The following is a 57,671-nucleotide window of genomic DNA, read 5'->3' on the forward strand; positions in this document are numbered from 1 at the left end:
AAGTCCTCCCCGAAATATGCTGTTTGTAGTCATTCTACAGTTAGATTATCTTATAACTAGCCTATTTTAGGGAAGAGTTTTTTAAAATTATCACGAAGAATTTTTACTCCTCAGAGCTGGCAATTTAAAAAAATATTTTCATCCACATGATGATAAAACACTTTTTTGGATACCCAAGAAATCCTTTGTGCATATGGATATCCTAAGCAAATGGCACCGGAAATGTATAAAAAACCTCATCAAAGGGGTTTACAAATAAGGGAGAAGAGTGTATATTACAATTAAAGTTTGCGTAAGGGAAACTTATTGTCCTATAACTAAAAAATAAGGTTCGAGCCATAAAAAATAAATGAAACGGGTATGAAATGTTAAAGAGGTGAGTTGAAATGGAAGCAGCAGTTGAGGTTAAAAATTTACATGTTTCTTACTATGGTAAAGAGGTGATTCGCGATATATCGTTTTCTTTTAGCACGGGTAAGTTGATTGGCATTATTGGTCCTAATGGTGCTGGAAAATCGACCTTGATGAAAGCCATTCTAGGATTAATTCCAAAGGATAACGGGGAAGTAACGATATTGGGGAAACCGGTCAACAAAGAGAGAAAAAATATCGCTTATGTCCCGCAAAGGAGTCATTTAGACTGGGATTTTCCGATTAATGTACGAGACACTGTTTTACTCGGTACCTACCCACGATTAGGTGTGATTCAACGGCCTGGGAAAAAAGAAAAGCTGTGGGCAAAGCAATGCTTAGAAAGGGTGGGAATGGCGGACTTTGAAAAACAACAAATTGGCCAATTATCAGGTGGGCAACAACAACGGGTGTTTCTTGCACGTGCCCTTGCCCAGCAAGCCGAAATCTTTTTCTTGGATGAACCTTTCGTTGGTATTGATGTTGCTAGTGAAAGAACCATTGTACAGATTTTGAAGAAACTACGGGATGAAGGGAAGACTGTATTGGTTGTTCATCATGATTTATCGAAGGTAGAAGAATATTTTGATGACCTGATTTTAATGAATAAAGAGCTTATACAATCTGGTCCTGTTCAAAAAGTCTTCAGTCCAGAGTTAATGACCAAGGCCTATCAAGCTAACTTCCCGATTCTCGATAAAATGGGGGTCGGAGTGTAATGGAATTTATCAATGACCTCATGAATTATGCCTTTTTACAAAAAGCGCTATTTACATCAATTATGGTCGGAGTACTTTGTGGAGTTATTGGCAGCTTTATCATATTACGGGGAATGGCCTTAATGGGAGATGCAATTTCACATGCGATTGTGCCTGGAGTGGCGATCTCTTATATGCTAGGGATCAATTATTTTTATGGAGCTGTATTAATGGGAATTATTACATCTCTTGGCATTGGCTATGTAAGCCAAAATAGTCGGATTAAAAATGATTCATCCATAGGCATCGTCTTTAGCTCTTTTTTTGCTTTAGGAATCATTTTGATCAATAAAGCCCAAACAGCAATTGATTTAACGCAAATATTATTTGGAAATGTTCTTTCTGTTCGAAATAGTGATATGTGGTTAACGTTGATTGTTGGAGCAATCGTCTTACTGATTGTTGTTTTGTTTTACAAGGAATTTTTGGTTAGTACTTTTGATCCGACAATGGCCCAAGCTTATGGGCTGCCTACCCAGGTGATCCATTACATCATGATGTTACTGCTCACTTTAGTGACAGTGGCTTCACTGCAAACAGTCGGGGTGATTTTAGTGGTGGCAATGCTGATTACACCAGCGTCAACGGCTTATTTACTTACAAATCGACTTTCAACAATGATTGGATTAGCATCCTTTTTTGGGGCCTTTTCAGCAGTAGCGGGATTGTATTTAAGCTTCCGTTATGACTTAACGTCTGGCGCGGTTATTGTTTTAGTGACAACCATTTTATTTATCCTTGCTTTTATCTTTTCACCTAAGCAAGGAGTACTTTGGAGAATGATTCGTACACAAAGAACCAAGGCCGTTATTCAAAAATGAAGTTGGGTGTGCAGGCTCAGTTCATAATATAAGCAATATAAGGAGAGATAGAGATGTTAAAGCATTGGAAGTTATTCTTCATTACATTTGCTGCGATTCTGTTGATGGCTGCATGTAGTGGAGGGGAATCAACGAAAGGGGATTCGAAGAATGGCAAATTAAAAGTCGTCACCTCTTTTACTATTTTGGAGGATATCGTGGCGCAAATTGGAGGGGAACATGTGGACATCCACAATTTGGTTCCAATTGGAACAGATCCTCATGAATATGAACCTTTACCAGAGGATATCAAAAAGGCGACGGATGCAGACGTACTTTTTTTTAATGGATTAAATCTAGAGGGTGGAGAAGGTGGCTGGTTCCACAAAATGATTGACTCTGTTGGACAAAATATGGAACATGTATTTGAGCTTGGCGAAGGGGTGGAACCAAAGTATTTGGCTGGGGAAGACGGAAGTGAACATGAGATTAATCCTCACGCGTTTTTAGATCCCGTGGTGGGGATTCAAATGGCAGAAAATGCGAGAGATGCCTTAATCAAAATGGATCCAGATCATAAAGATGAATACGAACAAAATGCTACAAAATATTTAGATCAACTGAAAGAAATTGATCAAGAGTATCAAGAGAAACTGGGGCAAGTTCCGGAAGAAAATCGAATACTCGTTACCAGTGAGTGTGCGTATCAATATATGACAGATCGATACGGGTTGGAAGAAGCATGTATTTGGGAGATCGACACAGAAGAAAATGGATCCCCTTCGCAAATTAAAGCATTGGTTCAATCGATAAAAGAAAAGAAAGTGCCCGTTCTCTTTGTGGAGTCCAATGTAGATACACGGCCAATGGAAACTGTATCGAAAGAGACAGGGGTTCCAATTTATCCGGATAAAATTTTTTCGGATGAAATTGGGAAAAAAGGATCCGATGGAGACACGTATATCAAGTTTTTGGAGTACAATATTGAGAAGATCTATGATGGACTAAATAAATGACGAAAAAACAGCCAAATACCTAGGCTGTTTTTTCTTCGCTTGGATGATCTTCCGTACCAATAAGGTATTTTTCCAGTTCCTTTGATAAAACTTGATTGTTTTGATCAAAATATTGATTTCCATCAAAGTAAATGGCATATTTCTCCGCCAAGGGAGAAGAGGAATATAGGATTAAAGCAAAGGATTTTGATTGGGGATCTTCCTCCTGATAGACGACAGAAGAGTCGGATTTACCAGTTACTAAAATGTCTTTTACCTTTTGAAGATCCTCCGTTTTTTCAATTACTTTTTTGAAAATAAATTGGTTATGTTCAACCTCTTCATATACTTCCACTTTTAATAAGGAAAGTTGGTCTGGCTGATCAAGCATACGTTTATTCGGTATTCTGTCCTCTTGTACATAGATCTTATAGCCATTGATTTTATCTGTATCCTTTACAGCAATGAGATGGGAATGATTGATGACAGAATATAACTTCGTACCCGGTTCTAAATAAGCAGCATCTCCATTTTTAGGAGAATATTTCGGGTTTTTGACATGGTCTTTTAGCCTTTTCTTTATTTCTCCAATAGGTTCACCAATAAAATTAGGATCAGAAATTTCCGCATAATGACTTACTTGGAATTGGTTTCCACGAAATTCAAGGAAATCTACCCAATCAATGGCTGTCTGTGAGCACCCTGCTAGTAAAATAATGGATATGTATAAGAGCCATTTCTTCATAGAACAATTCTCCTCCTATTATTTAGACGTTTTTTTTCCCTAAATGTTTCGGATAAATGGAAAAAAGTCCGTATTTTTTTCTAATCCTGTCGCGTATGAGTTTTATTTGTTCGTTGAGACTATAGATAGGAGGACGAAAAAATGATGAGCAATGTGACATCTTTTACAGAGAAAAAACGGGAAAAGCAGTTAACATATGAAAGGAAATTATTGCGCAATCTTTCAATAGATGAATTAAAAAAGAGTGTAACTCAACATTTAAAGATGATTGGAACAGGAAGCTTCATTCATGAAGGGGTAGAGGAAGCCTGTATGGATGTAGGGATCGAGGCCTTTCTAAATGGTGGCGAATATAGCCGATTTGTTCTTTATGGTGAAACAATGGAGATGATCAAAAATCGGTGTGGTGACGATCGGGCCCATTTAATAGAGACATTATATAATTTTTGGCTTTATTGGGACTACGGACAAAAACTGATCCAAGAAGAACAGGTCTATTCTGCCTGCGAATATTTTGTTGACGAATGGTGGCAACGAGGCTTTCAAAAGGGGGAGCGGCGCTATAAACTTCGATTACACTAAAAGCAGAAGGCGTTTGTGGAAAAGGAAGAACGGCTAAACGCGCGACGACAATCGCCACGCCGTTCTGACCCGCATCCTGCGGGCCTGCGGCGGGCAAATGTTCCTGAAACGAGGAAGGATGGTATTCCCCCACGATTTAGGGTTATTTGACCTGAGCCCCTAACGCCTGTAGTTAGATACATGAGCAGGTTCTAAAAATGATTCTTGTCCCATAAGATGGAAAGGAGAAAGTGTGAAGGGGATTTTGGGGATGAGAAGAAAAGCTAAAATAATTTTGTTTTTTATTGGGGCGGCTGTATTATTTTTCTTGTTGCAATATCAATTTATTCCGAAAGACTCGTTTGATACCTGGAATCTACCTTTAACCGGAAAGATTATTTATTTAGATCCAGGTCATGGAGGACCAGATGGTGGGGCTGGAGATTCTGAAGCACTGGAAAAGGACATCGCTTTAGAGGTGTCCCTTAAACTTCGCGATTATCTTCAAGAGCAAGGCGCCCTTGTTCTTATGACCCGGGAAGCGGATAAGGACTTAGCTGGGTCTGAAGTAAAAGGGTATAGTCGGAGAAAAACCGAAGATCTGCATAAAAGATTAAAACTAGTGAATGAGTCTGATGCGGATTTGCTTATTAGTATCCATTTAAATGCTATTCCCTCACCACGCTGGCATGGTGCCCAAACCTTTTATGCGCCCCATCATGCCGAAAACAAACGAGCAGCAACGTTTATTCAAGATGAATTGGTGAAGACTTTAGAGAATACGGATCGTAAGGCGAAAATTATTGATCATGTCTATTTACTAAAAAAGTCAAACAAACCTAGCGCATTAGTGGAAATCGGCTTCCTGTCGAATCCAACAGAACGGAAAAGCTTATTAACAGATTCTTACCAAGATAAAGTAGCATTTTCTATTTATAAAGGAATTACGCGTTATTTTACAGACGAACCATCGATTGAATCGGAAATGTAACCCTCATAAAATGAAAGATAGTGGCACCTTCATAAAGACTTTTTTCCCTATAAGCGTATAACATTCTGATAAAAGTGAAGTATGTTATACTGAGGTAGAAAGCGAATCCACAAAAAGGAAGGTGCCAATTTTGGTTACGAAAGAACAAGCCATTGCCATATTGAATAAAATGGAAGATCCATTACTACATAAAACGCTTAAAGAAACAAATGGGATCCTTGAAGTGAAAATCAAAGAGGAAAAATCTCATATTAGTGTGAAAATTGCACTTGCCAAAACAGGAACACCAGAACAATTACAGTTACAGATGAAAATAGTGGAAGCCTTAAAGGAAGCAGGGGCCGACAGTGTCGGCATTCGCTTTGCCCCACTATCAGAGGAAGAACTGGACAAGCACCGGGCTTCTGGAGCGATTCCAGGTGAAGAGCCCGGGGGTCTACTATCTCCAAACAGTTCCACTACCTTTATCGCGGTAGCTAGTGGAAAAGGCGGCGTTGGGAAGTCAACCGTATCTGTTAACCTAGCTGTTGCCTTGGCACGCTTTGGTAAAAAAGTGGGCTTGATTGATGCAGATATTTATGGCTTCAGTGTTCCAGATATGATGGGGATTGAAGGTCGGCCGACATTAAGGGAGGATCGAATTATCCCTGTGGAACGTTTTGGGGTAAAGGTCATTTCGATGGCGTTTTTTGTAGAGGATAATGCCCCTGTTATTTGGCGCGGTCCAATGTTAGGGAAAATGCTGAATAACTTCTTTACGGAGGTAGAATGGGGGGAACTGGATTATCTCTTGCTAGACTTACCACCTGGAACAGGAGATATGGCTCTGGATGTGCACACGATTTTGCCAAGCTGTAAAGAAATTATCGTAACGACCCCACATCCAACGGCTGCCTTTGTTGCGGCAAGAGCCGGAGCTATGGCCTTGCGAACCAATCATGAAATTCTTGGCGTCATTGAAAATATGGCTTATTTTGAGAGTCAGATCACGGGAGAAAAGGAATATGTGTTTGGAAAGGGTGGAGGAGATAAGCTAGCCGAAGAATTACAAACCAAGCTGCTTGGACGTCTTCCTCTACAACAGCCTGATTGGAATAAAGAGGATTTCGCCCCATCCATTTATGCTCAAGATCATCCAATGGGAAAGATCTATCATGAGTTAGCCGAAGAAGTTACTCAAATGCTTGGTTAAGTATGGCAGGGAATACCTAAAAAAATCTGTCCCCTAAGAGCCTTCCAAAAAAGGAACTCTTTGGGGACATTTTTATTATGGTCCCTGATCTGTGCCGCTTTCTCCGCCTCCACCACCGCCTTGATCTTCCTTGTTCCCCTTATCTGATTTACTGCCCGTTTCCTTTGCTGCCTTTAATAAGAGATCTTGAATCTGAGCTTTATATAAAGGACTGTTGAGTGTTTCTGAAATGACCTTCTGCAAATGCTCTCGGAATTCCCTGCTTTTTACTGCTGTTGTATATTCTTTCTGGAGCTCAGGGTCTTTAAGAATATCAATAAATAATTGTTGGTATTGTGGGTCTTTCATTAAGTCTTTTAGCAATGCCTCGTGTTCTGTTCTCATACTTTTGGCGACAGTTTTTGCAAAGTTTGGATCTTGAAATGATCTTTTCCAGAAGTCTTCTGCTTTTTCAGAGGTTAGCGCCTGTTCAATCGAATTTTTTACAGTATCGTCGTTCATAATTAATTGTTGCTTTATATCTGCATCACTTATGATTTCTTGAATCGCCTTTTTCCCATCGTCTGTTTTCAGTATATCGACGATCATTTTCTTCGTTTGGTCATAATCCAGCGTTTCGTTTTCTCCGTCGGCCCTGCCACAGGATGAAAGCATAATAACAATGATCATTAGTAGGAGCGGAAAAACTGCCTTTTTCATGAGGAACACTCCTTTCTTATATATAAGAAGGTGGATGTTTAGTGGAAACTTTTCTATAGAAATGAACCCTACATCCCTTACCTTTAATATGGAGGTTTGTGAAGAATTTATGCACAATCACTGCAAACATAGATTTTTTAAGGAAAGACTGATAAAATCGGTGTGATAGAGATATGTTATGGAGGATTAAACGGTGACAATTCGAAATCTGATTAAGTTTTTATTTAACGCCCTTTTATTGGGTGGTTTGATAACCGGTATACTTGGTTTTGTTATACGTTGGAGTGAATTTCAGCCCTATTTTACTGAATTGCAATTAGGGGCTATTCTATCTACGTTTATTTGGCTTGTCGGTGTTGGTTTGATTTTTGCTGTTGTCAGTCAAGTTGGTTTCTTTGCCTATTTATTTATTCATCAATTTGGATTGGGGATTTTCCGGTCTATTTGGCTGTGGAATGCTGTTCAGCTTGTCCTCATTGTATTTGTGCTGTTTGATCTTATTTATTTTCGCTTTCAGGCGTTTGCTGGAGAAGGGGAAAGTATTCTGCCTTATGTTGGCTTAGCCCTATTTATTTTAGCTGCAGCTCTGATTGTCGCTTTCTTTAAGGCGAAAATGACCCATCGAACAACCTTTGTTTCAGCCCTTTTTTTTATGGTGGTTGTGACGATTTTAGAATGGCTCCCTGTGCTGCAGGTGAATGAAGTAAGCTGGGTATATTTAATGATTTTTCCACTAATTGCTTGTAATGCGTATCTGATCTTGATGTTACCTAAATATAATCAGCTTTCAGCTGAAGAGCGGAAACGAAAAAGACAATCCGCAAAGGAACCAAAGTCTGTAAAGGGAAGTAAAAAAAGCCAAACAAAAAAAGTGAACCACTAGCGGCTCGCTTTTTTTGTTACAAAAGTTTTTTATGGAACAAGTTTCGTTCTTACCTTGCCATTGGCGATAAGAATGGAAAGGTTCACGAGTTCATCTTTATCTTTTAATATAGATAGAATTTCAGGTAAGGCCTCGGCCGTTTGGGTGGCGGAATCAGAGGCATGCATTAAAATAATGTCGCCCTTTTTTGCCTTTTTTATATTTTCAATAATTTTGTCTACACCAGGATTTTTCCAATCCTGTGAATTGATGCTCCAATGGACAACGGTTAACCCAAGCTGATCGGCTATTTTTAATGTTCGTTCATCAAAGTGGCCAGTTGGTGAGCGCAAAAGTGTAATTTCCTTTACATCCTGCTTTTTCAAAATCTCTATCGATTTTAGAATATCTCGTTTGATTTCTTCATCCTCTAACTCCGTATAATCCTCATAAGCATAACCAAGACTGCCTATTTCATAGCCTAGTTCCACCATTCGCTTTACGGTATCCGGGTGTTTTTCAGCCCATGCACCTGAAAGAAAAAATGTCGCCGACCTTACCTCCTTTTCCTCCAATACGTCTAGGATGGGTTCAGCCTGCACATCTCCCCAACCAATATTAAAGGTTAGGCCAATCCCTTTATCCCCTTTATATATTGCCTTCGGACCATCTTTTGTGCCAAATACAGGTATATATAGGGAAGACTGGGAGAAAAATAATAAGGCCGTAAAAAAAGAGATCAAGACAATCAGCATTCCCTGCTTCACTTTTCGGCCATTTACTGCGATAAAGAATTTCATCTGCTCTCCTCCTCCAATGCCCGTCCACTATCTAATCTATGCCAGAGGAGTCAGCATATATGAATACAAAATCGGCAAATGGAAAAAATGAAAGGAAATCAATTTTTCTCTAGAGACTTGTCAAAAGGACTTGAAAAAAATAAAAAAAACGATATAATGAAATGTGTCTCGTATATAAGTAACTGCAATTTAAGACTTATTCTATCTATTCCGCAGTAGCTCAGTGGTAGAGCTATCGGCTGTTAACCGATCGGTCGTAGGTTCGAATCCTACCTGCGGAGCCATGCTTCCATAGCTCAGTTGGTAGAGTGCATCCATGGTAAGGATGAGGTCGCCGGTTCAAGCCCGGCTGGAAGCTCCATTAAAATGTTGATATGACGCTGTTTCTCGCCGATGAGGAGCAGCGTATTTTTTATATTTTTTATTCGTGTGACCGAAATGTGACCAATCTCAAACATCTTCAAAAATGTCACCTGCTTCTTTGTCTTGGTCCTCAGCAACGTGAGCGTAAAAGTTTAGGGTCGTTTTTATATCTTTATGTCCTAATCTTTTTTGTACTGTTTTCATTGTTATCCCTTTTTTGGCCCCTTCCGTTAAAATTATAGTAGCGGAGGAATGTCTTAGATCATGAAATCTTACCCTTCTGATTTTACCTTCGAATCTATTCATAAATCTATTCCAAAACGTAGTAATGGAATCGGGACGATGGGGGATGCCATATTCATTTGCAAAAAGAAGGAATACTTCTTGTCCTTTCACATCTTTAAATCCTTTCCACAAATCTCCTATTTCCTCTTGTAGCGCTTTTCTTTCTTTATAATAATCATTCAACTCTCGCATGAATGTTTTTGGTAACGCCACTATTCTAGTGTCTTCCGCTTTTGTATCTTTTAAACGGAGTCCTTCTGTTTTCGAAAGTTGGAGAGACCGTTTAACCGATATCAGGTTATTCTCAAAATCAACAACATCATCTGCAAGACCTGCTATTTCACCTCTTCGTAATCCACCAAACAAAGCGAGTTTTACTATATGTTGTTGTCTTACCTCTAATGTTTTAAGTAGCCTCATTAGATCAGGTAATTCATGCTTTCTGTAGAAATCTTTTTTCTGCTTTTTAGTATCAGATGGCATTTTCACTTCTGACATTGGGTTATCATCTTTATCAATAATTTTCCACTGAACCGCATGTTTAAATATTGACTGTAGGATTTTATATTTAGTTTCTAGCGAACCCCTATTCAATTCCCTTTCGTGATTAAAAAACTCAATGATATCAAAAGTTGATACCTCTTTTAGTTTAAAGTGTTCAAAAAATGGAAGGATGGTCCCCTCTAATTTAATGGTGTAATTCTCTGCTGTAGGTGGTTCTAGTTCTGGTATAGCATAGTTCTTCTTCCATCGATTTGAAAAATCTGGGAAAGATATTTTAGTTTGGTCAAGATGACGAGTTTTTTTAACTTCCTGTTCAAAATCCTTTAATAAACTTTGTGCTTGACGTGGACCACTAGCCTTCACTACTTTAGTTCTTCTATCCCTTTTACCATTAGGCTTATAACCTAGCTCAACATATAACCTATATTTTTTCTTTGGTATTAATTCATCAAACGATGCCAATTTTAAAATGCTCCTTTCAAATTTTCTTGAGTTTATGATCTAATATCGCTTACATAAGAAATCACCTCCTTTAAGGGAATGTACGTTTGGTTAAAAGGTTAAAAATTTTTCATATCTAATACACCCAAAGGGTCAAAGTAGAGTATTTTTTCTTTTACCAAAGTAAATAAACCATATTCCTCTTTATAGCGTTTAAGCGATTCTTCTAAAAAAGGTTCATTAACTCCTAGGTATTCCGCAAGTTCGTATTTATTTTTCACTCCTTCATTACTTGCGGAAATTAATTTTTCAAGAGGTATCAATTTCTTATACGCCCAATTGCGGGCCCTTTTTTCTTGTTTACGATTAGGGAGGCTAGATTGATCTAGGATGTCTCCAACTGATGTGTGATAATGTCCTAATTCTTCAGCAAGCACGCAGGCCTTGTCTGTAGAGGATTCTATGTTTCTATTAATCCAAATGATCTTATTCGAATATAAACCCTTAATTTTGCTACTTAATGGTTTTTCATAAACATCTATATTTTGATCATGCGCCTGACTTAGAAGTTTTTCATACATATTTTTATCCTCACTGCTGTTTTCTTTTTAGTTTCACAAATTCTTTAAAACGTTCAATTTCCTCTAACTCTTCCTCCGTCCATTCTTCACCATCGTGGTGAGCTGCAATTGTATGTATTTTGTCTTCATCGGGAAGTCTTTTTATATCAGTTCGTCCAAGAAGGTAGTCGGTAGATACATCAAAGTATTCAGCTACTTTTCTTACGTTGTCAATCTTAGGCGATGAGTTATCCCATCTGCGGATTTGCCCGTTAGATATTCCTGTTTTTCTTTCAACTTCGGCAAAAGTTACTTTTTTTTCGTCACATAAAAATTTTATTCTTTCCACTAAACCCACTCATATCAACCCTTCGAGAGCTTACCGAAAAATATTCTAGCATTTACGCTATAAATGTGTTGACTATTAGCATTTGCGCTAGTATACTTCTAAGTAAGCTATTTGATTAGCGAAAAAGACAATAAAAAATATGACCTATGTAAATACATTTTTTAACGCTGGGGAGCTAAAAAAAATGTGATAATACAGGCTTTTTTAAGTCTTATTTAGCTATGCTTTGATAATAGCATATGCGCTAATATTGGTCAATAACTTTCGCTAATTTATTAGCATTTTATTTAATGCGCTGTGATACCGAGCCGATGACGGTGTAACTTGTTCGGATTTATAGCTTATGTAGCGGTAGCGACGCTAGAAACTTGAAAGGAGGTTAGATTATGTCAGAGGATTTAAGTATTAAAGTTCGAAACGAGCTGTACAGAAAAAAAATGAAGCATGTTGAACTAGCTAATCTTTTAGGAATTTCTGGTTCATATCTTAGTGATATCTTAAGCGGTAAAAGAGATGGCGCCAAGGCTCAGGAACACATCGAGCGCATAAGGAAAATCTTAAATATTTAAGGAATGGAGGTTACATCATGAGACGTGTGAGAGGTGTTAAGTCTTTATCGGAATACCTCAAGTCAATCAATTGCGATATGTCCGCTTCTACGATCTATAGACTGCTAAAAACCAACAGGATTCCATGCAGACGTCCAAGTCCTAGCATATTGATCTTCGATCTAGACGTAATAGACCATTGGCTTTCAACGGATATAGAGAGGGAGGCGATTAAATGAATCTTGTTGCGGAACGTTTCATCGAACTAAGTGTCCTGCAAAAACATCGAAGGTTGACCCGCTCTGAAAAACAGGATTTAAACATAGCATTAAAACACCTTGAAAAACTCGAATGGCGAAAGGCAAAGCTAAAAAATTTATCTCTCGTCGCCAGTATTTCAAATGATGTTGACTGGCAACATGAAATTTGCGCCAAACTCGAAAAACTTAATTAGGAGGAGAAAATTAAATGATCTCAGCGGGTTCTTGGGTCAATTTAAAAGCAAGTGAGAAAGTTATGCTTTTGAAAGTTTTAAATGCAAAAACAGCCTTAACTTGGCAACTTCGAAAGGTGGTGAAATAAATGCCCCAAGTAAAACATGTGGAAGATCATCCCATTGAAGATGTTTTTGGTTCGGAGATTTTACCAGGTGACCTATACTGGGTCTTCGGAGATGTCGTTGTAAGTGATTTATATTTAAAAACTTATCTGGTAGAAAAGCAAAACGTCCAATGTTACCGAGTAATATAAAAAGGCCACTCTGCAAAGTGACCTTCAAAAAACTATTTTCGAAATCATTATAACACAGGAGGTAGTACCTATGAAAATTGAAGTGAATGTACAGGCACCGGAATTAGTGATTGCTATTAACAATCTAGCAAATGCTATGGGGTCAGCTCCCGCAGTTGAAGCTCCAAAAAGTAAAGTAGAAAAAGTAGAGAAGAAGGAGGCTAATGAGCCTGAAACATTTAAGAAGGCCAGTTATTTTTATCATGAAGCCAGTGACGCTTATCTTGCATTCAAGAAAGGTGACGAAGTTCCCACAGATGCAGATTTCCAAATGTGTGATCCAATCTCTAAAAAAGAGTATGACAAAGGTATCGCTGAACAGAAGAAAGCAGAAAAGCCGGAAGAGGATAAGGAAGATGAACAAGAAGTTCCATCTGTTGAGGAAGTGCGTGCCAAGACTGCTGAAGCTGCAAAAGCTGGAAAGAAAGAAGAAATTAAAGATTTGCTTGCTGAATTAGGGGTGAGCGCTGTATCTAAGATTCCTGAAAATCAGCGTGCAGAATACCTTGAAAAGTTGGATGAGCTATGAGCCAAAATCATTCAGAGAGATCGCATGCCAAACTAAGTGCGTCAGGATCCAGCAGATGGTTAGCTTGCCCCGGTAGCGTTGCGCTAGAAAGTGAATATCCGGATGTCACTACGTCATTTGCAGAAGAAGGTACTGCTGCTCATGAACTGTCTGAACTTATTCTACAGCACAAGCTAGGTGATCTCACCAAGCGCCAGTTTTCTGGAAGGCTGAAAAAGCATAAAGCTGGTGAGTATTACAGCCAGGAGATGTACGACCATTGCGATAATTACACGGACTTGGTGATCGAACGAGTGAACGAAGCGAAGGCAAAAACTCAAGATGCCCAGGTTTTACTGGAACAGCGATTAGATTTTTCACAATGGGTTCCTGATGGTTTCGGTACTGGTGATGTTCTTGTCATTGCTGATGGAGTTATTGAAGTCATTGACCTTAAATACGGCAAAGGCGTTCCCATATCAGCTGAAAACAACAGTCAGATGCGCTTATATGGTCTAGGCGCTTATAACGAATACGACATGCTTTATGATATTGAAACGGTTCGTATGACCATTATTCAACCCAGGCTGGACAGCGTTTCAACAGAAGAGATATCTGCAGACGAACTGTTAAAGTGGGCTGGTGATGTAGTAAAGCCTACCGCTGAAGATGCTGCACAAGGAAGTGATGTGTTTGAAGCTGGGGAGCACTGCCGTTTCTGTAAAGCCCGGGCTGAATGCCGAGTAAGGGCAGAGGCAAACTTGGAGTTAGCTAGGCACGAATTTAAAGAACCGGCTCTATTAAGTCCAGAAGAAGTTGCAGACATTTTGGCCAAAGCTGCAGAACTAAAATCGTGGGTGGATGATGTGGAAAGCCATGCTTTAGATCAAGCACATAATTATGGTGTTACCTATCCAGGTTGGAAAGTTGTCGAAGGCAGAAGCAACCGCATTTATTCAGATAAAGACGTTGTGGCCGATCTATTAATCTTAGAAGGCTACAGTGAGGAAGAGATTCATAAGCCTGCAGAGCTAAAAGGGATTACTGATATGCAGAAGGTGCTTGGTAAAAAGCAATTCGATTCAATACTTAAGGATCACATCATTAAGCCACCTGGCAAGCCAAAATTAGCACCTGAATCAGACAAGCGTCCAGCGTTATCATCTGCAGCCAGTGCGGCTGAGGACTTTAAAGATGGTGAGTAAGGACTATGGATACGGGATTTTCAGTACCGTATCAAAGCTATATGTTTTTGGTATCTATGAACCTTCCAAAAGAAAAGCCTGGCAAAAACTGTGGGATAAAATTGGGAGCGATGCTAGGAAATGGCGCTTTGAGGCAAGACGGATCAAGACGCATCCAAATGAAATAAATAAAAAACAGCCTAAACAAAAGGTGAGATTAATGGGCGATATCGCAGATTATCATGTAGACCAATTCACTTCAGGAAAATGGGGATCATCAAATAACAAAAAGAGGAGAGATTCAACGATGGCAATTACAAATACAGATACAAAAGTGATTACAGGAAAGGTACGTTTAAGCTTTGCAAATGTATGGGAGCCGAAGTCTATCAACGGCGGGGATGCTAAATACAGTACTTCTATTCTTATCCCGAAAACAGACAAAAATACCATGAAGAAAATCAAGGCAGCTGTGGAAGCAGCAAAAGAGCTAGGTAAGAATGAAAAATGGGGCGGTAAAATTCCTAAGAATATTCATACGCCAGTCCGAGACGGTGACGAGGAAGCAGATGAAAAAGGCGAGGCGTATGAAGGACATTACTTCCTAAATGCTTCTTCTAAGAATAAGCCCGGTATTGTGGATCGTAACCGAGAGGAGATTATCGATACAACAGAGGTTTACAGCGGTTGCTACGTGCGTGTCTCCATTAACTTCTACCCGTTTGATACTAACGGTAACAAGGGTGTGGCAGTAGGACTTAACAATATTCAGAAATGGGAAGACGGGGACTTCCTTGGAGGGCGCAGTCGTGCAGAGGATGACTTTGACGATTTAGACGGTGACGATGGGGAAGACGACTTTTTGAACTAATCTACGAGGGGGTATTTGCTCCCTCTTTCTATTAATCTTTTTTGGAGGTAGATAGTATGGTCACTCTCTCCATTGATATCGAAACTTATTCCGGTATCAATCTATTACAAACTGGTGTCTATAAATATGTAGAAGATCCGGATTTTGAAATATTACTGTTTGCATATGCTTTTAACGATGATCCGGTCACTGTCATTGATTTAACCGATTTTGAGAATGTTCCGGAGAATGTCATGGAGTCTTTGACTGATCCAAAAATCTTAAAAACAGCATTCAATGCCAACTTTGAAAGAACTTGTATAGCCAAGCATTTTGGCTTAGAAATGGATCCAGCACAGTGGCAGTGCAGTTCTGTCCACGCTTTGACCTTAGGTTTACCTAACTACCTGGATGGTGTGGCCAAAGCAATGAAATTGGATGTCGAGAAAGATCAAAAAGGTAAAAATCTCATTAAGTATTTTTCCGTTCCTTGTAAGCCAACAAAAGTGAATGGTGGTCGCACTAGGAATTACCCTCATCACGATCCGGATAAATGGATTCAATATATAGAGTATTGCCGGCAAGACGTGATAGTGGAAAGAGAGATACGTAAGAAACTAAAGAAATTCCCGATTCCTAAACAGGAAAACAGGCTATGGCAAGTGGACCAAATTATAAATGATCGCGGCGTTTATTTAGATCAAGAGTTAGTTAATCAGGCTATTGCTTGCGATAAGCAATACAAAGAAAGGCTTCTGCAACGTGCTACGGACGTAACCGGTTTGGATAATCCTAACAGCCTTCCACAGCTAAAAAAATGGCTAAAAGAGAAAACAGGGGAGGACGTAAAGAGCGTTACGAAAGACACTATGCCCAATTTAATTGAAAAAGCTAATGATCCAGCAGTGAAGGAAGCATTAGAGTTACGCCAAGAGTTGGGAAGGACTTCTGTTACGAAGTTCGACAAGATGCGTATAGTTGTTAATCAAGATAGCCGAGTAAGAGGGATTCTTCAATTTTACGGAGCCAATCGTACTGGTAGATGGGCAGGACGTTTAGTGCAGATTCATAACTTACGAAAAAACGAGCTCCCGGATTTAAGTTTAGCAAGAGAGTTGTTAAAACAAGGCGAATTTGAATTATTAGAGCTTTTATTTGGTGATATTCCAGATACACTTTCACAGTTGTTAAGGCCTTCCTTTGTTCCTAGTCCTGGCAATATCTTCTATGTATCTGACTTCTCAGCAATTGAGGCAAGAGTGATTGCATGGTTGGCGGATGAAAAGTGGCGACTAGATGTGTTCAATAGTCATGGAAAAATATATGAAGCTTCTGCTGCAGCTATGTTCAATGTTCCAATTGAAGATATTGACAAGAGCAGCCCTTTACGCCAAAAAGGGAAGGTGTCAGAGTTGGCCCTTGGATACCAAGGCGGACCTGGTGCATTAATTCAAATGGGCGCACTAGACATGGGGATTGATGAGGAAGAGCTCCCTGAACTGGTCAGAACTTGGCGTGACGCTAATCCAAAAATCAGACAATTATGGTACGACACAGAAGCGAATGCACTTGCTGCCGTTCGTGGTAAAACGACTGTAAAAGGTCCAAAGGGCGTTAACTTCATTTATGAATCTGGAACGCTATTTATTCAACTGCCATCTGGAAGAAAGTTAGCTTATGTTCGCCCAAGAATTCAACCTCATCAAAAATTTGAGGGTAAGGATGAATTTACCTATGAAGGTCCTGGCAGCACCGGAATGGAACGGATAGGCACTTATGGCGGGAAATTGGTGGAGAATATCGTCCAGGCAATTGCAAGAGACTGTCTTGGGGAATCACTCATTAACTTAGAAAACTCCGGCTATAAGACAGTTATGCATGTTCACGATGAAGCCGTATTGGATGTTCCTATTGGTAAAGGTAGCTTAGAAGAGGTTACAGAAATTATGGGGCGACCAGTTAAGTGGGCAAAAGGTTTACCCTTATCTGCAGATGCGTATGAAACAGACTATTATATGAAGGATTAGCAATCAAAGCTTATTATCAGAAGGGATTGAGACGCAATGAATTCATTGAAAGATTTACTGGCTATAAAACGGGAAGAGCGTAGGAAACTGAAGATAAAATATCGATCCGCTGCTGTGGACGAAAAACTTATCATTCAAAAACAGATTGATGATATAGATCTATTTCTCTATCGATTTAGGGTAAGTCGGATGGATCCTAGATGGTTGAAAGGATTACTTATCAACTATAAATTGTATGCGGAAATTATGAAAAAGACAAAGGGTATGGAGGTTATCCAAAATGTGGATGGTCCGGCCTTAATCATTCGCTATAAGAATGGTCAGGTGAATGGAACATATACCTTATTAGATTTAAGAGGCTTTTTTCCTTCTAACATTAAATTTCCAGAATCTGAATTAATAGAGAGGTGAATGGCATGAAAAAACTTCAGGACGAAATGAAAAAAGCGAACAATCCATATGTGACTTTAATCGGAGATTATTTATTGGATCATTTGAGATTCAACCCGGGTGACGCTGATAAAATCAACGCTAAGGATAAGAGTATCCAAGGCAGCCTTGACGCTATGAAGAAAGCTGCTGAAAAGAAAAAGGTGGGCAACATGGCTGTCCTAACAGATGAAGAAGGGTTTTCTATTGTTTGCGACTATTTTGGCATCAAAGGAAAAACGTCGGGTCCTTCTGTCAATGCACCTGCTCAAGAGTCAACTGAGGCTGACTTAACTATCAACATAACGTTGGGAGGGGCTTAGATTGCAAGGATCAGATCCTAGATTTCTGGCGCACTTTCCAGATCAAATTAGTCAAAAATTAATTGATTTTATAAAGGATACCGTATTTTTCGATCACCGTTACGTAATTATACAATCGACAGCCGGTGGCCAAAGAGGTTATTGTACACATTGCAAAAAGGATTTTCATATCCAACGTTCTGATAAATTAAAACACAATGATAAGTGGATCTGTCAAAATTGCGGTTCTCCGGTCACCGCCAAACATGCAGGCAGGGGGAGAAAGAATTTATTCACTGATGCTTATGTCGTGTGGTATGAAAAATCCAAAGTGAATCCAGAAGCCATTGTTGCAATGGGGCTTCATGTCATTTTAGATTTTGCAGATTATCGAAACGTACAACCAGCCTTTAGAGTAATTTCCTATTATATCTTTGAGCCGGGCTATAGTGAGCAAATAGTTTACAATGCCTGGCGGGACAAATGGTTTAAAACAAAACGAATCCGAACAGAAAGCACTAATTCTATGCAGCATAAACAGACTTTCATCTCTTATGACAATGTTCGAGAGGTCGTAAAAAATACTCCTTATCAATACACGACATGGGAGAGCTATAGAGGGACATATGATCGTAAGGATCTGGTTCATTTCTTTGAACTTGCTTCTAAGTATGAATGCATTGAATACTTAACGAAATTAGGATTTCACAAGTGTGTAGAAGCCAAACTCACTGGTAGTAGAACATATGGAGTTATCAATTGGAAAGGGAAAAGTCTTGAAAAAGTAACTCGTCTGTCTAAATCAGAATTAAAGCAATTACGAAAAGAAAATGTTGAAGCAGATCCGGCTACTTTAGATGCCTATCACAAAATGAAAAAAGCTGGATTCCTTTTAACTTTCGCCCAGGCTGAGAAATTTGGAACATACAATTTCATAGAAAGCGCAGTAAGACTAGGAGAACCTTTGAATGTACTCGCTAAATACACATTAAAGCAGATGGATAAAAATGTTATACGTAGTCCTTACTCTATTCTATCAGATTTACGAGACTACTGGAGTGAAGCAAGAGAACTGGGGCTTGATTTATCTAAGGGAAGTGTGAAATGGCCCAATGATTTACAAGAAGCTCATATTGAGACAACAAGACGAATGAAAGTCAAAGTGGACGAAAGGCTAAATAAACAGATTGCCAAGCGACTTCCGGAATTAAATCGCTTTTCCTTTTCTAAAGGTGGGTTACTTATTCGGCCTGCAGCCTCCAGTATAGAGTTATTTGAAGAAGGTAAGATATTACACCACTGCGTTGGCCAATATACAGAACGCTATGCCGAGGGTGATACAGATATTTACGTTGTTCGTAAAACTACTGAAGCGGATATTCCCTTTTTTACGGTGGAGATTCAGGATACTCAAATTATACAGTGTAGGGGTTATCGTAATCGCGAAATGACAAAAGAAGTTGCCGCCTTCATGGAAGCATTTAAAGAAGAAAGGTTAACTAAACGCAAGAAGAAATTGTCAGCTTAGAAAGGAGAGTGAATGATTGTGCTAGAAATATCCTTTGGTCGTAATCGGTCAGATAAAAACTGGACGACAGATTTTCTGGAGTGGCATGAATTTATAGCTACTTTAGAACTCCGACGTACAGATGAAACGATGGCTGAATACGACAAACTCTCCAAAGAAAAGCAAGGTGCTATTAAGGATGGTCCTGCCTTTGTGGGCGGGCTCATCCGAAGTGGCCGCCGAAAGAAAGTCAATATAGAAAGTCGGTGGCTTATTACCTTGGATGCCGACTATGCTAATGATGATTTTATGATGGACGTTGATTTGATTCTTGGTGGTACCGACTATCTCATTTATAGTACACACAGTCATCGTGAAAACCGTCAGAAATATCGTTTAGTTATTCCAGCAGACAGAGAAATGCAGCTAGATGAATATGCTGCAGTTAGTAGAAAGTTAGCTGAAAATATTGGCATGTCTTATTTTGACCATACGACGTTTCAAGTGCACCGCTTAATGTACTTTCCCAGTTGCTCAAAAGACGCCGATCCAGTTTTTGAAGTATTTGAAGGTGAGCCTTTAAGAGTTGATGACATATTGGCTGAATATGCTGACTGGACGGATATTAGTGAGTGGCCAAGACACGAAGAGGAAAGTAAAACGCTTGTATTAAATGGGAAGAAACAGCAGGATCCTACTGAAAAGCGTGGCGTTGTTGGCCTGTTTTGCCAAACTTATGCTATAGATGAAGGTATTGAAGAATTTCTATCTGATCAGTATGAACAGGGTTCTATGGAAAACCGGTACACATACTTGCATGGCTCATCTGCAAATGGACTCGAAGTGTTTCCAGAACAAGCACTTGCTTACAGCCACCAGGACAGTGACCCTGTTGCTGATGGGCATAGTAAGAATCTATTTGATTTAGTCAGGCTGCATAAATTTGGGGATATGGATGATAACGTTAAAAAGAATACACCAAGTATCAAGTATCCTTCTTACGTTGCAATGCAAGAGTTTGTTTATGAACTTCCTGAAATTAAACGGGCGCTCATAGCCAAAAAGACAGAAAGCATTCAAAATGATTTTTCAGATGACATTGAAGATGAAGACGTGGATCCGGATGCTTGGAAGGATCAACTGTCATTTACCAAACAGGGTAATTTGATAAGTGACGCTAATAACGCAGAACTACTTTTAACTAACGGCAAACTTAAAGGGATTCTTGCTTACGATGATTTCAAAAATAGAGAAGTTATTTTAGGGGATTTACCTTGGAGAAAGAAAAATCCTTTAAGTAGTCATGAACCTTGGTTAGGTGCCGATGATGCTCAACTAAGGCACTGGTTAGGGAAGAATTATGGTTTAAAAGGTCAAGGAGTCATTACAGATGCGTTAACTTACGTATCGAGGAAAAACAGTTTCCATCCTATTAAAAACTATCTCGAGTCCTTGACATGGGACGGTGTGGAAAGGTTAGATCGTCTGTTAATAGACTATGTGGGTGCTGCAGATACGGAATACACAAAAATCGTTACACGCAAGATGTTAATCGCTGCGGTCAAACGCATTTACGCACCGGGAACGAAGTTCGATAACGTCCTCGTTTTATCAGGTGGTCAAGGATCCGGAAAGAGTGCCATCATATCAAAGATAGGCGGACCGTGGTTTTCGGACGCCTTGAAGAAATTCGACTCTAAAGAAGCGGGGGAATACCTTCAAAACTCTTGGATATTTGAACTAGCTGAGCTATCTGCCATGAACAAATCTGACGTAGAAGAGGTAAAGGCTTTTATCACGAAAACGACGGATATGTACAGGGTGGCCTACGACCGGGTTATCTCTGAGTTTCCCCGGAAATGCGTATTCTTTGGAACAACCAACAACTTTAATTTTCTTAAAGATCAGACGGGTAACAGACGCTTTTGGCCAGTGCCGGTTGACAAGAATAAAGCTATTAAGCGAGTGCTACAGGATGAAGAAAATCCAAATATACCATACTTGACAGACGAAATTGTTGGTCAAATTTGGGCGGAGGCGAAGCACTACTGTGACCAAGGCGAGGGATTGCGGTTGCCGAAACGTCTGGAAGACGAAGCGAAACGCATACAAGATGCGCACATGGAAGAGAACCCAAGAGCCGGACTGATTCAAGAGTATCTCGAGACACCAATTCAAGAAGATTTTATGGACGAGCCAGAATACAGGCAGCGCGTCTGTGCTGTACAGCTATGGGTAGAAGCTCTTGGTGGCAGAAAAAACGATCTGGAAAACTGGAAAGCCAAAGATATTGTGCAGATTATGCGGAACATGCCAGGGTGGAAAGAACTTCCCACCAGGAAAAAATTTAAAGACTACGGTCTGCAAACTGCGTTTGAAAGAGAGTAACAGGAAGATAAATCTTGCTGTTACCCGCTGATATTCGCTGTTACCAAAAAAGTATCAGGAGTAACAGCGAAATTAGTCCGCTGTTACCTTCGCTGTTACCGATTCATCCCTTGAGTCGCAAGGGATGAATCAAAAAGTAACAGGAGTAACAGCAAAATCAGTTATAAGACTAGAAGCTAATCTAAGTCCCTAAATAGGCAAAAATAGGGGGTTAAATAGACTTCAGCAGAATACGCGCGAAATGCTGTTTTGCTGTTACTTGTATTTAAAGGAGGATCTTATATGAATTACATTACGGATTTACCGTACGGTATAAGAGTTTTTGAAAATGGAAGGGTCGAACTCTTCAACCGAAATTATGAGATTATTAGAACAGTGAACCCGTTTGAAAAGGAAAAGATTGGCGTTAGCTTTTATGAGGTATGGTTTTACGATGACAGCACAAGCCCCATAAAGAATCAGCAGTCCGATACTTTTGTTCGTGAGTTATTGGAGCGGTGGGATAGAAGCCCAACAGCGCATGTAGAAAGATGGCGGGAGTTATGAAGGAGAGTCAATTGGAAAAAAGGCTGAAAGATAAGATCGAAAAACTTGGCGGACTATGTTTCAAATGGGTGTCTCCTGGAAGGAGAGGAGTGCCGGACCGCATTTGCATTTTACCTAAAGGGCGAATCATTTTTGTAGAGATGAAGGCGCCTAATGGAAGATTGAGCCCACTGCAACGAAAAAGGATTGACGAATTACGGGTCCGGGGGCAGGAAGTATATGTTTTGCATACAAGAAAAAAGGTGGACGATTTTATTGAAATGGTTGGAGGTGAGGCCCAATGAAATTTATGCCCCACCAATACCAGGAGTATGCCATACAAAAAATAATTGATACACCAGCTGCAGGTCTTTTTCTGGATATGGGTCTTGGCAAGACTGTTATCACACTTACAGCATTGGAAGAATTAAAAAATACTTACTTTGATACGGGTAAGATATTGGTCATCGCCCCTTTACGAGTAGCCCAGGATACTTGGAGCAGGGAAACTGAAAAATGGGACCATCTGCAGCACATAACTATATCTAAGATTTTAGGATCCAGAACACAGAGAGAAAAAGCTTTAAAGGCAGATGCGGATGTTTATGTTATCAATCGAGAAAACATTCCTTGGCTGGTCAGTATGACTGGCAGTAAGTGGCCATTCGATACAGTAGTGATTGATGAACTTTCCAGTTTTAAGTCTGGCAAATCTAAGAGGTTCCGGGCTTTAAGGCGGGTGAGACCATTAATGCAGCGTATCATAGGCTTGACCGGCACTCCAAGTCCTAACGGCCTGCATGATTTATGGGCGCAACTGTATCTGTTGGATCAGGGGGAGCGGTTAGGGAAAACCATCACTGGCTATCGGGACAGATATTTCATACCTGGAAAACGAGACGGCCATATAGTGTATGAATGGAAGCAGAAGAAAGAAGCTGAATCCAGGGTTTACGATAAAATATCCGACATTTGTGTCAGTATGAGCGCCAAAGATTGGCTAGACCTTCCAGAACGAATTGAAAGAGTGGTACCGGTAAGTCTGTCACCTTCTACTAGAAAAAAGTACGAAAAACTAGAAAGAGATTTACTTTTGCCATTCGAGGACGGCGACGTAACTGCAGATACTGCGGCTGTTCTATCAAATAAATTGCTACAAATGGCGAACGGCGCTGTATATAACGAGAAAAAAGACGTTCAGGAAATTCATGAGGCCAAGCTGGACGCTTTGGAGGATTTAATCGAAGCAGCGAATGGGAAAACAATTCTTTGTTTTTACACATATAAGCATGATCTATCACGGATCCAGAAAAGATTTCCGGAAGCAAAAAAACTTGAAGGTCCGGAAGATATTGCGAAATGGAATAGAGGAGAAATCCCATTGCTTTTAACTCATCCAGCTTCAGCCGGCCATGGACTTAATTTACAAGATGGTGGGCACAATGTTGTTTGGTTTGGGTTGACCTGGTCATTAGAATTGTATCAACAGGCTAATGCGAGACTGGATCGTCAAGGTCAGAAAGAAAGAGTAATCATCCATCATTTAGTGGCTGATGGAACCATAGACGAAATTGTGGCAGCGAGATTGGAAGATAAAACAGCAGGGCAAGATGCCTTACTAGAAGCTGTCAAGGCAAGAATTGAAAAGGTAAAGGGGGAATAACTTTGCACCTGACAGAAAAGCAGTTGAAGATAATCGCAGAAGTTGCCTCACAGCAGGCTGTTAAAGCATACAAAGCAGATTTAGAGAAGGTAGAAGAGGTTAGGCATGACAGGCGATTGCGGAACATAAGGTTGCTTTTAAAAAATTATAGGGCACTTATGATACATGCTGAAAAACTTAAAGATGATATTGACGACTTTGAAGAAACCTCCATACACCAATTGAATGTTTATACAGTGAGTCTAGAATCAATTGAATCGATTATGAAGAGTCAGAAGAAGACCATAGCTATGACGCAGTTTATAAAAGATAAGGTAGAAGCCTATAAAAATTCTTGTAGTAAAGAAGAATTAAAATATTATCAAGTTCTAGAGATGAAATACATCTCATCTAAAAAATATACACATCAAGAGATAGCTGATCGTATGCATGTTGATAGAACAACGGTTAGTCGATATTTAACAAGAGCAGTAGAAGATTTATTGGTTATCGTTTTTGGAGTTGAAGCTTTACATTTTGAAAAATAGGTTGCATGAAAACTGCACACAAATGCTACATTTTCTATGTTAATATGGCATTGCGGTAAAATTATACAAATATCCCTCACCTGTTACGTATCAGTACAAGTTAGGGATATTTTCCCATTTAGTTATTGCATCCTGACCGGAAATATAAGATAATAGACCTATTACATATAGGGGGGTAGTTTTTTATGAAGAAAATAACGATTTTAGTAATGTCATTGCTTGTTATTATTGGTTTAGCCGCATGTGGTGGAGAAACGGAAGGAAAAGAAGTTAGTTCTGTAGAATCCAGCGATAAAAACGATGGTAAGGAAGTAGAAAAAGAGGCAGCAGAAGAGGAAAATGAAGATTCCAAAGGAGAAAAAAGCAAAGTAGAAGAGGTTGGGAAAGTTATTGCTGATGATGATTACATAAAGGCGACATTAGTAAATGTAGAACATAATGTAGATGACACGTTCGACGAAGAAAAGTATGTTATTAATATTGATTTAGAAAATAAAACGGGAAATAAAATCATTGTACAAGCTCGTGATGTATCCATTGATGGCACAATGGTAGACGATATGGTTTTCTTCAGTGAAGAAATAGCAGGAGACAAAAATGCTAATGGGAAAATGGAAATTCAAAATTATGATGGTGATCTTCCGACAATGGATGACAACATTGAATTTGTTTTACTAGTAGCTGATGATGAATCTTTCGAAGATTTAGCAGAACATAATGTGAAAGTAGATTTTTAATTGAATAATTAATTAAAGACACTCTTCATTGTGTGTCTTTTTTATTACATAGAAAGAGGTGAGATTACGTGACAAAGAGTGACAATTATAAACCAACTGCTGCAGAAAAAAAGTTACTAGAAGTATTGATCAGTCCTGAAAATGTTGGGAAAAGTGTTACGGATATTTGTAATCTCGCCGGAGTCAGTCGAAATAAATATTATGATGCTATGAAAAAGAAGGATTTTCAGGATCTTGTTAAGAGCACAACGCTTGATTTGGTTAAAGGAAAAATAGGTAATGTTTTAAACGCCACTTACTTATATGCACTGGGAGAAAAAGGTCACCAAGATCGCAAAATTTTATTGACTATGGCGGGGTTATATGTAGATAAACAGGATATTAATCACTCTGGTTCAATCAATTTAGCTGATAAAGCTAAATTGATTGACGATTATCTAAATGGTGATACTTCATGACTCCGCAACAAAAACAATATTTAGACCTGGTTAAAACCAATCCAGTAAAATTCGGTCATTGGACAGGATTCAAAGACTTAATTGGCATTCACAATGAATGGATTAAGTCTTTTTTGTTTGTGAAAGAAGATCAAACATTACTTGCCCATAGGGGTAGTTATAAAACAACCTGCCTGGCCATCGCCATTGCATTTTTGATTGTGCTGCAGCCAAATAAGAATATTATTTTCTTCCGGAAGACAGATACAGACGTTATAGAGATCGTGCTGCAGGTACAGAAGTTATTGCTAAGTGATTATTTTAAGAAGCTAGTTTACGTCCTTTATGGCGTTGAGTTAGTTCTTTTAAAAGAGACAAGCTTTGAAATAGACACGAATTTAAAGACTAGCAGCCGTGGTACGTCTCAATTGCTTGGAATTGGTATAAAAGCATCTATCACAGGTAAACACGCTGACATCATCATTACTGACGATATTGTTAACGTTAAAGACCGTGTAAGTAAAGCCGAGCGTAAATTGATTAAGCTGCAGTACCAGGAATTACAAAATGTTAAAAATCGTGGTGGCGCTTTATAAATACAGGTACTCCATGGCATAAAGAAGATGCCATTTCTTCTATGCCCAATGTCATTAGATATGACTGCTATCAAACTAATTTGATTAATAAAGAGCAGCTGCAGCATTTAAGAGATAGCATGTCACCTTCTCTTTTTGCAGCCAACTATGAGTTAAAGCATATAGCCGATGCAGATGCCATGTTCAGTGCTCCAAAATATACAAGCGAGATAGAGTTGATCTATAACGGATTGGCGCATATAGATGCTTCCTACGGTGGTTCTGATGGTACAGCATTCACCATATTTAAAGTCATTGGGGATAGAATTATAGGCTTTGGTAAGCGTTGGGAGAAGCATGTGGATGATTGTCTTGGTGAGATTGTAGCCTATCACAAAGAATTCAGAGCCGGCACCATTCACGTGGAAAAAAATGCTGATAAAGGATATCTAGCTAAAGAATTGAACAAACGTAAGGCCTTTGCCCAGGAATATCACGAATCACAGAATAAGTTTATTAAAATTACAACTTATCTCAGGAAGTATTGGAAACAGATTGAATGGCTAGATGATACGGATCCCGAATACATTAACGAAATATTGGACTACACGGAAAATGCAGAACATGATGATTCACCAGACAGTGCTGCAAGTTTACTTAGAAAAATAAAAGGTCAATCTGATTGGCTTATTTAAAGGTGGTGAAAAAGTGGACAGATATTTAATAAGTGATAATCCTCAAGTGGTTGCCCGTGCATTGTCAAAAGCAATTCAGGAGGATAAACATTCACAGGCTAAAGATAAAGCAAGGCAAGGACAAGCTTATTACGATTACAAGCATGATATTTTAAATAACCGTATTTTTTACTTGGATGATAATGATGTGCTGCAAGAAGATACATTTGCATCAAATATTAAAATCCCTCATCCTTTTTTCACAGAGTTGGTTGATCAAAAAGTGCAATATCTGTTATCTAATCCAGTTGAAGTAGAGGTTGAGGATGAACAGTTCCAAGAATATCTAAAAGAATACTATGATGAGGACCTTCAATTATTCTTACAAGAAGCCCTAGAGGGTGCCTCTGTGAAGGGATTTGAATATGCATATGCTAGAACTACCGCACAGGATATTCTTAAATTTCAAGTGTCTGACAGTCTTCAAACCTTTGATGTGTATGACGATAACGGAGACCTTAAAGCCGTTGTTCGATATTACAACAAAGATATTACAAGAGATGGTAAAAACACACCTGTAGAACATGCAGAGGTTTGGGATGATAAACAGGTTACCTTCTACGTAAAAGACAAGAATGGCAATTTTGTTCTTGACCAAAAAAGGGAAATGAACCCTAGACCTCATATTGTAGCTATTCAAGATGATGGTCAGGTATTGGAACGCTCTTATGGAACAATCCCATTCTATAAGCTGGGCAACAACAAGAAGAATCAAACCGATTTGGAGCCAATCAAGGCACTCATTGACGATTACGACTTAATGGCTTGTTTCATATCTAACAACCTCCAGGACTTTACCGAAGCCATTTATGTAGTCAAGGGATACCCTGGGGATGACTTGAACAAGTTACGTAAGAATATCAAGGCTAAAAAGACGGTTGGCGTGAGTGAAACAGGCGGTTTAGATATTAAAACATTCAATATTCCAGTTGATGCCCGTAAGACAAAGTTAGAGATAAACAAAGATGCCATTTATAAGTTCGGTATGGGCTTTGATTCCACTCAAGTTGGGGATGGTAATATTACCAATATTGTTATTAAAAGCCGTTACGCTCTATTGGATATGAAGGCAAATAAGGCTGAAATCCGCTTACGATCGTTGTTAAAATGGATGAATGAATTAATTGTCCAGGATATTAATCGGCGTCACGGAACAGCTTATAAGGCGTCTGATATTAAAGTAACCATTACCCGTGAAACAATGGTAAATGAAACGGATCTTGTTGACAGGGCCAAAACAGAAGCGGATACCAAACAAGTTATAATTCAAACCATTTTGTCAGTTGCACCACGGCTTGATGATGAAACAGTTCTGAAAATGATTTGTGAACAGTTTGAACTTGATTGGGAAGAGGTACAAGAGCTGCTTGATTCAGAGGATTACGAAGAAGGTTTTTCTGATAATACGGATCCAGTAGAAGAAGGTGATCCAGATGCGGGAACTGGACAAGTGGCAGAAGGAGCTTGAGCAACTCTCTAATTATGCTGAGGGTGCGGTCAACAAAAAGCTGTTTAAATATTATCGTCAAGCTTTGATTGATATAAAAAAGGAAATGAAGGTCTTCATAGAAAACTATGAAACACTGTCCTTTTCCAAGCGACTGGAAGCTGAAAGGCTACTTGAAAATGGAAAGCAGATCGATAAGATTTTAAGAGAGACTTATCAGAAGGCAAATAAAGCCGTTGAGGAGTATGCAAAAGATGAAGCGGAGCGAGGTTACTATGGAACCTGGTATGCTATGGAAGGCGCTCATAATATCCAGTTAAATATGAATATGCTTCCTGAAAAATATATTAAGCAGCTGGTGCACCATCCGGTGAAAGGCAAGGTATTTTCCAAACGATTGTATCGAGACCGTGACAGATTGGCCAAAGAAACAGTCAACGCACTATTAGATGCAGCAAGAAAAGGAAAAAGTTATGCAGTTGCAGCAAAGCAGATATCTGAACTCACAGAAGCATCATATAAGCGTGCTTTTAGAATAGCCCGCACAGAAGGCGGTCGAGTCCAGTCTACTGCAAAACAGCGAAGCTACGTTGAAGCAAAGAAAAAAGGTGTGGATCTTAAAAAGAAATGGCTGTCCACTCTTGATAAGGTTACAAGAGATTCACATCAATATTTAGATGGGCAAACCGTTGATATTGAAGATAAGTTTGTAACAAAAGATGGTCATAAAGCAGATGGTCCCCGCTTATTTGGTGTAGCTGAAGAGGATATTCATTGTCGTTGTACCACCATTACAGAGGTTAATGGAATATCACCTGAACTAAGACGGGATAATGAGGGGAATGAATTTTCTTATAAGAGTTATAAGGAATGGTTTGGCTACAAGAAAAAAAGAGCTGAATCTGGTATAATTGGCTTAAATACGAAAGATGATGTGCAAATTAAAGGTATTTCAGAACATCAATTCGATAGAATGATACAAAGAAACATAAGCTTTCCCGATACGAAAGATGCGCTTATTAATCCTTTAGAGATAAAGAAAGATAAAATAGATGATCAAGGGAAGGTTTCAAGGAAATATGTTGGTGAAAAAACATCCGTTGTCATCAATCCCTTAACGGGTAATATTATTACAACACATAAAACGTCTAGTAAAACTGCTGAAAAATTAAAGAAAAGGGGTGGTAGTTCATGAGATTAGATGAAGTGTTTGATTTGAGAGAACAAACTTTTTTAAAAAAAGAATTGCCAAACTTTGATTTTGATGTTGATTACGATGATGAAAAATTAATTGATTTTGAAGATGAACTTCAAGATGTCATCACTTTAAAAGGTTTTGATGAATTTTATAACATCAATACATTTGGTAAGAAAACCGAGAAATTGCTTGATAAATATGTCGATTATATTGATAGAAAGTAAGAAGCACTTAACTGAAATTAAAAGTTAGGTGCTATTTTTATGTCCATTTTTAGGGGGTGAATTTATTGGCAATGACACCATTTGAAAAAGCTCTTCTTGGAGAGCTCAAGGGAATTCGTAAAGCGATCGAAAAAATAGATCGCAACAATGAAGTAGACATACCACCACATGAATTGCTTGCTATGCAAATGGCACAAATGCAGCAGTCGGAAGAGAAGGCAAAAGTGGTGAAAAAGGAAAAGCCTTTATACGATCCACTGGGTAGGAAAGGAGGGGTAATATGAATTTTGGACAAGCATTAGAAGTGATGAAAAATTTCGGAAAAGTACGTTTACCATTCTGGAATAAAAATACTCATGTGAGTATTGAACGGTCTGACGAATATACACATCCATATTTTGTCGTTGAATCGGATAAGGGGGTAGTTCCTTGGATCCCTACTTATCCAGAAATGCTTAGTGAAGAATGGGAAGTCGTTAAATTTTAACGGCTTTTTTATTTTGTCCTGAATATGACGTAAAAAGGTTTGCGCTGAACCGGCAGTATATCCGGCAATCCTAAGTGGAACCGACCACTATAAAAGGTATAGGAGGAATTTACCAATGGAATGGATTAAAGCAATTATTGAAAAGCATAAAAATGAAGATGGTACTTATAACATTGAGGAAGCCATGAAAGAGATTAATACGGAGTTTCCCAAGAATGCAGTGCCAAAAGATCAATATAACAATGTCGCTAACCAATTGAAAACTACGAACCAAACGTTGAAAGACCTGCAGGAGAAAACAAAGGATAATCCGGATATCCAGAAGCAATTGCAGGAAGCACAGGCCGCAAAAGAAGCTGCAGAAAAAGAATTGCAAAAGCTACAAACAGACGTGCAGCTCAAAGAAAAATTGCGTGAAGCTGGTGCAAAAGATGTTGATTATATGATTTTCAAGTTGGGTGAAATTGAAGTAAATAAGGATGGTTCTATTAAGGATTTGGATAATAAAATCAAGTCTTTACAGGAAGCTAATCCTTCCTATTTTGAAGACGAAAATGAAGAAGGAAAAGGCGGTGCTAATACACCACCAGGTTATCAGGTGAAAGACAACAAGCTAGATAAGGGTGGCCAAACCAAGACCTATACGCAAGATCAGTTGAAGAATTTAACGCCACAAGAGATTAATGATAACTGGGAAGCTGTTTCAGCTGCCCTAGCACAAGGAGGAAATGAATAATGGCATTACCAAATTCAAATTTTAAAAACTTTATTCCAACAATTTGGAGCGCACGGCTACTTGCTAATCTTGACAAGTCGCTTGTTGCGCTCCAATTCGTTAACCGTGACTATGAGGGAGAAATTCAGGCGTATGGTGATACGGTTAAAATTAATCAGCTAGGTAACATCACCATTAAGGATTACGATGGATCCGATATTGATGATCCAGAGGAAATTGATTCTACTCAACAAACACTAGTAATTGACCAGGCAAAATACTTTAATTTTGCTGTAAAAGATGTAGATAAGGCACAGGCTAACGTCAATCTATTGGATGGGTCTATGCGCCGTGCTGCATATAACCTTGCTGATGTTATTGACCAAGATGTATTTAATGTTGCTGCTACTGGTGCGGGAGTGAAACAAGGCTCTGCATCTAACCCGATTGAAATTGATGTTAAAAACGCTTATGACACATTAGTAGACCTAGGTGTTCTTCTTGACGAAAAGAATGTTCCGAGTGGTGGACGAAAAATTGCACTCCCACCATGGTTTTTAGGATTATTGGCAAAAGACCCACGTTTTACTAAAGATTTAAACGTTTTGGCTAATGGTGTTGTTGAGGGCGCAACTGTAGGGCGTTTCCAACTCTTGCAATCGAACAACCTTAAGACGGGTACAGGTGGTGCTGTACACGTTCCTGCGGGTACTACAGATGCTCTAACATTTGCTAACCAGATTGTTGAGACAGAAGCCTATCGTCCAGAGAAAAACTTCTCTGATGCAGTAAAAGGCCTATCTGTTTGGGGTAGAAAGGTTATTCAAAAGGATGCACTGGCTGATTTCGTCATCAAGCCTAAGGATCCAGAAGAAGTTGGAGAAGTAGAAGGGTAAGAGGGCTTATAATAGTCCTCTTTTTAATTGAGGTGAAAATATGATTATCTCACTTGATGAAGCAAAAAAAATAGATTCTTCTATTGATCAGGACGATCTAGACGCCTTTGAACAAGCAGTAAGAGCACTAACCAGTAATAATTTTCAAGTCAAGCAAATACGCTATCAAATTAAGTCTATTGGTGAAGATTCTATTACTCTTGATGCTGCCCTTCAAGGAGTGCGGAAAGGTGACTCAATCGAAGTTAATTATTCAATGCTAAATGATGGCGTATATGAGGTTTTAGATGTTGTTGAGGGTATTGTTACCTTGCAGGCTAAACTCTTCCCAGAAGAGCCTAAACGGGCTATTCTAACGCTTGTTAGATATCCAGCTGATATTAAGCGAGGGATTAAGAAACTCATTCAGTATGATGTGAAAATGAGCAGCAAAATTGGCGTGAAATCTGAAACAATTAGCCGAATGAGTACCACTTATTTTGATGTTAATGCATCTGATAATACAGACGGCTACCCAAAAGCCTTGCTCTCCTTTTTGGATAAGTATAAAAAAATGAGGTGGAGCTGATGCAGTCATTTGAAATTCAAGAAGAAAAAAGTATTCCAGACGGCATTGGTGGCCATATAAAGGACTGGTTTCCAGTTACGAGTGTAGAAGGGTATCTTGATTTGGTAACTGGTACTAACTTGAATCCAGTACAAAACGCTTTTATTGAAGAGTCTACCCATCTATTGATCATTCCAGAATTCACACCAGCCATAACTGACGATATGCGTATTGTGGACCAACACAACCGATTCTATTTAGTCACTTATGCTGATGATCCAGTCGGTGTTGGTCATCACAATGAGATTTATTGTAAATATGGTGGTGTGATTGATGGCAAAGGATAACTTCAGCTTTGAGGACAATTCTAAGGAAGTGAAAAATCAATTTCATGCCGTTTCAGAAGAAGCCATGCTTGCAGCTCTTTTATTGGTAGAAGGTCAAGCGAAAGCTTTAGCAGCTGTTCAAACGGGCGAAATGAGAGACAAGATTGACCATAAAATTACGAGTCAGGGTAGCAAATTAATGGGACAAGTTGGCTCACCAACAGAACATGCTGTTTATGTTGAATTTGGAACAGGTGAATTTGCAGAGAATGGGGCAGGACGTAAGGGCGGTTGGGTGTATCAGGATCCTTCAGGAGAATGGTTTTTTACCTGGGGACAAGAACCACAACCTTTTTTACGTCCTGCTTTTCGAATGACAAAAAAACAAGTTGAACAGATTTTTGGTATTAATTTTAAGCGTAGATTTGGAGGGAAATAAATGCTCCCTTTTTTACAAGAAATATATAAGCAATTTACGGAAGTACATGCAGAAAGCTACCACAATCAAAACACAGCAGATAAAGTAGTCTATCCCTATCTTACGTATGATTTCGATTCAGAAGAAATCGAAAGAAACGTAGACGGGTTCTACATTGATGTTGATGTTTTTGACAACATTGGTAGCTTCACCCGTATTTTTGAATTAGAAGGTAAGCTGAAAGACCACTTTAAAGACAAAGTTTTACTTACGGAACATAATCTATTTCGTTTTAATTTTTTAAGATCTACAGGAGTGCCTACTGGGGACAAATTGTTAAGACGTAGAAATTTACAAATTTATTGCAAGTTAGATTGGAGGAATAAATGATGGCAGGGTTAAGAAAGACAGGCTACACCAATAAAACATCTGAACGATATATCATCAATGCCGCAACGATTTACACTGGTGTAAAGTTTGAAAATGGACAATTTACTGGTGATTTACATGGTGCTACTAGTGGAGGGGTTACCTTAACCATTGAGCAAGAATATCGTGACATCGAAGTGGACGGTACTGGGCATGTGAAGGTGAAAGGCAACAAGGTGTTAGAGTCCGCTAATGCTACGATTACGGCGAACATGAAGGAAATTACAGCTGAAACAATTAGGCGATCCCTTAACGGGTCCATTGCTGATGCATCTGAAAAAGAAGCTCCAAAAGGCTATAAAGTGATTAAATCCAAGCGCTATTTAGAAGATGGAGATTACCTTGAAAATATTGCCATTGCAGGCCGATTAAGCGGAACAAATCAACCTGTTGTTGCTATTTTAGATAATGCGCTTTGTACTTCAGGCCTAGAATTAGGTACAGAAGACAATAACGAAGCTGTCATTGAACAAACTTATGAAGCTCACGCAACGGAAGAGCAGCTTAATAGTGATGAAATGCCTTGGCGCATCTACTACCCTGAGGTAAGTACAGAACCAGAACCAGAACCGGAGGTTGAAGGATAATGACATTAGAAATGAGAGAGCTAAAAGGTGATGATATCTTTACCCTTCTTGGTATTGTTGGGAAATTAGGTATTAAGGATGAGTTTATTCAGCTGTTTGAACAAAATGTAGAATCAAATGCCGATAAAATTGCTGCAATCCCTCAAGATCACAAGAAAAAAGAACCTACAAAAGCGGAGTTAAAACGAATCGAAGAAGAAAAAGCACGTTTGGAACAAGAAGCACAACGCCGAGGAATGGAAGCCATAGCGGGGTTGATGCAAAAATTACTTTTAAACATCAATAAAATCAAACCCGATATTAATAGTTTGCTTGCTGATCTCACTGGTAAAAATGAAGAAGAGATTAAAAATCTTGGTTTAAAGGAGTATTCCGGATTAATAGTTCAGTTTTTCAAAAAACCGGAACTACGAGATTTTTTCTCATCTATCGCGTCCTTACTTCAGTAGATCATGGAGAATTTAAATTTAAAGATATTTTATACAAAAGATATGGAAATCCGTTAGACCTTTTGAGTACTTTTACGCTCGAGGGACTATCGGATTTTATTTTTTATCTTTTTGACCAGGAAAATGAAGATACTCTCTTTGATATTTGGTTACACAAGGATCAGGAAAATGACTTTGCCACATTCAAGAAAAAGAATCAGAAAAAGGCTTATGTTAAGCAGCCTAAAAAACTATCAAAAGAGGAAGAAGAAGCAATTGTTAAAGCTTCCTTTCAACTCATCACGCCAAGAGGGAAAGGCGGTGACTAGATGGGTGAGATATTTAAGCTTTTCGGAACAATCGGAGTCGATACATCCGAAGCTGAACAAGGTATTGACAGTGTAACCGGAAAAGCTAAAAAATCAGGTAGTGGCATATTCGGTGCGTTTACAAAAGCAGCAGCTGGGATCGGGAAGATTGCAGCGGGTATCGGTGTATTTAAGCTAATTGACAAAGGCATGAATATGATTGTCAGTTCTACTGGTAGGGCTATATCACGAGTAGACACACTTAAGCAATTTCCAAAAGTTTTGCAACAAATGGGATATGGTGCAGACGATGCTGAAAGAGCAACCAAAAAACTGATTGACGGCATTGACGGGTTACCTACTACGTTGGATGGAATTACAGCCGATACGCAACGAATGGTTAACGTCTTTAAAGATGTTGATTTAGCTACAGACAGTACAATAGCATTAAATAACGCTTTCCTTGCAAGTGGAGCGAGTCAAGATCAAGCAAGTAGAGGATTAGATCAATACATCAAAATGTTATCCACTGGTAAAGTTAACATGGATTCGTGGCAAACACTACAAGAAACTATGCCATACGCTTTACAGCAAACAGCAGAAGCATTTAACTTTACCGGTAAGACAGCACAAAACGATTTCTATGAAGCTCTTAAAAAGGGCGATATCACAATGGACGAGTTTAATAATAAAATTATTGAACTATCCCAAAAACAAGGTGGATTTGCAGATGTAGCTAAAGAAGCAACAAAAGGGATTAGTACATCATGGGGGAATATCCAAACCGCCATTGCAAATGGTGTTGCTGGCAGTATCAAGGCGTTTGATGATTTTTTAGAGTCTAAAGGCTTGGGCGGTATATCAGGTGTATTGGATAAAGTAAAAGATGCTGTAAGTGGGGCGTTCAGCAAAGTTAATGAAATGATACCTATAGCACTAGAATGGTTTAGTAAGCTCTATACAAAAATATCGGAATCAAAAGCGTGGAACGCACTTAAAACGGGAATAGATTTCATAAAAAACTTGATTGACCAATTTGGCGGGCTTGAAGGCATCATTCAAACTGTACTGCCTATTATTCAATCTCTATTTAGTGGATTTGTAGAATTCTTTACCAGATTATTCACTGGTGATGGTAATCTCGGTGAATTTTTTGTAAAAATGATATCCATGATAAAGGCTTTAGCTATCCCGATCCTACAAGATGCAGTTTCTTTTATCCAAGGGATTCTAAGTCAGTTACAAGCATTTTGGCAAGAAAATGGCGAAAGTATTGTCGAAGCTGTTAAAAACGCATTTAGTTTAATTGCATCCATTGTTGAGTTCATAATGCCTGCAGTAAAGTTTGTTGTAGAGTATGTGTGGAATGCTATAAAAGGAGTTATCACGGGCGCACTAGATGTCATTATGGGTGCGATCAAGATTTTCAGTGGCTTATTTACTGGCGACTGGTCCAAAATGTGGGAAGGTATAAAACAGCTATTAAGTGGAGCGATTAAACTTATCTGGAATTTAATGAGTTTATCGTTTGTTGGCGGGATTCGTAAGTTATTATTGAGCCTGTCCAAGTCTGGATTAAGTATTATTAAAGGAATGGGTACGAATATACTCAACGCATTTAAAGGGCTTGGCAAAGGTGCAAGCAATACCGTGAAAAGTATGGTATCCGGAGTCGTTAATTTCTTCAAAAGTTTAGTAACTCAGGGTATCAAAAACTTTAATACGCTTAGAACTTTTGGAGCAAGCATTTTCAACGCTTTAAAACAAGTAATCAGTAATGCAATTCGCACTACAGTTAATACCGTGAAAAATCTCATTACGGGAATGGTTTCAAGGGTCAAAAGTAATTTTACCAGCGTTTTAAGCACAGCCAAAACAATTTTTAATAACATTAAGAATGCTATTACAAATCCGATTCAGACAGCACAAAAGTTGGTTAAAGCGGCCATTGATAAAATTAAAGGTTTCATGAATTTCAAATGGAGTTTACCAAAACTGAAATTACCAAAAATCAGTATTGATGGGAAATTCAGCTTGTCCCCACCAAGTGTACCGAAGTTTGGCATTAAATGGTTTGCTGATGGTGGTATTTTGACCAAGGCAATGGCATTTGGAATGAATGGCAATGATGTCATGGTTGGCGGTGAAGCCGGAAAAGAAGCTGTCTTACCACTTAATAAAGAAACTTTAGGTGGAATCGGTGAAGGTATTGCCAAAACAATGCAGGGTGGAACAGAATACATGAAAGAGTTGCTGATCGCAACTCTTCAGCAGAATGAGATCTTGTTACGGTTACTTGAAAAGGATGTCCGGCCCGTTATCGATGGAAGATCACTAGGGAGGGGCTTGGAACCGATTATCACAGAAATACAAGATCGGAACAAGAAAGTGGGGGATGATTTTGCCTAAGAGAACGTTTAGTTTTAATGGCATAAGTAAGGATTGGTTGCTTTTGCTACGGGGCCGAACTAAGCCCCCCTTTGCCCCCAGAAGAAGAAACATACTAACCGTAAAAGGCTATCCTGGTGGGTATTTGGAGTCCACTGAAGTAGAGCCTTTACTGATAGAACTACCAATCGGATTTAAAGCAAGAGACGATGAAGACGCACTAAAAAAAGCAACGGAATTGGCCGAATGGTTGTTAACTGATGAACCTGCTCCTTTGGTGCTTAGCGATGAGCCAGGGCGAACTTATTATGCGCTTGTACAGGATACCATTTCAGATTTTGAGGAAATTGGGGAATTGAGACAAGGGAAAATTCATTTTTTATGTCTGGATCCATATGCTTACGGTCCTGAAAAAACCCTAACTTTTCCAGCCGACATTGTAACCGTCAAAAACCAAGGCACAGCGGAATTAGACCCGATCTTTGAACTCACGGCCAAAAAGAAAACAACCTTTGCCATGATCAGCAACGGCGATGAGGAATATAATCTAATCGGTAAACCCGCGGATGTGGATGAGCAACTGGTCAATGAGAAATCTTTAATTTTTGACGAACGGGGCGACACCATAAATACCTGGACCTCTGCCGGAACATCCGTAGATGGCGCTGGCAAAGTGACGGGAACGCTGGTTGCGGATGGTACCGGTATTGTCGTTGGAAACTATGGTACAGTTGATAAGGACATATGGCACGGTCCGGCGTTAATGAAAGAGATCTCACCTATTCAGGACTTTGAAATTGAAATGCGTTGTCGTGCTGAAACGACAAGCCCAAATCAGACGTACCGCATTGAATTTTACTTATTCGACGAGAATATGAACGTACTCGGCAAAATGGCGATATGGGACAACTCTTCTGCACGAATCCAGTATGCGGCAGAGGCTAGATACGGGCCATTCCTTGGCCATACCATTCACTATCCAATATATTCGGGCAACTATTTAAAATTAGAAAAACATTTCCATGGCATGGTTCGCATGAGACGTATCGGGAAACGGTTTGAATTTTATGTAGCACGACTGATGGAGGGTGAGGGAGTCAAACATTATGACACCTTAACAAAAACCTATAACGATGTGGCGAACGAGTACCAGGGCAAGCTTAAATATGTACAAGTCCACATAGGCAAGTACAGGGGAGCCAGCAATGCCAATTTGCCTAGGATAAATGCAATCAAGGCATACAAACATACAACGGCAAAAGTCGATCAGACGCCCTATATTTTGGACGCTGGGGATGTTGTAACGTTTGACCATAAATCCAAAGATATTTTGTTAAACGGAGAATCAAGAAAGGACCTTAAGAATTTCGGGGGTTCTTTTTTTAAGCTTAAAGAAGGTGAAAACATGTTGATGGTTACGCCTGAAAATAGTTTTGATACGAAAGTGAAATTTCAGGAGAGATTTTTGTAGGGGGAGGATACTATGTCCCAAATCCACATTTTAGATGGCCAGAATGATTTAATATTAGATTACGTTCAATCCGATGACATCATAGACGACAACCATAAAAAATCATTAAAGGATACGCTAGAAACCTATGACTTTATAGCCATTGGCAACCGTAGCTATACTGAATATCTCGAAAAAAGAAACCGTCTCATCATACCAGATGAAGACGATTCTTTGGCTGAATTCGTTATTTTTGAAGCGGCCCGATATAAAGACACGGAAGGTCACAAGGTACAAGCCTTTGCCCATGCGAGTTATTTGGAATTAAAGAAAGCAAATATCATCTACCCTGATAAGCAAGGTAAAAAGCGTACAGCTTCACAACACGCAGGCTTTGCCCTAAACGATACGGGCTGGCAAGTCGGCACAGTCGAAGCCAGTGGAGAAAAAACACTCTCCATCAGTGCACACACAAGCCCATATGAATTTTTGAAGCATATTGCTAAAGAATTTAACGTTGAATTGCGCTTCCGTGTCGAGCATGACGGAACAAAAATCACAGGGCGATATGTCGATCTGCTCCAACGTGTAGGTGTATGGCGTGGCCGTGAAGCTGAATTCGGGCGTGACTTAGACAGCATTAGAAGGGTAGAAAAGCAGGACGTTGTAACAGCTCTGCTTGGCTTGGGTCCTGAACGTGAAGACGGAACCCGCATTGAGGTACTTGTCGAAGACCTTGACGCCTTGGAACGCTGGGGTAGGCTTGACGAAAATGGCAATTTGAAACACTTAATTGAACCGTATGAAATCGAATCCGAACGATCCGATATGACCGAAACGGAAGCAAGGCAGTACACGAAAACAGCCTTGAACAAGCGTATCAACACACAGGTCACTTATGAGACGACAATCGTGGACCTTGAAAATGTCCCGGGTCTTGAAAACGAAAAAATAAGGTTTGGCGATACGATACGCATTAAAGATACGTCGTTTATTCCGCCTTTGTATTTGGAAGCCCGAGTATTTGAGCAGGTCCGATCTATTAAGACTACAGCCAAGAAAGACATAAAACTTGGTGATTTTATTGAATATACCAAGGAAGATGTCAACGCCATTTGGAATCAGCTTAAAGAGCAGATTAAAAATCGTGTAAGCTACTATGAAATGGTGGAGCACACATATGATAGATTGACCATCGATGGTAAGGATGAAACGGTGTTTGAAAAAGGCAAAACCTTTGCGGAAGCAACTGGAATCGCCGCTGAAGAAAACGCCAAAAAATATGCCGAAACACAGGACGATCAATTAAAAACGGCCGTTGAAAAATATGCTGATACGAGGTCTAACCAAGCCCAAAAAGCCGCAGAGGCAGTAGCAAAAGCTGAATCCGAATTAGCGGGATTACAAGCCAAGGCATACGCCGATGGAAAGATATCCGAAGAAGAAGCAAGGGCTATCGCAGACGCAGAAGAGAAGCTACGACAAGCTAAAGCCCATGCGGAAACCGTTGCTGAACAAAAGGCACAATCTGCCCTTGATCAAGCTAAAATCTATTCCGTTGCCAAGACGGTGTATGAAAACAAAATGAAGGAAATTGCGGAGGATATAGGCGAAAGGGCACCGATTGAGTATGTGGACGGGCAGATCGTACATGCGATTGACAATTTGGAGATTGGCGGGAGGAATTTATTAAGAGGAACTTCGTCAGAATACGCTAACCGAACATTTTCTGGTTGGGGAGATTTTGTATCTAATAACGCTAATATGGACATTCCGGTAGAAGCCGGAGAAATATATACTTTTAGGGTCTATCTCGAGAATGATAAAAACAATACGGTTAATGTTGGCGTAATGGCTAGATTAATGACATCTCCTGGCAATATTACAGGGAGAAAAGAGTTTTCTGACCTAACGATTAAACCGGGAGAAAAAGGTTATTCGGTTATAACTTTTACAGTTCCTTCTGGTTTTCATTATTTAAGGCCCTTCACAATTAGGGCGAATAGTAATAGTGGTTCTGAACAAAAAGTTAGCTATAAAAACGAAAAGTTAGAGATAGGTAACAAAGCAACCGACTGGACACCAGCCCCCGAAGACATGTTTTCTGAAATCGAAAAGAAAGCCGATGGCGACACAGTCTACACGATCGAAGAATTAGACAATAAATTTTTGAACTACGTTGGCATTACACAGTATACCGCAGACAAGGACGGAATTATAAAAGATTTAAAAAGTCATGGTACTCGTATTGGACAGAATGAAAAGGCCATTGGATTGAAAGCTGACGATACGAAAGTGAATCAGATTAACAATTCTTTAACTCAAAAAATCGGGAATGTAGAGGTTAAGGCTGATCAAGTAACTACGAGAGTAGGCAAGGTTGAGGCTGAGGTTGATGGATTGGAGTTTGGTGGGAGAAACTTAATCCCAAATACTTCTAATGAGTTTAAGAAGGCATCTTGGACTAGTTGGAACGTGTATGCTTCTTCAACAGGCATTCCTGTTTCTCCTGGTGAAACAATAACAGCGCGTGTCTATTACAAAGATGTTGTTAACATAGGTGCTACATTACGATTCATCTATTATAAGACAGATGGTTCTTATGTGGAGTCTCCAAATGGAAATACCATTGACGTTGGAGAAGAGGGGTACTCTGTACTAACTCATAAAGTTCCGACAAATATCGTCCGTTTAAGTGTTTCCCTTAGAAGGGTTTCTAATTCGGGAACAAGTTCAGCACAATATAAGGAATTTAAACTTGAGAAAGGTAGTAAGCCAAGTGACTGGACACCTGCCCCCGAGGACACCGACGGAAAAATAAACACAGTCAGCGGTCGAGTCGAAACAGCCGAAGGTGAAATCAAAACCCTTGCCGGAGAAGTCGCACTCAAAGCAAACGAAACAGTCGTTGACAGCTTAGAAAAACGTGTCACATCCGCAGAGGGCGAACTGAAAGTCCTTCCTGGTCAGATTAACGCAAAAGTTTCCAAGGATGGCGTCATCGGCGCATTAAACCTAACGCCTGAAACAGCGCTCATTGATTTTAAACGCGTCAAAATGACTGGCGAGCTCGAAGCTAAGCACATTAAGTCGTTGAAAGGCTTAAATATCAATAATCAATTTGTCGTTGACGCAAACGGCAAAGTCACCATCGGCAACCAGCGAATCACAATCGATGACAAAGGCATACAGATTCGGAGACCGGACGGGGCAGTAGCAATGGATGACGGGATGATGCATAATGCTTATTCAGTTAGCGGAAATGACCCGCATTATATGAAGGCAGGGATATCTGCAGGTAAGTATAGATACAGAGCTTTTAAGACGGACGAGGGCACAACGTGGTACTGTATTAAAGGAACTTTGGATGGGAGAGGAGACCCGGACGATGCAGATGTACGAGACCCGACATCAGGCGCAATGGTATTTCAGCGGTATGAATATATCCACTCTGCCAGATATTTTGTCTTAAGTTTGTGGGTACCCGGTTCGGCTGGGAAGTTTTCCGTGCATTTTTTTAAAGATAACTCGGATAATCTTAATAATAGACTTTATTGGAAGATTTTAGAAAAAGATTTCGCTGGTGAGCACCTTTGCATAGTAGATGTAGGCAAACCTAGCTTTACTAGAAAAGAAATGTATGTGAAATTCGGTTGGGCTAACAGTTGGGGTCCAGCAAGCGAGAAAGTAGAATTTCGGATACAGCGTGTCATTCAAACGGACTTTGTTTAAGGGAGGTATTATGGGTGGAGATTGAAACGTTTAAAGGTAACCCTGACGGCAAATATGTCAAGGTGTTCTTTGCTGTAGAGGACGGCAATGTCGTAGGAGTGACTGTTGGAAATCAAGCCATACCCGTTGAACAGGGTTTCCAGTTTTTCGTAGAGCCACATGTCGCTCTACAAATTGACAAATGTGAACTATATATGGACAGCTTTGCGCCGCGGTTACGGGTAATTGAAGGCGAAGAATTAGAGGTTCCGGATGAAAAAGAAAAGCGCATCCGGGAACTGGAAGAGGAGCTAGAGAGATTGAAAAAAGAAGCCTAAGAGGGCTTTTTGTTTTGGGAAGAATTAAAGATTATCCCTCCTTTAGCCGAAAGTAATAGAGAGGAGGGATTTTTAATGTTTGAAAAAGCCAATAATAAACTTTTGAATATTGCAATTTCCGAAACTGGTCTTTATGAAGGTGCTTTTGGTGGGATTTTCACAACTGATTCAGAGTTATTGCCAATAAGATCTTTTTCAATTTTTATGGCAATCCTAACACCTTATTATTCGAATTCCGAAAATAGGGATACTATAGACGAATTTATTAAAAAGGCAGAAGGAGTATTTAATTCTGGATTCGGGATGATAAGTATGCAGGGAGAATATGAAAGATTGGTAAATAATTTAGATCAATTATTAAAGACTCTAGAAAAATAATCTAAATTAAAAACAGGCAAAGCATCTCACACGAGGTGCTTTTTTATTTTGGTTAAAAGGGACTCCATTCAGGGGTCCTTTTATTTTGTAAAAAAGGAGATGGAGAAAATTGGATAAACTTTTCAAAGGAACTGTAACAGTACTAGGTGCATTAGCAGGTTATTTATGGGGGTGGACACCGTTGTTACCAATCTTGTTAGTGTTTGTAATCTTAGATTATATCAGTGGCATCATGGCAGCAGGAACGGAAGGAAAACTATCTAGCAAGGTTGGATTCACGTCCATTCCAAAGAAAATTATGATTTTTATGTTCGTAGCTATCGGTCATTTAATTGATGGAGCGCTTGGAGATGCCCACATGTTTAGGGATGCGGTCATCTTTTTCTATCTAGCGAATGAATTGTTAAGCATTACTGAAAATGCTGGGCGTATTGGGTTACCAGTCCCGGAGCAACTAATACAAGCGATTGAAGTATTAAAAGGAAAAAAAGGAGACGATAAATAATGAGTACAGCAAACTTTTTAAATAGTATTAAACCAGGTGCATTACAGTTATGGAGTAAATTTGGTATTCTGCCATCTGTGGCAGCAGGACAGGCAGCGTTGGAATCTGCTTGGGGTAAAAGTGGACTGGCTGTTAATTACAACAACCTATTTGGCATTAAAGGTTCCTATCAAGGTAACTCTGCCATGCTCAACACTTGGGAAGTATATGGCGGTCAGCGCTATGACATTAAGGCTGGCTTCCGCGCTTATCCTAACTGGTCAACAAGCATTTTGGACTATGGGGTCTTTTTGACTGTTAACCAACGGTACAAGGCGGCCATTAATGTAAGTGACTATAAAAAGCAAATTACAGCCATTCACAAGGCCGGATATGCTACAGATCCACAATATGCTAACAAGGTTATTAGCATAATCGAAAACTATGGTCTAGCAAATTGGGATAAGGAAGTTCTAAATAAGAAGGAATCACCAAAGAAAGAAACCACTTCAGCAGATACTTATAGAGTAGAAACCACGTTAAACGGATATAAAACAGCTGCAGATGCAAAAGCACGTAAGAATAAAGCTGGTGCCGTTAAAGCAGGCTCCTATTATGTATTTAATAGATCAGGTGGCATGGTCAACGTAACTACCAAAGCAGGCGTACTAGGTAGCTGGATTAATCCAGTAGATAACAAAAAGGCAGCCACTCTAAAAGTTGGACAAAAAGTAAAAATTAAATCCAGTGCCAAAAAGTATTCTAGATCAACGGTTACTATTCCTGCTAAATATAAAAATAAATCTTATACGATTCAGCAAGTCGCCAATGATGATGTTCTTATAAAAGAGCTTTATAGCTGGGTTAAAAAGTCGGATTTACAGTAAATAAAAAAAGCGACCCACCTTATGCAGGTGGGTCGCTTTTTTTTAAAAGGTAAGAAAGTATAAAAATTGTCTAATGTTTGGATCTAGCTCCAGCGCCTAGCCCCTCGAGGTCAAATAACCCTGAACCTATGAAGGGAAAGATCGCCCTTCCTAGGTTCAGGAACATTTGCTTGTCGGGGCTGACCAAGGCGCTTGCGCTTTTCTTATGGTTTAGGAAACTATAAAATTCTTGCTTGTGGATAAGTTCTAATAGTGGGTATTGACGTCTGGCTCCAGCGCCCAGCGACTAGCAAACTTTCGGTGCCTTCCTACGATAAGTCAACATCAACTCGCCTTTCAGGCTCACTGTGTTTCCTTTATCTCGTCAGGCCCCTAAAAAGTTTGTACGTCGCTAAACGGGCGCTTGCGCCTTTGTTCTTTAACAGATACTCATTCTATAACATGAAAATATTTGAAAAGCAACTATATATTGTGTTATTTGATAGTAAGATAGCTGATTTATATACAGTATGTTGTGTTTCTAGTTTTCTGAGAATATGGTATACTTCTATATAAATTGGTTTTCAAAAATTATTTGCAAATGAAAGGATATACTATGGGTGACAAAATAACTTTAAATTTTGATGAGTCTGGTAATCTAGGCAAAAAAGGAAGATACTTTGCAATTGCTTGTATTGAGATGACCAATACAAAGCCGCTACATAATGTCATGAAAAATAAAGCTATCCTGAAAACAAAAAGGAAATTTCCCGAATTTGAAAAATTCGATGAGATAAAGGCAAGCGATGCATATCCAGCTATTAAGGATTACTTCATTAGAAGAATAGCTTCAAAAGATTTAAAAATAAGGTATATCGTTGCAGACCTTCAACACGTGAAAAAGCAACTTCTTGAGGATGAAAATCTACTGTATAATTTTATGTTGAAATTTGTTATTGAGCCAGTCGCAAAGCGTAAAGGGCTTAAACAGATGAGCATAAATATTGATAAAAGGACAATTAAAGTTCAATCCATTAATTCTTTTGAAAATTATATAAAGATTCGCTTGAATTATGAATTGAATTTAGATATAAGAATTGATGTGAATTATTTAGAATCACAAAATTCATATGGAATACAGGCTGCAGATTTTATTGCTAATTCGGTGTATGCTAAATATGAGTTTGGTAACGATTATTATTATAATTTATTCAAGCATAAAATTGTTCAAAGTGAGTTATTTCCAAGAAAATTTTTCGGGCAGAGTAAAGTTGTGAATTTTTGACGCATTTTTTATAAATTATTTTAAACACTTTTTTGTTTACAATTAGAAACAAAACATGTATTATAATTATTAACAGATACATGCGTGAGTAAACCCTATATATCCGTGTGAAAGTACCGACACATAAACTGCCTGCGTGGTAGTCGGAATATTGGTATCGCGCATTGTCACCCAAAAAATCTAAGGACCATGTATAATTGGTCTTTTTTTGATTAAAATTATACTATGACAGAGTAAGCCCAATAAAAATGTGTGAAAATATTTAGGCACATAAGCAGTCTATGTGGCGGCCGTTTTATTGGCATCTGTTTAAGTATAAAAATTAGAGCATCAATATTGATTATAGAACCCCGTCATTTATTGGCGGGGTTCTAATATAGAAATCGTGTGACCGACGTGTGACCAACGAGTGACTAAAAGTGACAAAAGCATATTTTTAATGGTCAATGATGACATTTTCAAAAATGATAAACACCATTAAATCACGGGCTTGACAAACACTTACAAACCTTGAAACCATGTAGTTTAATCATGGTAAGGATGAGGTCGCCGGTTCAAGCCCGGCTGGAAGCTTTAAAACAATAAATAAAGCGATTCTTGGTTATTCCAAGGGTCGTTTTTTTGTCGAAAATTTTAGGGTTTGCCGACATTCTGCCGCTAGCTCGTTGTTTTAGAATCGGGGCGTGCCACTCACGCCCCGAATGGATTATAAAATCGACTTCCATCATAAAAAGTAATCACCAGTGAAAGAACGAAACCGATTCCTACCAAAATAAGGGTCACATAATCTATCCGTTTAAAGGGTCGACCACTGTACCAGGAGCGCTTTTTGTTTTTGCCAAAACCACGGAGTTCCATGGCGTTGCTGATGACTTCGATGCGGTCCAGACTGGATAGAATCAACGGTATGACGATGGATGCAATGTTTTTGATTCGTTTGCCTATTTTTTCTTTGCGCGACATATCGATTCCGCGGGCTTGTTGGGTGATGGCGATATTATGGAAGTCGCGTTGGATGTCGGGAATATAGCGCAAGGCTAGTGCTACGGCATATGAAATTCGATAGCTGACTCCGATTCTATTCAGTGATGCCGCGAACTCACTTGGATGCGTCGTCACGATAAACAAAAGAGCTGCTGGAATGATCGTAAAATATTTAATGGTTATATTAAATTGGTAAAATAGTTGTTCCCACGTTATGTTATATCTTCCAATAATTTCGAAAAGTACGTGGTTTGTCCCGTAAATCTTTACCCCTTCTTGTGGTGAAAAAATATAGATGGCGATATTATTAATCAATAAAAATGCCAAAATAAGAATCAACACGAAGGAGATTTCTCGAATTTTTACCTGTGAGATGATAAAGATCGCTATGCTTGCTATAAATAAAAATAGCAACACTCGTGTATCGTACGTAAGCATGGCAGCAGTAGACCATAAAATAAAGCAAATCAATTTTGTTGCACCGGTCAGTCGATGGATAGGAGAAGGACGGTCAATATATGCGAGCATTTCTACTGCCATACTTTTCTAACCTCCTTATCGAAGGCAATAAAACGTCCGACAAATTCCCTCGGTTCTTTGATTCCAGCTTTAATAGCCAAATCGAATAAAGACGTTTCCTTCAAATTAGCTTTTTCGATTACGCTTCGACTGGTCAGAATGTTCGCCGAAGTATCATCGGCTATTTTTTCTCCACCGGCAATGACGATAGCTCGGGGTGTGTATTCGAGCATTAAGTGCATGTCATGAGTAATCATTAAAATTGTGATGCCTTGTTCATTTAGTTCCGATAAAAATTCCATGATTTCTGTGTAGTGCTTAAAATCTTGTCCTGCGGTGGGTTCATCTAAAATAATCAATTCGGGCTCCAATACTAGAATCGAAGCGATGGTGACACGTTTTTTCTGTCCGAAACTAAGGGCAGAAATTGGCCAGTTTCGAAAAGGGTAGAGACCACAGATTCGCAATGTTTTTTCAACTCGTTCTTTTATTTCATCCTCAGGTATGCCACGCAAGACCAATCCTAACGCCACTTCTTCAAAAATCATATGCTTTGAAATCATTTGATTTGGATTTTGCATGACAATTCCAATTCGCTCGGCCCGTTCTTTAATTGTATCATTCGTAATATCTACACCTTTAAAAAGAATGCGTCCGGAATTCGGTTTAACAAATCCACAAATAAGACTAGCCAGTGTTGATTTTCCGGCACCATTTTTCCCGGCAATGCTAACCATCTCGCCTTTTTCAATGGAAAAAGATACGTTGTGAATCGTTTCACGACCTGGTGAATAGCTAAAATGAATGTTTTCCAGTTCTAAAATTGAATCGGATTTCTTTTTTCGTTCGGGAGGGCTAGTCGATTCGAACCAAGAGAGCAGCTTGTCCTTATTGACTGTAAATGTGTCGATATGAGAAGGTTTCGATTCAGCTGTCACGTCGGACCCCGCGTATTTTGCTGCTTTTACATAAAGTGGTTCGCGAATATTGCATTCTTCTAGAATAGTAGAAGCAAGCAACTCATCAGGAGTGAGGTCGGCTACAATTCTCCCTTTATCTACCACCACTATGCGATCGACAGGGCATTCCAATACGTCTTCAAGGCGATGCTCAATGATGATGACTGTCGTATTTGTTTCCTTTTGAATGCGATCAATAAGGTGAATGGCATGTTTTCCAGTTGTTGGATCAAGATTAGCGAGCGGTTCGTCGAATAACAAAATATTGACATCATCCACCATAACACCAGCCAACGAAACACGTTGCTTTTGCCCACCTGACAATTGATAAAGGGAGGATTGTAAGTATCCCTCCATATCAACCATTTTAGAAACGTCTTTTACGATTGCGGACATTTCGTTTTGATTCCGTACATCATTTTCAAGAGCGAATGCAATATCCTCGCCAACGGTAAGTCCAATGAATTGCCCATCAGGGTCTTGTAAAACGGTCCCGACCATTTTGGAGAGTGAAAAAATATCAAGGTCTTTTGTTTCGTTCCCCATAATTTGTAAACTCCCGGTAATATCCCCTTTATAGGAAAACGGAATTAGACCGTTAAGGCAGTGACCAATCGTACTTTTTCCAGAACCGGAAGGACCAACAATCAGCACTTTTTCCCCCTCATAAATCGTTAAATGAATGTCATGAAGAGTTGGATCCACTTGGGTGCGATATTTAAAAGTAAAATGTTCAAATTGAATTACAGGCTTTTTCATTTTGATCTCCTTGACTACATTTAAAACGAGGAAACCGATTTTCGATTTCCTCATTATATTATATTATAAAAATCATTATTCTGCTTTCAAACTTCCACTCTTTACCCTTGTTTTTGCGTAAGCAGCGAGTAAGATGGTGCCAAGTATAGCAACGGTTACGCTATTCATGAGTCCAATTACAATACCTTGTGTCCAGACTTTGTTGGCGGGTTCAGCGTAAATCAGTATGTCGAGTATTGGGGCAAGCAGGGCCCAACCGATAATTTGGATTGTAGCCTGGATTATATTAAATGAGATAATTTGTTTTTTTCCAAACTCTCCTGATTCAATATTGATTCGTTTTCCGGCAAATCCGATGAAAAATCCTACTAATGCCGAAATAACGACCCAGCTCCACCAAATAGAACCCCACATAATCGAGTCTAACAAAGCATGACCAATCAACCCAATAAGACCTCCAGCAATTGGCCCAAACACTACGGCCATTAAAGCTAAAAATGCATAGTTCGTATTAAGATTAGTATTTGGTACTCCCGTCGGTATTGAAGCAAACCTTCCTAAAATAACAAATACAGCCGCTCCAATCCCGATCGCAACAATCGTTTTAATCGCTAAATTTTTCCCCACTTGCCCCATCTCCCTTTTTGAATTTTTACTTTATTATGACATCCTCAATTATATATGACTTTTGGCACCTTGCGTAGTGCTATTTTCCAATTTGCCCCTGTTTCGATGTGGTACGCTTTGGCAAATGAACCTTGGTTGATGGCTATTCCCAGATTATCAAGTGAATTTACATAGATTAATGGTTCACCTAAATGGCTATCAGCAAAAGAACGCCCATACGTCATGATATTTTTGTACACTTGACGTGTATCATTTTGAATCGTCACTTCCAAATTGTCTCCATATTCGACTCCTAATTGGAGGAAGAGTTTTCGGCTAATATTCGTCCAAAGATTACCAAAACGAATATCAAGAATATCAATATTGCCAGTAACCGAAGTTTCATCAATGGCTGGCTCATATTTTCGGAGTTCAATAATGGAATCCACAGGAACTTCCGGACCTACTTCTTCAAACGAAATAACGCCAGATGCAAGTCTCGCTCCTGTATAGGCATAGACGTCGCGTCCGTGAAATGTATACGATTCCCCCGATTTTGGCAAGCGATTGACAGCTTCATCAATTATTCTTACTTCAACAATGCCAATTGTATCTTTTATATGGGTTAACGTTCCATTATCAGGAGTGACGACGTATTGACCTTCATCCGTTTTCGCCACAATGCTGCGGCGGTCTGAGCCAACTCCTGGATCGACAACCGATACGAAGACCGTTCCTTCCGGCCAATATGTGATGGTTTGGTAGAGACGGTATGATGCTTCCCATATATTATATTGCGGAATGTCATGAGTTAGGTCAAAGATTCTAAGTGTCGGATCGACTGAAGTCGCCACACCGTACATAGCACTGACGGCACCGTCACTTAAACCGAAATCTGTTTGAATCACTAAACTGTTTGTCATTGTAAATTCCTCCAATTGGATAAAAATGTTTTAGAAAATCAAAAAACCACGCCCGTATCTTTATAAAAAGATAAGGACGTGGTTAAATTTCACGTGGTACCACCTTAATTCACTGTTTGCTCGCACAATACAGCCTCTGCAAGTACTGGAGCCCAAATACATCATGGCTCGAAATACTGTGGTATGGATAACGAGTACCAAATCTCGTCGGCACCTAATGATCCATCATTGGACGTTCAGCTTGCAACTCAGAGGCCATTGTTCAGATCATGATTTTTGCTTCTTTTCAGCTACCGAAGCTCTCTGTATAAAACCCGTAATCCTACTTCTTCTCTTCATCGTCTTTGGAAAAAGTTAAGTATATGGTTGAAATTGATTATAAACATAAAAAATGTAAAATGCAAGAGGGAAAGTGAAAAATATTACGGTTTGAAAACTGATGAAGTAGGGAGGCAATTCCGGATACAATCAGTCTCCCACTTTATTTTACATTTCCATAATACGGCCCAACACCATTCTGTCCCTCCATTTCTAGCAGTTGGGAAACAGTCACGAATTGGTATCCTTGGGATTCCAACCAGTCCAATAGTTGAGGTAGAGCATCAGCGGTTGATGGGTGGATGTCATGCATTAGCACGATGGCGCCTGAAGTGATTTCTTTTTGAATTTCGCTGATCACTGCATTGGCATTCCGGCTCTGCCAATCGAGAGAATCGACCGACCAGAGAATGAGCGTGTCGCCTTGATTGGCTACATCATTGATGACTGCATCGTTGAATGCTCCATAGGGTGGACGGATGAAATAGGGCCGGATACCTGTTGCCTGTTCAATACTGTCGGCCGATTGACCGATTTCGTTACGGATTCCTTCTGGATCAAGCGTTGACAAGTCAGCATGATCCACAGTGTGATTGCCAATTTCATGACCGGCTGCCGCAACTTGCTGAGCTGTTTTGGGAAGAGCTTCGACCCGGTTGCCAAGCATGAAAAAGGTTGCCTTGGCATCATGCTGTGCCAGTGTATCTAGAACCCTTGGTGTCACGTCTGAGCTTGGTCCATCATCGAATGTTAGGGCCACATACTTCCCTTCATGGGTAGGCGAATTTTTTTGTTGTTTTGCTCTTTCTTCCGCTTTCCGTTTCTCTTGCTCTTTGCGTTGCTCTTTCTCCTTGCGAATCCGCTCCTTTTCCGCTTCAATGGTGTCATTCTTTTCTTGCTTTTGTTCAGCCGACATATCGATAATTTCGGCAATATCGTCGGTAAAGTGTAGGTATAATGATTCAATTGGGATCGGTGCTTTCAAAGTTGTCGAATCATCATCAATATACAACGTGAATGCCTTCTGGTTAACGGCCCAGTTCCAAGCAGACGGGTCGCTGAAAAAACGATCAAGCGCATCGTCACTTACAGAAGAGTCCTGTTTAACTAGAGAAGCTTTCATCTGTTCGCGAAGTGTCTTCACTGTCGCATCATCCATTTTCAGAATATCATCCAGTTTCAGCTCTCGCTCATGCTTGACATCAATGGTAAATACTTTTGTTTCGGTGCGCTGATCAGACTCCTCCTCGGTGAAAATGAAGTTATATGAATCGCTGGCTATTTGTTCAGTTATTACACTGATCTTTAGGGAAGGAGCTTCTTCTTTGGAGTCCTCCGATGTATCGGCGAATTGGTCTATGAAACTATCTTTTTGGCTATCAATCCAATTCCGTAGTATATCGTTAATGGTCGCACTTTTCGTAGATGGTTGCTGGACCCGTATTTGATAAGCACCACTTACCTTCATTTCGATTCCCATGCTGATATCGGGATACTTACTTGGTAACTTATCTTTCAATTGTATATCTGTTTCCCGATTGGGTAAATTTGCCACAGTTTGTGTTTGACCACTCACCAAATGGCTTATACCAGTTAAAAACAATCCCATAATAGCAAGAATGACTAGCCAACCCAACGGTTTAATTCTCCTTAACATCTTGACGCCCCCATTATGTATCTATCAATCTCTCTTTTTGAACATCCTCTTTTATCCAAAAATTCAACGTTATTCGACAAAATTTAGTTAGAGTTAGACGGACCCTTCCAAAGAAGCAGAAAAAAAGTCAATACCCGTATGGAAGTGACCCCCGATTAAATTGGGGCCACTCCACAACATATTAATGTTATTTATACAAAAGTTAGTAACTGTTATCTCTAATTATCTCGTATACAAAATCCCAGACATTATAGCTTAGATCCTTTACTCAAAATGTACCGCCATATTGAGCGCGGTCATCACGTCATCTGTTTGATCGATCATATAAACTGTCTTATACCTTTGCCACATGATGCGGGTGTCGTTCTGATCAGCATCCAGGTGGGCATAGCCGTTTGCGTGCGGGATGGGTAATGCCTCTTCCGTGAGATACCTTACCACGGTTTTTGCGAGGGATACATTATTTTCGGAATGCTCTGTGCTACTCTTGACAGAAAGGGCCCAGCGCCCGACGTTCCAACTTGTATGCAGACTACCTGCGGCTCCATCTTGATAACCAGTCATGCCATACCCAAGGTCAATACTTTTACCGCCCAGTTTACTGAAGTTTTCGTAGGCAATTGCTTCATCAGCCTCTTCCTGGGTGTTGTATTCCTTGATCGATACGCGCCCGACTACCTTTGCTGGATTATCGTTACGGTACAGTTGCTCGTTGTTGATCGGGATTGGTTTCGTATGTTGGTAAAAAATAATCTCGGCATTTGTTGCATTTGAATTAGTGGTGGCAGTTAAACGGTAACCATCCTTCAGTGGTACCTCTGTTGGTAATTTGATATCCAAGTCTGTTTCCATTTGTCCTTTCACCACATTCATGATCTCTTCCTGTGTCAAAAAGCGTTCCTGAGATCCATCTGAATGGTCTGTGTCATTCGAATCACTACCCTCAGGTTCTTTTTGCTCATCTGAAGCATCTGGCTGCTTTTGGGTATTTTCGTTATCCTGTGAATTGTCTTTGTCCTTCTCTGCTGCAGAATCTTGGTTGTCTTGAGCAGTTGAGTCATCAGGATTGTTAGCTGGCTCCTTCTTATCCTTATCTTCCACTATAAGTGGTTGAATGTCTCCATTGCCATTTGGCGTATTATCCATGCTAACTTGTCTAGTGATCATATTCAGTGCAAGCGTCGTGACGATTGTTACAAACATCAGTGCAGAGAAAGCCGGTATAAATCTCCGCTTAAACCATGAAGTGGAGTTGTCTCGATCTTCATTCATTTTGTTGATGAGGCGCTGACGAACTTGCTGTTGTCGGCGGGGGCCCCATGTGATATCACGATCCAGATCCTTTAACCTTTTCTCTAGATTGCTATTATATTTCATTCGTCGCACCACCTTTATGGATTTCGTTCGCGAGTGCCTGCAGTCCACGGGACAATGTGGTCTTAACCTTAGTTTCCGACCAGTTTAAAATCTCGGCTGTCTCCCGGACGGAAAATTCCTCCACTTTTCGTAAAATAATGACCTGTCGATAATTTACCTTTAGTACTGAAAGGGCCTCATATAATTCTTTGGAAGACTCCCGGATTTCGACCATCGCTTCCACGGATGCCCCAGGGTCTTCCCTAGTAGTAAAAAAATCCTTTATCATCTGGATGGGTTTATTTTTGCGGATATGATCAATTGTCAAATTATGTGCGATACGATATAAAAAAGTTTTTGGATAGGTTATTTCGTTTCCCTTTTTGACATATGTATAAGCTTTTATAAAAGTGTCTTGTGTCAAATCTTCTGCTTGCTGGGTATCTTGAATCATTTTTAAAATGTATTTGAATAGCACCATGCTATATTTGTCATACCACTCGATGATTTGCTCCTGATGTCTAGCATTATCTTGCAACGATATCTGCCTCCCCTCTGGAAAATCTCCACATGTTCTTTGTTTTTTATATCTTTATTGTTAAGACGGTTAAAATTGGTTTTGGTTGCGGAAATAAGCAAACTATTTTAACGATTTGGAAAATATAGAGCGTCCATGCAAAATGAATGGTAGGCATCGAGCTGACCCATGATTTAGCTAATCGCTGAATGCGAAAAAAAGGTCGGAGATTGGCGCGGTATGGAACTCTTGACGGAAAAAGATTACCAATTTATGGAGAGAAATAAAGATCCATAGTATTTGGCAAAGAAGTATCGTTGGACTTCGATCGTACATCTGGTGGTATTTGTTGCTGTACAATCCGTGTTTTGGTTGTACGGTACGGATAACCTGGAGGAATTTTTAGGGTATGTACGTGATTTTTCATAGATCGAAGCGGGTACTGTTGAGGAATCTTCATATCCAAACGAAACAATCTATTGAATAGGAATGATTTGGGGCTTGATTTTTATTATCGATTTCATCTGGTTATGGTCCTATACTGTTTTTCGATCAAAGTCTAAATAATGGGACGTCCTCTTGTAGTTCAGGATATCTGCATCAACTGAAGTTCCTCAATCTCTTCGGTTTATCAATGAAAAATAAAAATCCCCAATTTCTCCGTGTGAAAGTGAAGAAATTGGGGACGTAAGTATGATCTAAAAATGTTTTTACTTGTTATCGGAAGTCTTTGAATGAATGCTGTTATCTTCTATTCTCATTTTCTATCAACGGGAACATTTGTATTCATTGAATCTCTCCATCTGAGTCACTGTCAGGGCGTTAAGCTTTCCGGTTTCACTCCCTTTCAATCCCTTCTTCATTCTCTTGATGGCTATTGATTAACTGTAAAACCCACTCTTCGTCGAAACGGAGCTTTTCTAATCGATGCTGGAAAAAGATCAGCATATATTTCTGCTCTCCCATGGGAATCCGATCATCCTTGCCCGCATACTCCAAGCGTTCTTCCTCATGGCGGATCTCATACCGCAGGTAATCCTTGTATTGGTGTAAAATTAAAAATTGTAATTCCTTACTGATCAGACCAAAATTCTTCAGCTTCGTATAAAAATGCAACTCGTAATCCGGTGAGTATGGAATCGGTTCTTCCATCAACCGAAAAAAACGCATTCTGCCTTCGTCCGTGAGTTTATAAATTTTTTTCTTTTTTCCTTTTCCCCGTTTAGCGCCCTCCGGTTGTTCATCGAGGACCTGCTCGATCAGACCGTCTGAAAGCATGCCGTGAATGAGCGGATAAAGCGCCCCCCAGCTGACTTTTCGTGTAGGTCCAACAATTCCGTTCAAAATCTGATGCAGCAAATAGCCGTGCATCGGGTTATTCATCAATTCGCCGAGTATAAACAATTCGTTCAAGCGAAGAGCCTCCCTTATAAATTTAACTGCCTTTAAGTAACAACAGTATAGCATAAAGTTGACGAAAATCGTCACGCAGGACTGCTTCTATGCCAGCCCATCGTAGGGTTTCGGCAGGAGCAGCACGGCGATCGGATTCGCAATCGGAATGCCGAACATAAGCAGAAAAATTCTCATTGTCTCTTTTTAAAGGTAAGAAAGCATAAATTAAGGCTGGGCGCTGGATCTAACTCCAGCGCCCAACTCCGAAAGGCTTGCAGGATGCGAGTCCATCGGCGTGATGATTGACGTCGCGAATCTAGCCGTTCATCCATTAAACCGGCACCTTGCGCTTTTCTTACTTCCCTTGCCTTAACGACTGCTAACCAAGTAAAGGGTATTACCTTCAGGATCACTGAAGTGTACGACCTGGGCTGCTTTACCCTCAACAGAATCATGGAATTCAACACCGCGGGATTTCAATGTCTCGACGGCTGACTCTAATTCTTGAACCTCAAATCCAATAGACATGCTTCCGGATTTTTCCGGTTGAGATTCTTGTTCTTCGGCAAGGTGCAGAAGTCCTATTGTTAATTCCGGTGCTTCGATCTGTACAAAATGCTCGTCCATTCCGTGTTGTAGCTTTAATCCAAGAGTTTCAACGTAAAATTGAACGGCCCTTTTTAAATCCGCTACCATAATAGTCACATTACCACTTTTGAACATGGTATATTGCCTCCTTTAAATGTTTAATCGTTTTTATTATATCAAAAATTTATAATAAGTAAACATGTTTTTGTGATATAAGATTATAACATTCGATTTAAATAAAGTTGCACCGTTTTGAAAAGGTGAATCGTTGATAAGGTTGCATCGCAGACGTGCATCTCGAACAAAGGAAAATATTTTTTCCAAGAATCATAATATACGACTTGAAGTCAATAATAATTTTTTATCTGGAGGCATTTGTTTATGTATTGTTAGACGACATTCGTTTAAAGTACGATTGTCGAACAATGAGGGTATGTTTTAGTCAATTTTTTTTTTAAAAAAAGCTGGAGCAACTAAGAAAATTAACCTATCATGTTAATAAAAATGTTATGATTTTTATGGAATAAGAAAGTGAGGGGATAGCATGTTTTCATTTATTGTCGTTGTATTTCTTTTATTTTTAATCCCGGGTCCTGCGGTTATTATTACAATTTCTCAAACAATAAAAAGCGGGAGAAAAAATGGCATTATGACTGCTTTAGGAATTGGCTTAGGTGATATTATCCATGCTTTGTGCGCTGTCTTAGGGCTATCAGCGATATTATTAAGTTCAGCTTTAGCATTTGAAATCGTAAAATATATCGGAGTTATTTATTTATGCTACTTAGGGATTCGAATGTTACTTACAAAGGCTAAACAAGAAGAGAAACCAGAACTTGAACTTGAACAAACGTCTAAAAGTATAGATAAAAGCTGGAGTTGGAAACCAATTAAACAAGGCTTTTTAGCGGAAATTTTGAATCCTAAAACAGCATTATTTTTTTTAGCATTTTTACCTCAGTTTATCCAAAATGACGGAAGTAGTGTGACATTACAACTTCTTGTTTTAGGTGTTGTATTTGTGCTCATGAGTATTGCTTACACAACATTTTTGGCTTATTGTACAAGTTTCATTGGAGAAAAGATGTTCAAAACATCAGGTGTTTTTGCTAATAAAGTCGAGAAAATTGTTGG

The 57,671-nt window shown here is 39.4% G+C and carries 64 protein-coding genes and 2 tRNA genes (1 of these 66 running past the window's edge); 51 read left to right on the forward strand and 15 right to left on the reverse strand.

Going from position 1 to position 57,671, the window contains the following annotated elements; all coding sequences use genetic code 11:
- Positions 1-386: 386 nt before the first annotated feature.
- The 3 genes from MUB24_RS03215 to MUB24_RS03225 are packed head-to-tail and all read left to right on the forward strand — an operon-like array spanning position 387 to position 2,985.
- On the forward strand, positions 387-1,130 hold the full coding sequence (locus MUB24_RS03215) for a metal ABC transporter ATP-binding protein (RefSeq protein WP_244701177.1): 744 nt from the start codon (positions 387-389) through the stop codon (positions 1,128-1,130).
- Positions 1,130-1,990 (forward strand): metal ABC transporter permease, encoded by an 861-nt coding sequence (locus MUB24_RS03220; RefSeq protein WP_244701180.1) that lies wholly within the window; start codon positions 1,130-1,132, stop codon positions 1,988-1,990. Before MUB24_RS03215 ends, MUB24_RS03220 begins: the two co-directional genes overlap by 1 nt.
- A gap of 53 nt (positions 1,991-2,043) precedes the next feature.
- The gene (locus tag MUB24_RS03225) at positions 2,044-2,985 is read left to right on the forward strand and encodes a metal ABC transporter solute-binding protein, Zn/Mn family (protein ID WP_244701183.1); all 942 of its coding nucleotides are present in this window, start codon (positions 2,044-2,046) and stop codon (positions 2,983-2,985) included.
- Between the two features lie 19 nt (positions 2,986-3,004).
- On the opposite strand, the gene MUB24_RS03230 is transcribed toward MUB24_RS03225, so the two are convergent.
- Complete coding sequence (locus MUB24_RS03230; RefSeq protein ID WP_244701186.1) at positions 3,005-3,709, reverse strand: hypothetical protein; 705 nt, start codon at positions 3,707-3,709, stop codon at positions 3,005-3,007.
- Between the two features lie 141 nt (positions 3,710-3,850).
- Between MUB24_RS03230 and MUB24_RS03235 the strand changes: the two genes are divergently transcribed.
- The 3 genes from MUB24_RS03235 (at position 3,851) to MUB24_RS03245 (ending at position 6,453) form a co-directional block, all read left to right on the forward strand.
- Positions 3,851-4,291: a DUF2521 family protein gene (locus MUB24_RS03235; RefSeq protein WP_313898420.1), complete on the forward strand. Its 441-nt coding sequence runs from the start codon at positions 3,851-3,853 to the stop codon at positions 4,289-4,291.
- A 250-nt stretch (positions 4,292-4,541) separates the two neighbouring features.
- The gene (gene cwlD / locus MUB24_RS03240; protein WP_244701189.1) at positions 4,542-5,261 is read left to right on the forward strand and encodes an N-acetylmuramoyl-L-alanine amidase CwlD; all 720 of its coding nucleotides are present in this window, start codon (positions 4,542-4,544) and stop codon (positions 5,259-5,261) included.
- Between the two features lie 130 nt (positions 5,262-5,391).
- Positions 5,392-6,453, forward strand: coding sequence for a P-loop NTPase (locus MUB24_RS03245; RefSeq protein WP_244701194.1), 1,062 nt, complete (start codon positions 5,392-5,394; stop codon positions 6,451-6,453).
- Positions 6,454-6,528: 75 nt separating this feature from the next.
- Here the strand turns inward: MUB24_RS03245 and gerD are convergent, their stop codons facing one another.
- Positions 6,529-7,152: a spore germination lipoprotein GerD gene (gene gerD, locus MUB24_RS03250; RefSeq protein WP_244701197.1), complete on the reverse strand. Its 624-nt coding sequence runs from the start codon at positions 7,150-7,152 to the stop codon at positions 6,529-6,531.
- A 193-nt stretch (positions 7,153-7,345) separates the two neighbouring features.
- Here gerD and MUB24_RS03255 point away from each other — a divergent pair, with 193 nt between their 5' ends.
- A complete protein-coding gene (locus tag MUB24_RS03255) occupies positions 7,346-8,035 on the forward strand; it encodes a KinB-signaling pathway activation protein (protein ID WP_244701200.1) in 690 nt (229 codons plus the stop codon).
- Positions 8,036-8,064: 29 nt separating this feature from the next.
- Here the strand turns inward: MUB24_RS03255 and MUB24_RS03260 are convergent, their stop codons facing one another.
- Positions 8,065-8,814, reverse strand: a complete 750-nt coding sequence (locus MUB24_RS03260) for a polysaccharide deacetylase family protein (RefSeq protein ID WP_244701202.1) — start codon at positions 8,812-8,814, stop codon at positions 8,065-8,067.
- A gap of 209 nt (positions 8,815-9,023) precedes the next feature.
- On the opposite strand from MUB24_RS03260, the gene MUB24_RS03265 reads away from it, so the two are divergent.
- Positions 9,024-9,098: transfer RNA gene (locus MUB24_RS03265), tRNA-Asn, on the forward strand.
- Between the two features lies 1 nt (position 9,099).
- Positions 9,100-9,175 (forward strand) — tRNA-Thr (locus MUB24_RS03270).
- Positions 9,176-9,264: 89 nt separating this feature from the next.
- On the opposite strand, the gene MUB24_RS03275 is transcribed toward MUB24_RS03270, so the two are convergent.
- The 3 genes from MUB24_RS03275 to MUB24_RS03285 form a co-directional block, all read right to left on the reverse strand.
- The gene (locus tag MUB24_RS03275; protein ID WP_244701204.1) at positions 9,265-10,428 is read right to left on the reverse strand and encodes a tyrosine-type recombinase/integrase; all 1,164 of its coding nucleotides are present in this window, start codon (positions 10,426-10,428) and stop codon (positions 9,265-9,267) included.
- Between the two features lie 98 nt (positions 10,429-10,526).
- Positions 10,527-10,988: an ImmA/IrrE family metallo-endopeptidase gene (locus MUB24_RS03280; protein WP_244701205.1), complete on the reverse strand. Its 462-nt coding sequence runs from the start codon at positions 10,986-10,988 to the stop codon at positions 10,527-10,529.
- Positions 10,989-10,998: 10 nt separating this feature from the next.
- Entirely contained in the window at positions 10,999-11,316 is a 318-nt protein-coding gene (locus MUB24_RS03285; protein ID WP_483869164.1) for a helix-turn-helix domain-containing protein, read from the reverse strand.
- Positions 11,317-11,702: 386 nt separating this feature from the next.
- On the opposite strand from MUB24_RS03285, the gene MUB24_RS03290 reads away from it, so the two are divergent.
- From MUB24_RS03290 to MUB24_RS03490, 41 genes are all read left to right on the forward strand, one after another.
- Entirely contained in the window at positions 11,703-11,885 is a 183-nt protein-coding gene (locus MUB24_RS03290; RefSeq protein WP_244701209.1) for a helix-turn-helix domain-containing protein, read from the forward strand.
- Between the two features lie 214 nt (positions 11,886-12,099).
- Positions 12,100-12,318 carry a DUF7667 family protein gene (locus tag MUB24_RS03295; protein ID WP_244701211.1) on the forward strand — a complete coding sequence of 73 codons (219 nt, stop codon included), beginning with the start codon at positions 12,100-12,102 and terminating at the stop codon, positions 12,316-12,318.
- Positions 12,319-12,446: 128 nt separating this feature from the next.
- Positions 12,447-12,614, forward strand: coding sequence for a hypothetical protein (locus tag MUB24_RS03300; RefSeq protein ID WP_244701213.1), 168 nt, complete (start codon positions 12,447-12,449; stop codon positions 12,612-12,614).
- Positions 12,615-12,684: 70 nt separating this feature from the next.
- Entirely contained in the window at positions 12,685-13,182 is a 498-nt protein-coding gene (locus MUB24_RS03305) for a hypothetical protein (RefSeq protein ID WP_244701216.1), read from the forward strand.
- Positions 13,179-14,366, forward strand: coding sequence for a DUF2800 domain-containing protein (locus MUB24_RS03310; RefSeq protein ID WP_244701218.1), 1,188 nt, complete (start codon positions 13,179-13,181; stop codon positions 14,364-14,366). Before MUB24_RS03305 ends, MUB24_RS03310 begins: the two co-directional genes overlap by 4 nt.
- 286 nt (positions 14,367-14,652) lie before the next feature.
- Positions 14,653-15,216 (forward strand): DUF2815 family protein, encoded by a 564-nt coding sequence (locus MUB24_RS03315; RefSeq protein ID WP_244701705.1) that lies wholly within the window; start codon positions 14,653-14,655, stop codon positions 15,214-15,216.
- A 56-nt stretch (positions 15,217-15,272) separates the two neighbouring features.
- The gene (locus MUB24_RS03320; protein ID WP_244701221.1) at positions 15,273-17,222 is read left to right on the forward strand and encodes a DNA polymerase; all 1,950 of its coding nucleotides are present in this window, start codon (positions 15,273-15,275) and stop codon (positions 17,220-17,222) included.
- Between the two features lie 36 nt (positions 17,223-17,258).
- On the forward strand, positions 17,259-17,633 hold the full coding sequence (locus MUB24_RS03325) for a hypothetical protein (protein WP_244701224.1): 375 nt from the start codon (positions 17,259-17,261) through the stop codon (positions 17,631-17,633).
- A 5-nt stretch (positions 17,634-17,638) separates the two neighbouring features.
- Positions 17,639-17,974, forward strand: coding sequence for a hypothetical protein (locus MUB24_RS03330; RefSeq protein ID WP_244701227.1), 336 nt, complete (start codon positions 17,639-17,641; stop codon positions 17,972-17,974).
- A gap of 1 nt (position 17,975) precedes the next feature.
- On the forward strand, positions 17,976-19,481 hold the full coding sequence (locus tag MUB24_RS03335) for a PcfJ domain-containing protein (RefSeq protein ID WP_244701230.1): 1,506 nt from the start codon (positions 17,976-17,978) through the stop codon (positions 19,479-19,481).
- A gap of 12 nt (positions 19,482-19,493) precedes the next feature.
- Entirely contained in the window at positions 19,494-21,848 is a 2,355-nt protein-coding gene (locus MUB24_RS03340) for a virulence-associated E family protein (protein ID WP_244701233.1), read from the forward strand.
- Between the two features lie 282 nt (positions 21,849-22,130).
- Positions 22,131-22,394, forward strand: a complete 264-nt coding sequence (locus MUB24_RS03345) for a hypothetical protein (protein ID WP_244701236.1) — start codon at positions 22,131-22,133, stop codon at positions 22,392-22,394.
- Positions 22,391-22,678 carry a VRR-NUC domain-containing protein gene (locus MUB24_RS03350; RefSeq protein ID WP_244701239.1) on the forward strand — a complete coding sequence of 96 codons (288 nt, stop codon included), beginning with the start codon at positions 22,391-22,393 and terminating at the stop codon, positions 22,676-22,678. The genes MUB24_RS03345 and MUB24_RS03350 overlap by 4 nt, the downstream gene beginning before the upstream one ends.
- Positions 22,675-24,036 (forward strand): SNF2-related protein, encoded by a 1,362-nt coding sequence (locus tag MUB24_RS03355; RefSeq protein WP_244701242.1) that lies wholly within the window; start codon positions 22,675-22,677, stop codon positions 24,034-24,036. Before MUB24_RS03350 ends, MUB24_RS03355 begins: the two co-directional genes overlap by 4 nt.
- 2 nt (positions 24,037-24,038) lie before the next feature.
- On the forward strand, positions 24,039-24,563 hold the full coding sequence (locus tag MUB24_RS03360; RefSeq protein ID WP_244701244.1) for a sigma factor-like helix-turn-helix DNA-binding protein: 525 nt from the start codon (positions 24,039-24,041) through the stop codon (positions 24,561-24,563).
- Positions 24,564-24,748: 185 nt separating this feature from the next.
- Positions 24,749-25,300, forward strand: coding sequence for a hypothetical protein (locus MUB24_RS03365; RefSeq protein ID WP_244701247.1), 552 nt, complete (start codon positions 24,749-24,751; stop codon positions 25,298-25,300).
- 68 nt (positions 25,301-25,368) lie between these two features.
- On the forward strand, positions 25,369-25,758 hold the full coding sequence (locus MUB24_RS03370) for a hypothetical protein (RefSeq protein ID WP_244701250.1): 390 nt from the start codon (positions 25,369-25,371) through the stop codon (positions 25,756-25,758).
- The gene (locus MUB24_RS03375; protein WP_244701252.1) at positions 25,755-26,333 is read left to right on the forward strand and encodes a hypothetical protein; all 579 of its coding nucleotides are present in this window, start codon (positions 25,755-25,757) and stop codon (positions 26,331-26,333) included. Before MUB24_RS03370 ends, MUB24_RS03375 begins: the two co-directional genes overlap by 4 nt.
- A gap of 41 nt (positions 26,334-26,374) precedes the next feature.
- Positions 26,375-27,007 (forward strand): hypothetical protein, encoded by a 633-nt coding sequence (locus tag MUB24_RS03380; protein WP_244701254.1) that lies wholly within the window; start codon positions 26,375-26,377, stop codon positions 27,005-27,007.
- Positions 27,008-27,020: 13 nt separating this feature from the next.
- Positions 27,021-28,514: a phage portal protein gene (locus MUB24_RS03385; protein WP_244701256.1), complete on the forward strand. Its 1,494-nt coding sequence runs from the start codon at positions 27,021-27,023 to the stop codon at positions 28,512-28,514.
- Entirely contained in the window at positions 28,480-29,688 is a 1,209-nt protein-coding gene (locus MUB24_RS03390; RefSeq protein WP_244701258.1) for a phage minor head protein, read from the forward strand. The genes MUB24_RS03385 and MUB24_RS03390 overlap by 35 nt, the downstream gene beginning before the upstream one ends.
- Entirely contained in the window at positions 29,685-29,915 is a 231-nt protein-coding gene (locus MUB24_RS03395; RefSeq protein WP_244701260.1) for a hypothetical protein, read from the forward strand. The genes MUB24_RS03390 and MUB24_RS03395 overlap by 4 nt, the downstream gene beginning before the upstream one ends.
- Before the next feature lie 65 nt (positions 29,916-29,980).
- Entirely contained in the window at positions 29,981-30,199 is a 219-nt protein-coding gene (locus MUB24_RS03400; protein WP_244701262.1) for a hypothetical protein, read from the forward strand.
- The gene (locus MUB24_RS03405; protein WP_244701264.1) at positions 30,196-30,402 is read left to right on the forward strand and encodes a Thoeris anti-defense Tad2 family protein; all 207 of its coding nucleotides are present in this window, start codon (positions 30,196-30,198) and stop codon (positions 30,400-30,402) included. The genes MUB24_RS03400 and MUB24_RS03405 overlap by 4 nt, the downstream gene beginning before the upstream one ends.
- A gap of 115 nt (positions 30,403-30,517) precedes the next feature.
- Positions 30,518-31,138, forward strand: coding sequence for a phage scaffolding protein (locus MUB24_RS03410; protein ID WP_244701266.1), 621 nt, complete (start codon positions 30,518-30,520; stop codon positions 31,136-31,138).
- Positions 31,138-32,013: a phage major capsid protein gene (locus tag MUB24_RS03415; RefSeq protein ID WP_244701269.1), complete on the forward strand. Its 876-nt coding sequence runs from the start codon at positions 31,138-31,140 to the stop codon at positions 32,011-32,013. The genes MUB24_RS03410 and MUB24_RS03415 overlap by 1 nt, the downstream gene beginning before the upstream one ends.
- Positions 32,014-32,053: 40 nt before the next feature.
- Positions 32,054-32,581: a hypothetical protein gene (locus MUB24_RS03420; protein ID WP_244701271.1), complete on the forward strand. Its 528-nt coding sequence runs from the start codon at positions 32,054-32,056 to the stop codon at positions 32,579-32,581.
- A complete protein-coding gene (locus tag MUB24_RS03425; protein ID WP_244701275.1) occupies positions 32,581-32,907 on the forward strand; it encodes a phage head completion protein in 327 nt (108 codons plus the stop codon). The genes MUB24_RS03420 and MUB24_RS03425 overlap by 1 nt, the downstream gene beginning before the upstream one ends.
- Entirely contained in the window at positions 32,894-33,325 is a 432-nt protein-coding gene (locus MUB24_RS03430; RefSeq protein WP_244701279.1) for an HK97-gp10 family putative phage morphogenesis protein, read from the forward strand. Before MUB24_RS03425 ends, MUB24_RS03430 begins: the two co-directional genes overlap by 14 nt.
- Positions 33,326-33,694 carry a hypothetical protein gene (locus tag MUB24_RS03435; RefSeq protein ID WP_244701282.1) on the forward strand — a complete coding sequence of 123 codons (369 nt, stop codon included), beginning with the start codon at positions 33,326-33,328 and terminating at the stop codon, positions 33,692-33,694. It abuts the gene before it with no gap.
- Positions 33,694-34,320, forward strand: a complete 627-nt coding sequence (locus MUB24_RS03440; protein WP_244701285.1) for a hypothetical protein — start codon at positions 33,694-33,696, stop codon at positions 34,318-34,320. Before MUB24_RS03435 ends, MUB24_RS03440 begins: the two co-directional genes overlap by 1 nt.
- Positions 34,320-34,769 (forward strand): hypothetical protein, encoded by a 450-nt coding sequence (locus tag MUB24_RS03445; RefSeq protein WP_244701288.1) that lies wholly within the window; start codon positions 34,320-34,322, stop codon positions 34,767-34,769. Before MUB24_RS03440 ends, MUB24_RS03445 begins: the two co-directional genes overlap by 1 nt.
- 62 nt (positions 34,770-34,831) lie before the next feature.
- On the forward strand, positions 34,832-35,077 hold the full coding sequence (locus MUB24_RS03450; protein ID WP_244701291.1) for a hypothetical protein: 246 nt from the start codon (positions 34,832-34,834) through the stop codon (positions 35,075-35,077).
- Positions 35,078-37,465, forward strand: coding sequence for a phage tail protein (locus tag MUB24_RS03455; RefSeq protein WP_244701294.1), 2,388 nt, complete (start codon positions 35,078-35,080; stop codon positions 37,463-37,465).
- Positions 37,458-38,915, forward strand: coding sequence for a distal tail protein Dit (locus tag MUB24_RS03460; RefSeq protein ID WP_244701297.1), 1,458 nt, complete (start codon positions 37,458-37,460; stop codon positions 38,913-38,915). Before MUB24_RS03455 ends, MUB24_RS03460 begins: the two co-directional genes overlap by 8 nt.
- Before the next feature lie 12 nt (positions 38,916-38,927).
- Positions 38,928-42,626: a phage tail protein gene (locus MUB24_RS03465; RefSeq protein WP_244701300.1), complete on the forward strand. Its 3,699-nt coding sequence runs from the start codon at positions 38,928-38,930 to the stop codon at positions 42,624-42,626.
- A 14-nt stretch (positions 42,627-42,640) separates the two neighbouring features.
- The gene (locus MUB24_RS03470) at positions 42,641-42,943 is read left to right on the forward strand and encodes a hypothetical protein (protein WP_244701303.1); all 303 of its coding nucleotides are present in this window, start codon (positions 42,641-42,643) and stop codon (positions 42,941-42,943) included.
- A 9-nt stretch (positions 42,944-42,952) separates the two neighbouring features.
- Complete coding sequence (locus MUB24_RS03475) at positions 42,953-43,321, forward strand: hypothetical protein (protein WP_244701305.1); 369 nt, start codon at positions 42,953-42,955, stop codon at positions 43,319-43,321.
- A 109-nt stretch (positions 43,322-43,430) separates the two neighbouring features.
- Positions 43,431-43,826, forward strand: a complete 396-nt coding sequence (locus tag MUB24_RS03480) for a phage holin family protein (RefSeq protein WP_244701309.1) — start codon at positions 43,431-43,433, stop codon at positions 43,824-43,826.
- Positions 43,826-44,692 carry a glycoside hydrolase family 73 protein gene (locus tag MUB24_RS03485; RefSeq protein ID WP_244701311.1) on the forward strand — a complete coding sequence of 289 codons (867 nt, stop codon included), beginning with the start codon at positions 43,826-43,828 and terminating at the stop codon, positions 44,690-44,692. The genes MUB24_RS03480 and MUB24_RS03485 overlap by 1 nt, the downstream gene beginning before the upstream one ends.
- A 595-nt stretch (positions 44,693-45,287) precedes the next feature.
- Positions 45,288-45,956, forward strand: a complete 669-nt coding sequence (locus tag MUB24_RS03490) for a DUF3800 domain-containing protein (protein ID WP_244701313.1) — start codon at positions 45,288-45,290, stop codon at positions 45,954-45,956.
- A gap of 690 nt (positions 45,957-46,646) precedes the next feature.
- Here MUB24_RS03490 and MUB24_RS03495 read toward each other — a convergent pair.
- The 9 genes from MUB24_RS03495 to MUB24_RS03535 all read right to left on the reverse strand — a co-directional run bounded on the left by MUB24_RS03495 (position 46,647) and on the right by MUB24_RS03535 (position 56,672).
- The gene (locus MUB24_RS03495) at positions 46,647-47,480 is read right to left on the reverse strand and encodes an energy-coupling factor transporter transmembrane component T family protein (RefSeq protein ID WP_244701315.1); all 834 of its coding nucleotides are present in this window, start codon (positions 47,478-47,480) and stop codon (positions 46,647-46,649) included.
- Positions 47,471-49,177: an ABC transporter ATP-binding protein gene (locus tag MUB24_RS03500; protein ID WP_244701316.1), complete on the reverse strand. Its 1,707-nt coding sequence runs from the start codon at positions 49,175-49,177 to the stop codon at positions 47,471-47,473. Before MUB24_RS03500 ends, MUB24_RS03495 begins: the two co-directional genes overlap by 10 nt.
- A gap of 75 nt (positions 49,178-49,252) precedes the next feature.
- Complete coding sequence (locus tag MUB24_RS03505) at positions 49,253-49,813, reverse strand: ECF-type riboflavin transporter substrate-binding protein (protein ID WP_396426693.1); 561 nt, start codon at positions 49,811-49,813, stop codon at positions 49,253-49,255.
- Between the two features lie 35 nt (positions 49,814-49,848).
- Entirely contained in the window at positions 49,849-50,706 is an 858-nt protein-coding gene (locus MUB24_RS03510; RefSeq protein WP_244701320.1) for an SAM hydrolase/SAM-dependent halogenase family protein, read from the reverse strand.
- A gap of 481 nt (positions 50,707-51,187) precedes the next feature.
- Positions 51,188-52,681: a polysaccharide deacetylase family protein gene (locus tag MUB24_RS03515; protein ID WP_244701323.1), complete on the reverse strand. Its 1,494-nt coding sequence runs from the start codon at positions 52,679-52,681 to the stop codon at positions 51,188-51,190.
- Between the two features lie 264 nt (positions 52,682-52,945).
- The gene (locus MUB24_RS03520; protein WP_244701326.1) at positions 52,946-54,058 is read right to left on the reverse strand and encodes a hypothetical protein; all 1,113 of its coding nucleotides are present in this window, start codon (positions 54,056-54,058) and stop codon (positions 52,946-52,948) included.
- Positions 54,048-54,575, reverse strand: coding sequence for an RNA polymerase sigma factor (locus MUB24_RS03525; RefSeq protein WP_244701328.1), 528 nt, complete (start codon positions 54,573-54,575; stop codon positions 54,048-54,050). Before MUB24_RS03525 ends, MUB24_RS03520 begins: the two co-directional genes overlap by 11 nt.
- An 816-nt stretch (positions 54,576-55,391) precedes the next feature.
- The gene (locus tag MUB24_RS03530; RefSeq protein WP_244701331.1) at positions 55,392-55,967 is read right to left on the reverse strand and encodes a PadR family transcriptional regulator; all 576 of its coding nucleotides are present in this window, start codon (positions 55,965-55,967) and stop codon (positions 55,392-55,394) included.
- 351 nt (positions 55,968-56,318) lie between these two features.
- Positions 56,319-56,672: a VOC family protein gene (locus tag MUB24_RS03535; protein ID WP_244701333.1), complete on the reverse strand. Its 354-nt coding sequence runs from the start codon at positions 56,670-56,672 to the stop codon at positions 56,319-56,321.
- A gap of 409 nt (positions 56,673-57,081) precedes the next feature.
- On the opposite strand from MUB24_RS03535, the gene MUB24_RS03540 reads away from it, so the two are divergent.
- Positions 57,082-57,671 carry the 5' portion of a LysE family translocator gene (locus tag MUB24_RS03540; protein ID WP_244701335.1) on the forward strand. The gene runs 52 nt beyond the window's last position, so the window shows 590 of its 642 coding nt (coding positions 1-590); its start codon is at positions 57,082-57,084; its stop codon lies beyond the right edge, outside the window.

The sequence above is a fragment of the Lederbergia sp. NSJ-179 genome, from assembly GCF_022867885.1.
GTDB lineage: Bacteria > Bacillota > Bacilli > Bacillales > Bacillaceae_C > Lederbergia.

Excerpts from the sequence above, each read along its gene's own strand:
- MUB24_RS03230 (WP_244701186.1), bottom strand. The coding sequence starts at position 3,709 with ATGAAGAAATGGCTCTTATACATATCCATTATTTTACTAGCAGGGTGC.
- MUB24_RS03505 (WP_396426693.1), bottom strand. The coding sequence starts at position 49,813 with ATGGGGCAAGTGGGGAAAAATTTAGCGATTAAAACGATTGTTGCGATC.
- MUB24_RS03305 (WP_244701216.1), top strand. The coding sequence starts at position 12,685 with ATGAAAATTGAAGTGAATGTACAGGCACCGGAATTAGTGATTGCTATT.
- MUB24_RS03425 (WP_244701275.1), top strand. The coding sequence starts at position 32,581 with ATGCAGTCATTTGAAATTCAAGAAGAAAAAAGTATTCCAGACGGCATT.
- MUB24_RS03215 (WP_244701177.1), top strand. The coding sequence starts at position 387 with ATGGAAGCAGCAGTTGAGGTTAAAAATTTACATGTTTCTTACTATGGT.
- MUB24_RS03485 (WP_244701311.1), top strand. The coding sequence starts at position 43,826 with ATGAGTACAGCAAACTTTTTAAATAGTATTAAACCAGGTGCATTACAG.
- MUB24_RS03310 (WP_244701218.1), top strand. The coding sequence starts at position 13,179 with ATGAGCCAAAATCATTCAGAGAGATCGCATGCCAAACTAAGTGCGTCA.
- MUB24_RS03345 (WP_244701236.1), top strand. The coding sequence starts at position 22,131 with ATGAATTACATTACGGATTTACCGTACGGTATAAGAGTTTTTGAAAAT.
- MUB24_RS03280 (WP_244701205.1), bottom strand. The coding sequence starts at position 10,988 with ATGTATGAAAAACTTCTAAGTCAGGCGCATGATCAAAATATAGATGTT.
- MUB24_RS03510 (WP_244701320.1), bottom strand. The coding sequence starts at position 50,706 with ATGACAAACAGTTTAGTGATTCAAACAGATTTCGGTTTAAGTGACGGT.
- MUB24_RS03235 (WP_313898420.1), top strand. The coding sequence starts at position 3,851 with ATGATGAGCAATGTGACATCTTTTACAGAGAAAAAACGGGAAAAGCAG.
- MUB24_RS03440 (WP_244701285.1), top strand. The coding sequence starts at position 33,694 with ATGGCAGGGTTAAGAAAGACAGGCTACACCAATAAAACATCTGAACGA.
- MUB24_RS03330 (WP_244701227.1), top strand. The coding sequence starts at position 17,639 with ATGAAAAAACTTCAGGACGAAATGAAAAAAGCGAACAATCCATATGTG.
- MUB24_RS03465 (WP_244701300.1), top strand. The coding sequence starts at position 38,928 with ATGTCCCAAATCCACATTTTAGATGGCCAGAATGATTTAATATTAGAT.
- MUB24_RS03260 (WP_244701202.1), bottom strand. The coding sequence starts at position 8,814 with ATGAAATTCTTTATCGCAGTAAATGGCCGAAAAGTGAAGCAGGGAATG.
- MUB24_RS03435 (WP_244701282.1), top strand. The coding sequence starts at position 33,326 with ATGCTCCCTTTTTTACAAGAAATATATAAGCAATTTACGGAAGTACAT.
- MUB24_RS03430 (WP_244701279.1), top strand. The coding sequence starts at position 32,894 with ATGGCAAAGGATAACTTCAGCTTTGAGGACAATTCTAAGGAAGTGAAA.
- MUB24_RS03495 (WP_244701315.1), bottom strand. The coding sequence starts at position 47,480 with ATGGCAGTAGAAATGCTCGCATATATTGACCGTCCTTCTCCTATCCAT.
- MUB24_RS03315 (WP_244701705.1), top strand. The coding sequence starts at position 14,653 with ATGGCAATTACAAATACAGATACAAAAGTGATTACAGGAAAGGTACGT.
- MUB24_RS03535 (WP_244701333.1), bottom strand. The coding sequence starts at position 56,672 with ATGTTCAAAAGTGGTAATGTGACTATTATGGTAGCGGATTTAAAAAGG.
- MUB24_RS03500 (WP_244701316.1), bottom strand. The coding sequence starts at position 49,177 with ATGAAAAAGCCTGTAATTCAATTTGAACATTTTACTTTTAAATATCGC.
- MUB24_RS03355 (WP_244701242.1), top strand. The coding sequence starts at position 22,675 with ATGAAATTTATGCCCCACCAATACCAGGAGTATGCCATACAAAAAATA.
- MUB24_RS03340 (WP_244701233.1), top strand. The coding sequence starts at position 19,494 with ATGATTGTGCTAGAAATATCCTTTGGTCGTAATCGGTCAGATAAAAAC.
- MUB24_RS03350 (WP_244701239.1), top strand. The coding sequence starts at position 22,391 with ATGAAGGAGAGTCAATTGGAAAAAAGGCTGAAAGATAAGATCGAAAAA.
- MUB24_RS03295 (WP_244701211.1), top strand. The coding sequence starts at position 12,100 with ATGAATCTTGTTGCGGAACGTTTCATCGAACTAAGTGTCCTGCAAAAA.
- MUB24_RS03445 (WP_244701288.1), top strand. The coding sequence starts at position 34,320 with ATGACATTAGAAATGAGAGAGCTAAAAGGTGATGATATCTTTACCCTT.
- MUB24_RS03455 (WP_244701294.1), top strand. The coding sequence starts at position 35,078 with ATGGGTGAGATATTTAAGCTTTTCGGAACAATCGGAGTCGATACATCC.
- MUB24_RS03290 (WP_244701209.1), top strand. The coding sequence starts at position 11,703 with ATGTCAGAGGATTTAAGTATTAAAGTTCGAAACGAGCTGTACAGAAAA.
- MUB24_RS03325 (WP_244701224.1), top strand. The coding sequence starts at position 17,259 with ATGAATTCATTGAAAGATTTACTGGCTATAAAACGGGAAGAGCGTAGG.
- MUB24_RS03515 (WP_244701323.1), bottom strand. The coding sequence starts at position 52,681 with ATGTTAAGGAGAATTAAACCGTTGGGTTGGCTAGTCATTCTTGCTATT.
- MUB24_RS03365 (WP_244701247.1), top strand. The coding sequence starts at position 24,749 with ATGAAGAAAATAACGATTTTAGTAATGTCATTGCTTGTTATTATTGGT.
- MUB24_RS03390 (WP_244701258.1), top strand. The coding sequence starts at position 28,480 with ATGCGGGAACTGGACAAGTGGCAGAAGGAGCTTGAGCAACTCTCTAAT.
- MUB24_RS03410 (WP_244701266.1), top strand. The coding sequence starts at position 30,518 with ATGGAATGGATTAAAGCAATTATTGAAAAGCATAAAAATGAAGATGGT.
- MUB24_RS03405 (WP_244701264.1), top strand. The coding sequence starts at position 30,196 with ATGAATTTTGGACAAGCATTAGAAGTGATGAAAAATTTCGGAAAAGTA.
- MUB24_RS03300 (WP_244701213.1), top strand. The coding sequence starts at position 12,447 with ATGCCCCAAGTAAAACATGTGGAAGATCATCCCATTGAAGATGTTTTT.
- MUB24_RS03220 (WP_244701180.1), top strand. The coding sequence starts at position 1,130 with ATGGAATTTATCAATGACCTCATGAATTATGCCTTTTTACAAAAAGCG.
- MUB24_RS03380 (WP_244701254.1), top strand. The coding sequence starts at position 26,375 with ATGCCCAATGTCATTAGATATGACTGCTATCAAACTAATTTGATTAAT.
- MUB24_RS03415 (WP_244701269.1), top strand. The coding sequence starts at position 31,138 with ATGGCATTACCAAATTCAAATTTTAAAAACTTTATTCCAACAATTTGG.
- MUB24_RS03420 (WP_244701271.1), top strand. The coding sequence starts at position 32,054 with ATGATTATCTCACTTGATGAAGCAAAAAAAATAGATTCTTCTATTGAT.
- MUB24_RS03520 (WP_244701326.1), bottom strand. The coding sequence starts at position 54,058 with ATGAAATATAATAGCAATCTAGAGAAAAGGTTAAAGGATCTGGATCGT.
- cwlD (WP_244701189.1), top strand. The coding sequence starts at position 4,542 with ATGAGAAGAAAAGCTAAAATAATTTTGTTTTTTATTGGGGCGGCTGTA.
- MUB24_RS03395 (WP_244701260.1), top strand. The coding sequence starts at position 29,685 with ATGAGATTAGATGAAGTGTTTGATTTGAGAGAACAAACTTTTTTAAAA.
- MUB24_RS03320 (WP_244701221.1), top strand. The coding sequence starts at position 15,273 with ATGGTCACTCTCTCCATTGATATCGAAACTTATTCCGGTATCAATCTA.
- MUB24_RS03375 (WP_244701252.1), top strand. The coding sequence starts at position 25,755 with ATGACTCCGCAACAAAAACAATATTTAGACCTGGTTAAAACCAATCCA.
- MUB24_RS03225 (WP_244701183.1), top strand. The coding sequence starts at position 2,044 with ATGTTAAAGCATTGGAAGTTATTCTTCATTACATTTGCTGCGATTCTG.
- gerD (WP_244701197.1), bottom strand. The coding sequence starts at position 7,152 with ATGAAAAAGGCAGTTTTTCCGCTCCTACTAATGATCATTGTTATTATG.
- MUB24_RS03490 (WP_244701313.1), top strand. The coding sequence starts at position 45,288 with ATGGGTGACAAAATAACTTTAAATTTTGATGAGTCTGGTAATCTAGGC.